This is a genomic window from Cohnella cholangitidis, from assembly GCF_014107495.1.
Taxonomy (GTDB): Bacteria; Bacillota; Bacilli; order Paenibacillales; family Paenibacillaceae; genus Cohnella; species Cohnella cholangitidis.
Map to the genome: position 1 here is coordinate 5,332,890 of NZ_CP041969.1, position 57,671 is coordinate 5,390,560.

Sequence of the window (57,671 nt, forward strand, 5' to 3'; positions counted from 1 at the left end):
AAACGGGACGGATTCAAAACCATGTGCCAATAACTGGGGAAGATTCCGACGAATCGAGCGGATTCTAGCTCATTCGCGGTTTTTCGAGGTTTGTGCTATATGTCCTATGGAAGCACCAGATGTGGTGTAGTATAATAGTATTCGCACACAATATGTTGTACGATTTTACATACACGAAACGTGCTGCGAGCCGTATGGAATGCGCTTTTATTCTGATATTCGGGAGGGTGTACCGGATTGAAAACGATGCAAGCAAGACGGTTGGAAGGATTAAGCGAGAAAATATTTTTGGATCGCTATGCATGGAAGAATGCCGATACCAATGAAACGAAAGTAGGGGACGTCGTCCTCGTGCTCACGAAGGATGATCCTAAGTTTCCTGCCAAAGACGTTGGGGAAGTTATCAAACGCGAAGGACAGAACGTAACCGTTAAGCTGCGGAACGGAGAGTTAGTGCAATCTACCGTCGAGAAGCTGACGTTAACTATTGAGAAGACGCCGGAGGAAATGTGGACGCGGCTCGCCAACGCTATGGCATCCGTGGAAGATTCCCCCGAGAAGCAAAAAGATTGGTCGGAGAAATTCCGCTGGTTACTCGACGATTGGAAGCTCGTTCCGGGCGGACGGATCGCGGCAGGGGCGGGAGCAAGCGACGAGTTGACGTTGTTCAACTGTTACGTAATTCCGTCTCCTCATGACAGCCGCGGCGGCATCATGCAGACGCTGTCCGAAATGACCGAAATTATGGCGCGAGGCGGCGGCGTCGGCATTAACTTGTCTTCGCTTCGGCCTCGCCGTTCGATCGTCAAGGGCGTTAACGGTTCCTCCAGCGGCGCCGTATCCTGGGGCGGATTGTTCAGCTACACGACAGGCTTGATCGAGCAAGGCGGAAGCCGTCGCGGAGCGTTGATGCTCATGATTAACGACTGGCATCCCGACGTCGAGGATTTCATCACCGTTAAGCAGACGATGGGTCAAGTGACGAACGCTAACTTGTCCGTATGCGTAAGCAACGCCTTCATGAAGGCGGTTAAGGAAGACGCGAACTGGGATTTGGTGTTCCCGGATTCCAAGGACCCGGAATACGACGTTCTATGGGACGGCGATCTGGATAAATGGAAGAAACTCGGCAAGAACGTCGTTCATTATCGGACCGTTCGCGCGCGCGACGTGTGGAAGAGCATCATCGAGGGTGCATGGAAGTCTGCCGAGCCGGGCGTCGTATTCATGGAATACTACAACCAAATGTCCAACAGCTGGTACTTCAACCCGATTATTTGTACGAATCCGTGCGGCGAGCAAGGTTTGCCGGCGTGGGGAGTATGCAACCTGTCGGCGATTAACCTATCCAAGTTTTACGATGCGGACAAACACGACGTGGCATGGGACGAATTGTCCCGCGTCGTCCGTTATTCGACTCGTTTCTTGGACAACGTTATCGACAAGACGCCGTACCACTTCCCGGAAAACGAGAAAAACCAAAAGAACGAGCGACGCGTAGGTCTCGGTACGATGGGGCTTGCCGAGCTGATGATTCGGCTTGAGGTTCGTTACGGAAGCCCGGAAAGCATGGACTTCCTTGATAAATTGTACGGATTCATGGCTCGCGAGGCGTATTTGGCATCGACGGAGATCGCGGCGGAGAAGGGCTCGTTCCCTGCATTCGAGGCCGAGCCGTTCTTGCAAAGCGGGTTCATGAAAAATATGGTCGAGGTCTATCCGGAAGTCGGAGAAGCCGTGTCCAAGCGGGGCATGCGCAACGTAACCGTTCTTACCCAAGCGCCTACGGGCTCTACGGGTACGATGGTGGGCACGTCCACGGGAATCGAGCCATACTTCGCTTTCGAATTTTTCCGTCAAAGCCGGTTGGGCTTCGACAAGCAATACGTTCCGATCGCTCAAGAGTGGCAGGACGCGCATCCGGGCGAGACTCTTCCGGAGTGGTTCGTAACCGCGATGGATCTGTCCGCGAAGGATCATATCCGCGCGCAAGCCGCAATCCAGCGTTGGGTCGACAGCTCCATCTCCAAGACGGCGAACTGCCCGTCCGACTTCACGGTCGAAGAGACGGCGGAGCTGTACGAGATGGCGTTCGAACTCGGTTGCAAAGGCGTAACGATCTACCGCGACGGCAGCCGCGACGTTCAAGTTCTTAGCACGGCTAAGGACGAGAAGAAGGAAGAGGCGAAGGCGGAAGCGGCAGTGGAAGCTCCGGCTGCTCCTGCAGCGGTCGCGGAAGCGACTCCGGCGGAGACGTTGAGCGCCGCGCTCAACGTGAGCGTCACGCCGGAACAGAAGCAAGTGTTCGACAAGCAATATAAGAGCCGTCCGAAAATTCTTCGCGGCGCGACATATAAGTACAACACGCCGTTCGGAATGGCGTATATTACCGTTAACGACATCGACGGCACGCCGGGAGAAATCTTCCTGAACGTCGGCAAGGCCGGTTCCGACGTCTTCGCCATGGCGGAAGCGCTCGGCCGCGTCTGCTCGCTGTTCTTGCGTTACGGCGATCACGGAGATAAGGTTCAATTGTTAGTGAAACATCTGAAAGGCATCGGCGGCTCAGGAGCGGTCGGCTTCGGCCCGAATCGAGTCGAGTCGATCGCCGATGCGGTCGCGCAGGCGCTTGAAACCCATGCCGGCATCGTCGATCACGAGCACGCGGCGGCAAGCGAAACTCCGATCGCGGCAACGGCTTACAACGTTCTCTCGGACAAATCGAGAATCGCGTATACGTCGAAGGATTTGTGTCCATCATGCGGATCGGCTTCGTTGCTGAACGTAGAGGGATGCAAAACTTGCGGCAACTGCGGATATAGCAAGTGTTCATAAGAAGAAGAAGAGAGGGATGATTCCCTCTCTTCTTTTTGTTATTTTTTATGTGATATTCCATAATTCTTTAGATTTGTTCCAAAATTGATTAGACGAAAAATTCCACAATTCATTAGAATGTATATTTATACAAGGTTTTGAACAAAAAGCGATCATTAAGGTAGTTGCTACCATGAATGGTCGTTTTTTAAGTCTCAAATGCAACTTCAATAAATAAATCGATTCAGGCAATTAATTGTCATTGGCTTACTTCAGGCTTGGAAAGGAAAAGGAAAGGAACAGTCTCTATGCATTCCGGTACTTATAATTTTGGGGTTAAAATAAAGAAGTGTATGAAATCCATTTTTCAACAAACTAGACGCAGGAACTGACGCAAAGATTTCTCAGAAAGTACCCTGTTTATATGCGCGAACAGAGATTATATCTATAGTCAAGCTCTCATTTGGACATGAACGTAGCAACTTCCTGATATTATTCGCTTCGTCGATAGTTGTTTGGACTTGTTCCAGTAATTTTACGAAACACCTGTCTAAAATGCGTCAAGCTACGATATCCAATATTTCTAGAAATATTTTCTATTCTTAGATCTGTCTCAATTAGCAAGTGGCATGCAAGCTTAATTCGTTTATACTGCAGATAATCTGAAAACCCCATCCCCGTCAGCTGTTGAAACAAGCGAATGAGATGTCGGTTGCTAATTCCGGTATCTGCAGCCAAACGCTCCAAGGTTAGCGGCTCCGTAATATGATTGTTTACGAAGTCAAGTATAGCTGACATCTCCGCACGCCTCTGTCCACTTAACTTGGTACCGCCTCCATTGAATGTCTTTTGTTCTAACAGACGATTAATTCCTACCGTTAGTTCCAAAAGAATTGAGAACATGCTTGCCTCATACCCCGGCTTCATTTCCTCGAACTCCTGATGTAATCTTTCAAATGCACCTCCAAACTGCACAGCTTTGTCTTTAACCGCAAAATGACTCCCTGGTTTGCCACTAAAAATTGAAAGTAACTCGCTACTGGTACCGAGTTGCATTAACCAATTTCTAAGCAAATCTATAAATTCCGGACGAATACAGAGGTTGTAAACAATAAGTCTGTTTTTTCCCGACGAGTCGCTTGGACGCATTATATGGGAAGTACCGACAGGTAATATATATAGGCAACCTGTTGAAGTCCGCTCTACGCTATTTCCAATGTAATGATAACCTTCTCCTGTCATTACATAGATAATTTCAAGGTACTCGTGGTCATGTTCCCGAAGGTCAAAGCCTTCTTTCCAACGATTCACGAAAAGGGGGAACGATCCGAGAAAATGCTCAGAGACCAGTGAGTGATGGACTGTTGCTTTTGCAGCTTTTTTCGGCATTTCGTCAATGGTTTTGTCACTATATATAAGCATAGATGTCATTTCTCCCTGTCCTGGATTTCATGCGATTATTATACAATCATACTTAGAAAAAGTGAAAGGAGTTATCCAATTGGAGCAGTACACAAAAAAGAATGCTGCAACCTGGATCTGGTATCCAGGAGACTTCGAAATTCGGCTGCATGAAAAGATGTCTGTCAAACGTAGGGCACGGGGGGTCATGTATCCGGCATTTTGGCGGCTTGACCGTCATTATTCTAACGTTAGTTTTCGATATTCCTACGATCTGCCGCAGGAGGAACAAATCAGAATTACGTCGGAAGGAACGTTCTCGCTCTTTCTTGACGGGAAAGATAACTACCGTTCGAATGATTCTGTTATTACTCTTCCGGCTGGTAAACATAAAATCACTGTTAGTGTTTTCAATGATGTGGAAATACCAGCGCTGTTGATCGAAGGCGTAAATATTCGAACTGACTCGAATTGGGAGGCTAGTTCCTATCAGAACGATTGGTTACCGGTGGGGGCTTGGAAGTTCGATTCGCCGGAAAACCGTCCGTCGCAATTCCGTCTGGCTGTTACCCCACAGGACCCGGTCTCGGTTGAACTTCGGGATGGCTTCCAACTGCTTGATTTTGGACAAGAGACATTCGGTTACCTGCGGTTTCACAATCTTAAAGGATCCGGTTCCGTGAAGGTCTTTTACGGGGAATCGATCGCTGAGGCTTTATCAACCGAAGAATGTTACAACACGGACTGCTTCGTGGCTAGTGATGAGGCTGCGTATGCTAAGGACGGTATTCTTATTTTGGATGACGCCAAGGCTTTTCGATACGTGTGGATTCATGCAGATCACGGAATTAGCTGGGACCATATTTCACTCCTTTACGAATATGTACCGCTCACATACCGCGGCTCGTTTGAATGCTCGGATTCGAAGTTGAACAAGATTTACGACATGGGGCTATATACGCTGCATCTGAATACCAGGGAGTTTTTCCTTGATGGCATTAAACGTGATCGCTGGGTCTGGTCCGGCGATGCTTACCAGGCGTTTCTGATGAACTATTACAGCTTTTTTGACCTAGATGTAACACGCAGGACACTCATCGCGTTGAGGGGCAAAGATCCGTTCGTCAAGCATATTAATACGATTCTTGATTATTCACTGTATTGGTTCATTTCCCTCTATGATTATTATCTTTATACCGGTGATTCTAACTTCATCAGACAATATTACGACCGTGCTGTAACTTTAATGGATTTCTGTCTCAAGCAACGCGATGAGGAAGGCTTCCTCGAAGGCAGACAGCAAGATTGGGTGTTTATTGATTGGGCAGATTTCAAAAACACAGGTGCAGTAAGCACAATACAGCTTTTGCTAGTACGGAGTCTTGAAGCCATGAGTATATTCGCTAGACTGTTCGGTAACGAACCGGCTGCCGAATCCTACAGTAATCTTGCCGAAGAAATTAAAGTAAAAACGATTCAACTATTCTGGGATGAAGATAAAGGTGGCCTGCTGCACCACCGGGTTAAAGGAGTCACGCAACCTACGCTAACCAAGCACGCGAGCATGTTCGCCATGACCTATAATTATCTCACACCTGAACAACGGGACAGTGTTATTCGTAAAGTCATGCTTAATCCGGATGTTCAGCAGATTCGAACACCGTATATGAGATTTCACGAGATGGCGGTTCTCTGCGATGGAGGACAGCATGATCAGGTAAGGCAGGAGATTCTGTCCTATTGGGGAGGCATGATCAATCTCGGAGCGACGACATTCTGGGAGGAGTTCGATCCGTCGTTAGAAGACGATGCCCACTATGGAATGTACGGGCTAACATATGGAAAGAGTTTGTGTCATGCATGGGGAGCAGGACCTGTCTACTTGTTTGGTAAATATTTTCTTGGTGTTACTCCTACTTCACCTGGATATGAGACCTATCTTATTCAACCGAACCTGGGCGGTCTAGAGTATATAAAAGGGACGGTACCGACCGTCAAAGGACAAGTTAGCATTGAGGTTAACCGCTCAAGCATTCATGTTGAAAGCACCTTTGGGACAGGAGTACTTAACTTCGTCAGTGCCAAATTACCCGAATGCCCTGATAGCGTTGTTCGCTCGATCGGCGGAAATCGTTACGAAATTATGATTGAAGCAGGAAAGAGTCATCTCATTTCCTACAAGGCTGTCATTTGTGACGCATTGAATGATTAGTTATTTGGTTGATTTCCAAAGGAGGAAAATGAATTCATGCCGATACCTAAACTAATAAAAGAAAATGGAGTGTATAATCTTTATGTCGATGGAAAACCATACATCGCATTAGCCGGTGAACTTCATAATTCAAGTGCCTCAAATTTGGACTATATGAATAAAAAGGTATGGCCGTATCTCAGAGATCTACATCTTAATACGGTGATCTTGCCGGTTTACTGGGAACTAATTGAGCCTGAACAAGGGAAATTTGAATTTGATTTGCTCAACGGAGTTATTGAACAGGCTCGGACAGAAAATGTGCGTCTTGTGTTACTGTGGTTCGGATTATGGAAGAATGGAATTTCTAGTTATGTTCCAGGCTGGGTTAAGAAGGATTATTCAACCTATTTCCGTGCGGTCCATTTTAATGGTGTAGCATCTGATACCATCTCGCCTTTATGTGACAAGGCTGTAGAAGCTGACGCTAATGCATTTACACAATTCATGACTCACTTGAAGAAAGTTGACGGTGATCGAAATACCGTCATTATGATTCAAGTCGAGAATGAAATTGGGTTTCTCGGAAGCGACCGAGATTATTCAGACTTTGCAAACGCAGAATTCAATCGTCCACTGCCAGCCGTTGTTGAATCCCTCTATGGGGTTAGCGGTACGTGGAAGGAGGGATTTGCGGATGACGCGGCGGAATATTTTATGGCTTATCATTATGCTCAAGCAATCGAACGAATAGCGAGTGCAGGTGCCAAGGTCTACCCATTGCCACTATTCGTTAACGCCTGGTTAGAACAATTCCCCTGGAGACCCGGAACTTACCCGAGTGGAGGACCGATTGCTAAAGTAATGAGGTTATGGAAAGCAATAGCTCCTACCATTTGCTTGTATGCGCCGGATATCTACTTGCCCAACTTTGCTGAGATTTGTGAGGAGTATACGGCCAACGATAACCCCTTATTTATTCCAGAAGTAAGAAGGGATATTTCGTCGGCTACCAACGTTTTTTATGCGCTCGGCAAGCATGATGCTCTCTGCTTTTCGCCTTTCGGAATTGAAGATTTTATGGCACCATCAGAAAATGGTGATAATATTGATCCAACTATTATGATGGCCCTCAATATTGAGAACTCCGGCTTTGTCTTGAATGGCACAGGTCCATATCTTGCGCGCAGCTATGAGTTACTAGGTAATATGCTCGGAGTTATCCAGAAGTATCGCGGAACAGGCAAAATGACAGGCTTTCTTCAAGGTCATGAAGCAGGATGCATTTTATCGTTTTCTAAGTATGACATCAGAATAACTTATAATCGTCTGCCAGATGGCAAGCCTGTATCTGGGGGTCTTGTAATTGAGGTTTCAGAAGATGAGTTTGTTTTTGTCGGAATAGGCTTTTCAATTGAATTTTTGCCGAAGCGCTCAAATCCGATGCAAACAGGTTATGTGAAAATCGAAGAAGGAATGTTTGTTCAAGATCAATGGGTCGCCGGTCGTGTCCTTAATGGTGACGAGGGGGCTTACAAGATTAAAATCGGAAGAAGTCCGGCTGCGATACGTGTAGAGTTATATCAGTACAAATAAGTCATGTTCCAACTGAGGTAGGACCTCCGGTTTGTATTCTCACGAAGCATGACTTGAATGGAAAGGCTGCCCCCTATATTCGAAGGGACGCAGCCTTTCGTAGTATAGATTTTAATACTTAGCCGGAGGTCAACATGAAATGAAGTACAAAGAATTGAAAATGAGTTATAATTCCATATCGTTTAAAATATTTATGCTTATTCTTGTTATCTTTACGCCACTTGTTTTGCTCACCATTCATAACAACTATCAAGCGCGAGATTCTCTGTTGGATCAAGTAGAAGGCGTTCACATGAATTTGGTGCAGTCGTATTTGACACAAATAGATGTTCAACTTAGAAGTTCAATGACTACTGCACTGGACTTGGTCCTTTTTCAAAGTGATCCGGCCACTTTGGCAAACAGTAACGACGAATCAACCATTGCATTTTCGAAAATGGCGATTCACAACAACTTATCAAATAAGTTGCTGACTAATAACTTAATCGACTCACTTTTTGTCTATGTAAAAAGTAAGGACTATTTAATTGTTGCCAGTCAAAGTGACGTTTCTCCAAATGAGATTGATCATATTAAAAAATATATAGTTGCTCAAACAAAAGAAATTGATTTCACACATTCATCCCCAACGACCAACTGGCACTTAACAAAGATAGAGAATGAAGATAGTTTGGTCAATATCACATATGGAGTTAACGAAATCGTTGCAGGAGCCTATGCCCAAAACGATAGAATAATACAAAAATTTAAGCCTGAGAATTCCGAACTTATGATCATCCCTAGTTCTTCTGTAAGTCTAACAGCTGAGAAGATTTCGTCGGATCGTATATTAATCAGTACACAGTCCAATGTTGCAGATATAGTATTGGCTGAAGTTCTTCCGAGAACGGATTTGCTTCGTATCCTACCTTTTATTCAAAAATACGTGTTACAGATCTCAATCTCACTTATCTTGCTTGTGCCTATTTTTATTTTGTTGATGAAATTGATCGTTATCGATCCATTGAAAAACCTAACAAAAGCTATGCGCCGTATTCGAATGGGTGATATCGACTATAGAATCAATCAGCGGCGAAATTCGAATGAATTTGAGATCGTCAATAATACGTTCAACGAAATGATGAATGAAGTCAAAGATTTAAAAATCAGCGTATATGAAGAGCAAATTAAGTTACAAGTATCTCAATTGCGGAATTTACAGTTACAAATTAATCCGCACTTTCTAATTAACTCTCTAAATATGATTCATAATTTAATTGTGAATGAACAGCTTGTTCCTGCTAAACAATTAATTCAGTTTTCTGCAGGATATTTCAGATACATGGCTAGAGCTGAAGACGACTTTGTAATCCTAAACGATGAAATGAAACATATTTTGAATTACTTAGAAATTCAAAAGATAAGGTATGAAGAGAAAATAACTTATAATCTAGACGTCAATCAGTTGATTGAGGATATGCTAATTCCTCCAATGCTAATTCAAAACTTCGTCGAGAATTCCATTAAATATGCAATTGATATGAGTAAATCACTTCATATTACCGTAGCAATAGAATATTTCGAGATTGATTATTACCCGTATGCAAAAATCACCGTGTCGGATACAGGGGTCGGATATCCCATTGAAATATTAGACCCAATAAATGCTGGTGAAAAAATAACGGGTACAATTGGAAACCACATAGGCATATACAATTCCTTACAGCGGTTGAAGGCTCTCTATGGTGGGAAAGCTAGTTGGAGATTTTATAACAATCGTGGGGCTGTAACTGAACTTATTATCCCTGCATGGTTTGAAAAACCTTAAAAGTAAGGAGTGAAACCAGATGAAAATATTGATCGTCGACGATGAAGGAAGTGCAATCGAGGCCGTAAAAAAAGGTGTACAATGGCAAAAGTTAGCCATCACGTCGATTTATACGGCAATGAGCATGAACGAAGCTATCGCAAATTTTAATCAACATTCTATTGATATACTTCTTTGCGACATTGAAATGCCGATGGGGAGCGGGCTCGACCTGTTACGATGGGTGCATGATAATAATTTAAATGTGGAATGCATTATAATGACTTGCCATGCCGATTTTTCTTACGCGCAGCAGGCAATTCAATTAGGAAGTCTGGATTATTTACTAAAACCATTATCCTATGAAAAAGTTGAAGAAACGATCAAGAAGGCAACTGAGAAAATTAGCCATGAAAGAGCCATAAAGCGAAACAGCGGCGCATGGTTACAAAATAAAGAAGCAGTGATCAGACAATTTTGGAAAGATTATTTCGTTGGGGAAATAGCACCAAATATGCAAAGCCTCTCATGGTACATTCAAGCCAAGGGAATGGATATTAATCTCGAGAATGATTATTTGCCCATATTGGTAAGCTTAAAAGAGATGAGAAATGAGTTCAAAAAGGACGAGCGTAGACTAATGGAATTCGCAATAAAAAATGTGTCTGAAGAAGTCTTCGCCTCAATAGATATTTCGAATGAAGTAATGACATTTACTGAGAACACAGTTTTAATTGTTTTCCAACTGAAACAAAACGAGAAGGTCCGTAATGATTTTTATAAGGTGATTAACGAAAAGTGTAAAGAGTTGATAACAGCCGGAAAAGAATACTTAAAATTAGTCGTTTGCTGCTATATTGGAACTCGAGATAATATTTATAAAATGCCTGGCATGATTGAAAACCTGCAAACCATTGATTTTAATAATGTAACCTATCAAAAGAATATTATATTATTGGATTCGTATAGGCATCATCCGGTGGAATTTAAGAACTCAACGCTCAATTTATGGACAGAATATATTGCTAATCATCGGTTTCACTATTTATTAGATGAAATCAAAAAAACGTTGAATGCAGAAGAAGTCTTACGAAAAATCGACAGACAGTACTTAAGTGATTTTTGCCAAAGCTACAACTACCTTTTATTTGTATTCGCAACAAAGCATAATATTTTTCTCAATGAACTTTTGAGAGGTGAGCAGACCCACCAACTATCGCAAAAAGCAGAAACTTCATTAGCCGATTTTTTAAGATGGGCAAAATATACAGTTGAGAAAATGAAATTTTATGTGGAGCAAAATATCGAAGCGCTCAACCCGGTCGACAAGACAAAAAAATATATAGAAGCGCGCATATCAGAAGAAATTACGGTGGAGGATATTGCGCAGCAAGTACATCTGAATTCGGATTATCTTACAAGGATCTTCAAAAAAGAACTGGGTATCTCCATAAGCAAATACATCATTAATAGGAAAATGGAGATTGCGAAGGAACTTTTGAAGAGAACGGATAAATCCATTGGTGACATCGCTATGGCAGTTGGTTACTTCAATTATTCAAGTTTTAATAGGATATTCAACAAAGTAGTCGGAATGTCTCCACAAGAATACAAATTGAATTACGTAGACCGAAGCAGATGAGCTATTCATCTGTTTTTTTTGCAAGAAACGTTGGTTTAAATTAAACGGCGCATATAATAAGTCGGATATTTATATTGATCAAGTCGGATTAAGTATAACGGAGTGAATTATTCTCCCCTTATAATCTTTTCTGAGAAGATAGGACTATTAATCAAGCACGTAGAGAGAAGTCTGGCCAATACTTAAGATCAAGATAGGGCTGAAAAACATAATGCAAAAACTTTCAAATCTTCACATTACTGGAAGTGTCTATTATGGAAATGTAATCTTTGCTGCTGGATACTCGGCCTCTGTTTGTTACAGCGATGACAAGACCAGAGCGTTAATCAATGGTAAAATACATTCTCAAGGAGCAGAATCTGCTCTCACATCAGATGAAGTATACTTATTCGGAGATCATCTTTTGATCGGACTGGATGAGCCGGTAACCGTAGACAGAATCATTATCAAATCTTCGGCAGAAGCTGAGATGCCATACAAGCTAAGGGTTTCATATTCAAATGAATCATTAACATCGGTGATGACGAATCCTTCAAACAGTATTGTTGTTGGTTTTGTCGATGGGTACGATACAAACGGAGAAACAATAAACATCGATCTGCCGCATTCGATTACTGCACGGAATATATTCATTAGCGCTTGGACCAATGGAATGACTAATGAACCTGGTTTGGTGCCGTGGTCCGTTTCAGAAATACATCTTTATGAGTATTCAAATAATGAACTCCCGGATATTCCAGCCAATATAGAACCCGGATTTGGTGGGGAAGACTATTTATCAATGAGGTGGACTTGGACGTCTAGGAATTCGACCGCTGACATTTACCGTTCTGAGAGTGAATATGGTACATATTTAAAAGTAGGTTCTACATCTGTTGCGGGCGAAGCTACATACTTGGATAGCGGATTAAGAAAAGGTGCGACTTACTACTATAAATTAAAATCAAAAAATTTTTAGGCGAATCGGACTTTAGTGAAGTCTTATCGATGGCTACAGCAATAGATGTAACTGATTCAACTGGGGCGATAAAGTTTAAGACTCAGGTTGGTGGACCTTATCACGGTATGCCGCTGTTTGATGGTAAACCAGAACATCTTGAGGCCTATGTTGATGCATATTTTGCATATACGGGTATAGAAGGTCCGGCTGTTTATGTTACTGGTACACGTAATATTTATGAATTGAAGAGAGGAATCAATGCTGGTCGTAATATTCCTGGGGCTTTATCTGCAGAGGATAATGTGCAGGGTGTATCTACTGACTTTCCATCCATGCTGGCAATAGGACAATCCTGGAATAAGGATCTTGTTACGAAGATCGGTGATGTCATAGGTCGAGAGAAGATACGCAAATTAAGCTCAAAACAGGGCGTTGCTAACATCATGGATTCTACGAGTACGAATAGATCTTCGAAGACAGTTGCCTTTTCTGTTATTACGGATTTGCGTATAAACCCGCTCAGTGGGCGGTTTGATGAGAACTATGGAGAGGATCCATATTTGGTTTCCACAATGGTGGATAAGATGGCATCCTCACTTAGCGGAATTAATGATCCAATAAGTAACAACGGTTTTTGGGTCCGTGCTATTGTTGGAACAAAGCACTTGTCAGTTTATAACTCACAGTGGTATAGGCAATTTGCAAGCAATTATGCAAGTGCCAGAAGTATTTTTGACTACCACATCAAGGGGATTGTAAGGGGATTTGAGTCAGGCTCTGTCTCGGGTGCAATGAGCTCATTTGGCCGTACTAACGGTATCCCGAATATAATTAGTTCTTATAATATTTTTGCGAATCAACTTGCAAAGTATGGCATGTATACTTCTCCTGATTATGAAGCTGACGAAATATTATTTAGTAGTACAACTAATGGTGCTTTAAGTAATGGGTACGATTCCAGTTATGCCCCTGGCAGATCGCATAGTACTGTGTTACAGATACTGGCACATACAAATGCAGGAAGGCCGCATAAATATTCTGAGAGTGACGTAACCGATTTGGTTGATGCGGTTCAGACAGGTCTATATGGCGTAACAGTGTCCGATCTGATTGAGGCCGCACGTCCGCATGTGAAAGCAATGGTCAGAGCAGGGTTGTTCAATGAAGTTGATTCTAATGGATTCGCTAATTATTATCCATTTATTAACTGGACAAGAGAAGTGGATACCTCTACCGTTGATTACACTTTGCCTGAACACCAAGCTGTTGCTCAGCAAGCTGCACGAGAATCCATTGTGTTATTAAAGAATTACAACAATGCTCTGCCATTAAGTAAAGACGCAAAAATTCAGTTGACCGGTATTTATGCAAATACTCGGTTCAAAAATCAATATTCTGTATCGAATACACCCTCAGCAAGCGAAACTGTGCGCGATACAGGGTATACTCCATTACAGGCTATTCTCAAAACAGTTACCGATCCGTCAAATGTAAAGTTTGATACAGGCAATGCCATTTTCGCGTTGAAGGCAGTAAAGAATGGTCAGTACGTAAGTACAACAGATGCGGAATCAGGAGATGGTTTGTCTGCTGCTGCTATTGCTCTTGGTATTAACGAGCAGTTTAGTTTTTATGACTGGGGACAAGAGGGGTTCAGTCTTCAGGCTAAGAGCAACGAATTATGGGTTGCCTACTCCACAAGCACACGAGAAATATCGAATACAGATCGAACGAAGTTGGCCGTAAATGAAAATACATGGGGCAATGATGATTTGTTTGGCTCTTCTAGTTCATTACCGCCTGTATGGAGAAGCATTAGTAACAGTGATGGAACTCAATCTTTTATCGTAGACTCATATTCTACGGAGTACTCGGCCGACTTTCCTTACTCCCTCTACGCTAAAGGAAGATATATTAAGGTAGAAGATCATGGGAATCTAATGGGGGAAGATAAAACGGTTGGAAATACGTCCAATCTAGCGAATCCCGACGCTTCAACCAAGTTTAATGTTGAGGTGGTAAAAGAATTAGGGGCTGATGCAGAAGCGTGGGCCGACAGTGATGCCAAATACGCGATCGTATTTGTTGGAGCGAACGTTAAGCATAGCGCCAGTGAAGGAAAAGACAGATCTTCTTTACAAATGGGCAATTCAGACTATGAGTTAATAAAAAAAGTAGCGCGTGCATTTAAAAAAGTTGGAAAGAAAACGATAGTAGTCGTTGAAACGAACTTCCCTGTAATTATGGAAGATATACAGAACGATACCAATGTTGATGCCATCGTCTATCAGCCATATGGTGGACAATACGATGGAAAAGCTTTGGCAGAAATATTATTTGGAGACGTTGCCCCTACAGGTAAATTGACTTCAACATGGTATGCTAATATGGAAGCATTGCCAAGCATCAGCAAATATTCAATACCGGAAGGTTTCACTACAACCCTACACCAAATTGATCCGAGGTTCACTAAGGATATGACGAATGCAGATCCAATTGGATCTAGGCTAACGTATCTATATACGGATGCCCAGGTAACCTATGAGTTTGGCTATGGCTTAACATATAGTACATTTAGGTACAGTAACTTTAAAGCACCGTCTTCTAACGATGGCAGTCCTTTTAGAGCAAGTGTTAATGTTCAGAATACTGGTCTTGTTAAAACATCGGAAGTCGTACAACTCTATATCAATAATTCAATATCTGAATATGGGGACGTTACGCCAAATAAATTGTTGGTTTCATATGAGAAAGTTGAGCTTGAACCAGGCGAATCAAAGAATGTTATATTACATGTTAATCCGATGGATTTTAAGATTTGGGATGTCAACCGAAGTGACTATATAGTTGAGACAGGCGAATATCGATTAATGGTGGGTGCTTCATCTACAAAAATTAATTGCACTCGGAGTATTGAAATAGTTGGTGATTCGCTTTTGACTTTGGATCCGTTTACTGCATTTAATTTATTTGACCGTTCGTTTAACGCTCATGAAGTTACTTATAACGAAATATCAAAAGTCAGAACTGTAGAAAACTTGAAGTCAGATAAAGTAGTTGGAGGGTACTACAGTGTTACTTCTAAAGGTGCTGGTTCATGGGTTGCCATTCCTAAAGTAAAGATGGATAATGCGACCGGTGTGACCGCCAAAGTTGCGTCAATGGCTAATGGAGGTACATTTTCTCTTCATGCGGATTCGCCAGACCATGAGGCATTTGCCACTATTTCAGTTCCAAGCACAGAGAAAGTTACGCAACCGATAACATTGGGTACGATTGTGCAAGAACTTGGTTACTTGGATGTAACGTCAAAATTCAACATGGATTTATCAGGCATACATGACATTTATGTTGTATTTCATGAACAAGATATACGGGTAGATAACCTTGCATTTTCTTTCAAAGAACAAGCCGAAATGTAGGCTTGTTCTTTTATTAGCCAGTGAGTAGGGGGGGCGTATTGGAGCTTTTTGTGAATTCGCCTACTTGTTTCGCGTTCGTCTGATTTAGACGTATAACGTTTGCGTGACTAGCCGGTTTGAGGTGATTTACTTCGTGAACGGGTTGGGCGACGTGATCGTTGACGCTGTAATCATTCGCTGCAGCTCGTCGCAGCCGGAGATTGCGGATATCTTGACAGAAGTCCGATGGATCGAGAACAGAAACGGAGTGGTAAGGGTTGAAGTCTAAGTAAGCAAACAACAGGCAGCTCGGAACCTATTCGTACAGGTTCTGAGTTGCTGTTGCTTTATGAAAAGAGGGTATAGGCAGTGCGGATTGGTCGGAAATGTACATTAATCGAGTCGGATCAAGTATAACGGAGCGAATTAATCCCCACGTATACTCAATAGTAGACAGAATAAATACACACAATTTGGAGGGGAAATCGTGAATCATGTCGATGCCGTAAACAAGGCCAATTTAATTCATAAAAGAAAAATAAATAAAAAATGGAAACAGTTCATTCCCGTATATCTATTAGCTTTGCCGGCTTTACTTTATTTGCTGATAAACAACTATTTGCCATTGTACGGAATGCAGATTGCTTTCAGGGAACTCGATTATTCCGCTGGTGTATTTGGAGGCCGATTTGTCGGATTCGACAACTTTAAGTTCCTATTCGCGACGGAAGATGCATGGATCATGATTCGGAATACGGTGCTATATAATTTGCTATTCATCGTCGTTGGGACAGTTTTGGGATTGACCGTCGCCATTTTGTTTAATGAGATAAAGAATAAATTGGCTCGAAAATTCTTTCAATCCGCCGTGTTAATCCCTTACGTTATGTCGATGGTAATCGTAAGTTATATCGGCTATGCGTTTTTAAGTAACGAAACCGGCTTTATTAACAACTCGATTTTGGAGCCTCTAGGTATTGAACCGGTATCTTGGTATCAGGAATCTAAGTTTTGGCCGTTTATCCTACTGTTTTTTGAGAACTGGAAGGGCCTTGGGTTTACAGTGCTGATGAATACAGCGTTCATTATGTCTATCAATGACGAATACTATGAAGCCGCTGAAATCGACTCGGCAACCAAATGGCAACAAATCAGATATATTACCTTGCCGTTGTTGAAACCAGTCATTACATTAATGATCATTTTGCAACTTGGAAGAATTTTCTCTTCCGATTTTGGTCTATTCTATCAGTTGCCGATGAATTCTGGTGCGCTTTATGACGTTACAACAACGATCGATACCTACGCCTTTAGAGCCTTGATGAAGGTTGGCGACGTTACGATGTCATCGGCCGTAGGTGTATTTCAATCCGTCGTAGGCTTTGTCTTGTTAGTATCAGCTAACGCTGTTGTTCGGAAATTTAACAAGGATAATTCCCTATTTTAAGGAGGTGTAAAGATTGACTACCAAAAGATATGCTAACTGGGAATTGAGCGGATATCTAGTGATGAGCATATTAGCTTTTCTCGCGATTGCTCCGTTTATACTTCTTGTTATTTCTTCTTTCACCGACGAAGTAACGGCAGTCAGGGATGGGTATAGCTTCTTCCCGGAGAAATTCTCGATTGAAGCCTATAAATATATAGCAAGTGAATGGGGCACCCTTGGAACAGGGTATATGGTGACTATTTTTGTAACTTGCATCGGAACTTTTGTAGGAGTCACGATAGCAGGATTACTAGGGTATGTACTGAGTATTAAAGAGTTGCCTGGTAGATCTATATTGCTTTTCCTGGTCGTTTTTACAATGCTGTTCCATGGGGGGGCTATCGCCACCTATATCATTTACACTCAAATCTTTCATCTTAAAAATACGATTTGGGGCTTGATCATACCAGGGCTGCTATTGAATGGCTATTTCGTAATGATGTTCCGTACTTATTTTGAGAATTCGATTCCTAAAGCGCTTCTTGAATCAGCAAAGCTTGACGGAGCAAGCGAGATCAGAATCTTTTTCAGGATCGTGTTTCCAATATCTATGCCGATTGTTGCTACAGTTGGTGTATCTTATGTCCTTATCTATTGGAACGACTGGATCAATGGCATGTACTATCTTACATTCGATAGTAAATTACAATCCATACAAACGATCTTAAATAACATGAACGAAAACATTAACTTTCTAAAAAATAATGATCTCGGAGAGACCAGTGCAAGGTTACAAACGGTAGAATTGCCTACAACCACAGTTCGAATGGCCTTGGCCGTAATCGGCATACTGCCCATATTATGCGTGTTCCCACTTATACAGAAATGGCTCGTTAGAGGAGTTACTATGGGTGCATTAAAGGAATAAGGGAATAAGTGAAAAAGGAGAAAAAATATGAACCTTCAGATTACGGAGAAAGGCGCCAACCCCAAAATCGCCCGTTATGCAGCCACACAGGGAATGGTGCTTCTTGAAAATCGAAATGATGTATTGCCCTTAAGTAGTAAAAAAATTGCACTCTTCGGCGGTGGCGCGCATGTCACGGTGAAAGGCGGTACCGGTTCTGGTAATGTAACGTCTCCATATGAAATTTCTATCCGCAAAGGGTTCGAGAACGCTGGGTACGTCCTTACTTCCTCTGCATGGCTGGATGCTTATGCAGCGTCTTATCAGAAAGCACAAGATGAAGATACGACATTGAGCGAAATTGACAAGATGTGGAGCGGCAAAAGAATACTCGTGCCTGATCCAGCTTTAACAGAACAGGACATTTCGGCAGCATCTGATGCCGATACGGCCATTTATGTGGTTTCTCGGGTTGCGGGGGAAGGGCATGACAGACAAGCAGTCCCAGGCGACTATTATTTGACGGATCACGAACTGCACAATCTGAAGATAATAGCGGCATATTTTAAGAACAGTATTGTCGTCCTGAATACATGTGTTATCGATACGAAGTTCTTCCAGCAATTCGGTGAGTTGGATGCCATGCTTCTTATGTCCTTAGCCGGGATGGAAAGCGGTAATGCTCTGGTGGATGTACTGAGTGGGTCGGTCACCCCATCAGGCAAGTTGACAGATACTTGGGCAATCCAATATGAGGACTATCCTGCATATAAAACCTTTGGTAGAAACGCAGGCGACAATAAGCAGCAAAACTATGAAGAAGGCATTTATGTCGGTTACCGATACTTTGACAGCTTCAATATTACACCTGCATATGAATTTGGATACGGATTATCCTACACCGAGTTCAGTATCCTCGTGAACAATGTATTTATTACAGATGAACAGATTTCCATAGAAACTACGATAACCAATACTGGCAATAAATATACGGGCAAGGAAGTCGTACAAATCTATATCTCTGCTCCGGATGGCGAGCTTGAAAAACCCTATCAATCGTTAATTGGTTTCGGAAAGACGAACGAATTGAAGCCGGGCGGAAGTCAAACCTTAACCATCTCCTTCCCAGTAGCAGAGATGGCTTCATATAGTGAGGCATTGGCTGCATGGGTGCTTGAAGCAGGCGATTATCTGATACGTGTAGGTCATTCGTCCAGAAATACGAAAGTTGCAGCCATTATCCGTTTGGATGAAACGAAAATTACCGAGCAAGTAAGTAATAGGCTTCCGCTGGATCAGGACTTTAAAGACAAATCCAGCAAGGAGGTGCTTCCATTTAGCTATGCAACAGAGACGGACGAGATCAAGAATGCGCCTGTACTCAGGTTTGAGGCGGAATCGCTTACCATGCGGAATTGTGCTTCCACTGTGGATACATCTTCCGTCACAACCTATTTGACGGAGGGCTCGGACTATCAGTCCCGTTTCAAATCTGGTTCTAGATTCGCGAATGATAACTATGTCGAGCGGTTTCAAATTGTACGCCCAAAACCTAACGCCAAGCTCTATGATGTCTACAGCGGGGAAATTACAATGGAGCAGTTTGTGGCGCAATTCGATTTGCCGGCACTTGCAACTTTGGTTAACGGCCGATTCAGCAATTCAGACTATACAATGGTCTCGGATGAGCCGATTTTGAGTGCGGCGATAACACCTGGCGGGGCTACCGGGCAGACGACGACGAATTTTGTCCAGTCCCATGGTATTCCGAACAATATTATGCCTGACGGACCTACTGGGCTCCATATTCCAATCAACCAATATGGCTGTACAGCCTTTCCGGTTGGAGTCATGCAAGCTCAATCATGGGACGCCGAGTTATGGAGTGAACTCGGTAAAGCCTATGGAAAGGAACTACTTGAGAATCAAACGACCATGATTCTCGGGCCGGGTATGAATATCCACAGGGATCCATTGGGTGGTCGAAACTTCGAATACTATTCTGAGGATCCGCAGTTGACGGGTATTGCTGGAGCGATGTTTACGCTAGGGGTCCAGTCCCATCCTGGAGTTGGGGTTACCATTAAGCATTTCGCTGCTAATGAACAAGAAACTGAAAGGGCATTCGGAAACAGTTCTGCATCAGAGCGGACTCTAAGGGAGATCTATCTGAAGGGCTTCGAAATAACGGTTAAATCTGCACAGCCCATGACGGTGATGACAGCTTACAACAAAATCAACGGTGCTCACACCTCCAGCAGCATTGACTTGATAACCCATATTCTTCGCGGCGAATGGGGCTTCAAAGGATTTGTAATGACCGATTGGTTCACGCAGAGCGATAACGGCCTCGATATGCATGCTGGCAATGACATGATCATGGGAGGGTGGCATATCAGCAAATTGATTAATTCTGTAATGGCACCAGAGCCCGTATTTAACGATGACGGAAGCGTGGATGTCACCACGATCTCCCTATACTCAGGCAGGAAAACTGAAACAATAGAAAAGTGGAACGCTTTTGTGCCTGGGGCGGATGGCGAGGATTTCTGCTCGACTCTAGTAGCGGTGGAGGTTGAGTTAGGGAGCAAGGTCAAGGACATGGAGAAACAGAACATCGCAAAGGTTACAAGAAATCAGGATGGGACCAAAACCGTGACTTACCGGGGAACCAGTAAAGACGCGTATACTGCGCTGGGTGATCTACAGAAATCAGCGATGAACATTTTAAACCTGTTTTTGAAATGCTGGACCGTACGTAATGTTTATAACGCTGAGACCGGATATACGGAAATCCCGATGTTGCCGTACAGTTCCTTGTTTAGCGACCTCAAAACCTATTTGAAGGTGAGTAAGAATCATGATCGGAGGCCAACAGCATGAGTTCAGAAAGAGAAGCTTTTCTTAGAGAATATATGTACACACCGGACTTCCGACCGCAAACTCCTTACGTGCCTTCTTACTTAGAGGCAAGAAAGGCTTTTGGAAATTCAGGTTCCGGATTAAGTCCCGATCCTTGGGAATGGGCGGAACGGATGCTCGCCGAATTAGAAGAAACCGAAGCCCCTACCCAAGAGTACGAGGTGTTCGTCCCGAACACGGACACTGAGGAATATTGTTTGAATACCAAAGCCATGGTAAGGGAAGAAACTCCGTTTGCTACAAGATCGCTTGAGACAATTAAGGGGTATCGTCCGCCCAGTGCATTGCTGGAGTTTGATCGTTGGGGAGGACGGATCGATAAATTCTACGGCGCAACGGGCTTCTTTCGGGTTGTGCGCGATGAGGGGCGTTTCTGGATCGTCGATCCAGATGGACACCCTTGCTATCATACGGCAATATCCCAAGTATCGGCGCATACTTCTCCGAACACCGTGAAGAATGCTGTCGATAATTTCGGAAGCGTTGAGGGTTGGGCCGACACGGCGACCGAGCGGCTTCGAGAACTGGGTTTCACGGCAGTAGGGATGTGGTCGGACGAATCACTGGTGCATCAATCGAAGACACCGATCGGTATCTGTGGAACTGCGTATTTCATTACCACTTATGGCGATCGGAACGGTCTGACGAAGCCATCAGTCGGTCATAAGGTATTCGCGCATAATAATGCGATGCCTGTATTCGATCCAATGTTCGAGACGTTCGCTCATGATTATGCACGAGAAGTGACCGCGGAGTTGAAGGGGAAACCCGATGTTGTCGGATGGTTTTCTGACAACGAACTGCCGGCCAACCTCAATATGTTGGAGCGGTTTTTAACGCTTGATCCGAATGAGGCATGCAACCGATATTCTCTTGCTGTCGCTTGGACCTTCTTGAAGCACGAATCCGGACTGGATGATCCTAAGATCGAAGATGCTACTGACGATATTCGCGAACGTTTCCGCGGCGCGGTGTATGATCGCTATTTCCGCGTTGTCGCTACAGCTCTGAAAGTTGCCGATCCCAATCATCTATATCTGGGATCTAGATTTATGTTTCTCGGACCGCATTTCATGGATGGAACCTTGCTCGGGGAAGGCATGATGCGAGCTGCGGGCAGATGGTGTGACGTCATCTCCGTAAATTATTACATGGCTTGGACACCAGACGGGAAAGAAATCGAGAAGTGGGCGCTGTGGTCGGGAAAACCTTTGATCATTTCAGAATGGTACGCGATGGCATCCGATTCGGGAATGGCAAATGCGACAGGAGCCGGATTCCGAGTTGCTACGCAGAAAGATCGGGCACGCTTTTATCAGAATTTCGCGCTTTGGCTCGTGGAGTGTCCTTGGTTCGTTGGCTTTCATTGGTTCAAATACAGTGATAACGACCCGACGGATGCGAATGCTGAGGCTTCGAACTTGAATGGCAACAAAGGCATTGTTACAACGCAGTTCGTAGAGTGGACGGATTTGACTGATGAGATGATGGAACTAAACGGACAAATATACTCTTTAATTGATTTCTTCGACCGAAGAAATTCGGTACTTGATACAGTCGGAAATGTAAATCTATAAAGTCGGAAAAAGTATAACTGAATGAAAGCGTTGTCTTTTATTATGAGATTGTATAAAACAAATACGAATTGGGGGTAGAACGATGAAAAGGACCATAAGCCTTTGGGTAACTTGTTGCTTACTTGTGTTACTTATTGGCTGTAATTCAAACGGAGGCAATCAAACCGATACAACAACTCAACCAGAAACAAGTACTCAGCCGGCAACGAGTACCCAATCAGAACAGACTGCGAGTAATGAAATTAACTTTGATGAAGATCCATATACGATACAGGTAGCGTATCCAGTTTATGGTGCAGTTCAGCCGGATCTGCAAAAGGTTGTCGATAAAGTTAATGAAATTGCACTGAAAAAGATAAATGCGAAAGTGGAATTCAAAATCGTTAATGTTGCCAATATGGCAAACACCTATTCAATGGCTGCAGCCAGCGGCGAGAATTTTGATCTCATCATGTTGCTTCCGGGAAATAGATATCTTACGGCATATGCTGGAAATAAAATGATTATGCCGATTGATGAGCTCCTTGAAAAATATGGACAAGACATCAAATCGAATATGGCAGATATATTGAAAACGGCAAACTATCAAGGCAAGCAGTATGGCATCCCGGCCAAAGAAGGCGATCCTCTTGCGAGAGGTGTTGTATTCCGTAAAGAGATAGTGGATAAATACAGTATTGATTTATCGAATGTGAAAACGTTAAGTGATTTGGACCCTATTTTTGAGAAAGTGCATGCAGCCGAACCGGAATTACAAATCGTATACCCACAAGGAATGGCTTATCACCTTCTAAGTTTTGACGATTTAGGTAACGGGTTTGGCGTGTTAAGAAATGGCGGGCTTGACGACCTGAATGTCGTCAATAAGTTTGAAACCGATGAGTGGGTTAGCATGGTGAAGAAAGCTAGAGAGTGGTATCAGAAGGGGTTTGTCAACAAAGACTATGTCACTTCCCAAGAGAGACCAACCTCGTTGCAGGATGCAGGCAAGTTGTTTGCTGTGCCTAACGTAACTTACAACACGATATGGTTAAATGAGAAATCAACCGTGAAATTAGTTCACCTAGTCCCTCCAATTAAAAGCACGGAGACCTACCAATCATTTGTATGGGCAGTCCCTTCGAATTCGGAAAGGCCTGATAAGGCAATACAATTCTTAAATCTATTGTTCCAGGATCCTTCGGTCGCAACTTTGCTTAAGTTTGGAATTGAAGGGGAGCATTATGTCAAGCAAGACGATGGGCGAATCGATACTGCTTTAGGTAAGCAGAAGTTTTTACAAAATTGGAACATTTGGGGCGATTATTCGAAGTTGCCAGGCGTAGTTGATCCTAATTCGACCACAACAGCTGAACAAATAAAAGCTGCTGTAGAAGAATGGAGCAATTGGGTTCAAACCTCGAAAGCCTTTGGTTTTATCTTCAACCCAGAGCCTGTAAAGACAGAAATAGCTGCTCTAACTGCTATTTACGATCAGTATGTCAAACTGATTGAAGGTGGTGCTGTTGATCCGGATAAAGAGGTTAAAAAATTCAATCAAAAGCTGTATGATGCCGGACTGCAAAAAGTAATGGATGAGAAACAACGCCAGTTGGACGAATGGGCTAAAACACAGCAATAAATAAATTAATCATACGAAGGGATGGGTAACATGAAAAGATTATCTAAAGTAACAGCATTGGTAGTAGGAATATTCAGCATGTTGATTAGTTTGGCGGCATTCGCTAGCGCGGCTACTACGACAGGGTTGCAGGATGGCATATATAGCACTAGCTCTCAACCGGATGCACGAAAAAGTGTTTATAAAATGACAGTATCGGTTTCCGACGGAAAGGTCTCGACTGTAGAGTTCGGACAGTATAACGGCACTACAAAGCTGCAAGCTTCATTTGCGGAGCATGTGCCTGAAGACTACAGGGAAACTTTTAAATCTATCGTAGCTGAAGTTGAAGATTATCAAAAGCAACTGAACAGTACCCTTGATGGTGCCAAGGTTGCAAAGTCAGCTGATGCTGTTGACGGCGTGTATGAAGCTTTTCAGCAACTATGGGAATCCGTAGTGAAAGATGCGGGAGGTACGATTCAGGCGGATGCAGTTGAAGTTTCGGCAGACCAGTCTCCTAGTGTATCCAACAATCCCAAAACAGGGGACAATAGCATGATGATGTATTGGGTCGCAACTGGAGTTGCACTTATCGCGATGATTGTTTTGGTTAGAAAAATGAAAACGGCCTAATTAGTTAATATAGTCGGGAAGATTCCAGAATGAGCTGCTCCTATCGGGGGTGGCTCATACTTTTCATCGAAAGCTTCAGGGGGGACTAGGGTGCAAAAGTCCATTCGTATCGCTTTGTCCATCATATCTTTAGGTGTATTTACTTATTCTCTTGTTATGATCGTAGAAAAGTATTATTCATCTTATCGTGATAACAGGCAATATGAGCAACTAAGGGTACAAGTGGCAGAAGCACGAACTACTGACATACCTAAAGTTAAGGAGCAGATATTCCAAATCGCAACTCCAGATGCTCCTGTAGAAGATGAGAAAATCCAGAATAACGTGCCTTATGAGATTTTATCAGGTGATCCTGTAAAGTTGGATGAAAACGGTGTTTTGAAACAATATTCGGAGTTACACATGCAAAACAGCGATTTCATCGGGTGGATCGAAATGCCGGGCTTTAATAAGCCAATCGATTATCCTGTAATGCAGGCTGAAGACAATGACTTTTATTTAAAAAGAGATTTCAATAAAAAACATTCAATCTCAGGAACGATTTTTATGGATTACACAAATAATCCCAGAGAAGACCGGAACATAGTGCTTTACGGTCATGCCATGAATGATCGCACGATGTTTGGGGATTTAATGGATTTTTATAGGGAACCTGATAAATATGAGAAACTCACAAAAATATATTTGGATTTCTTGGACGTACAAATGGAATACGAAATTTTCTCTACCTATACCGAACTACAAGATTATAACTACAGACAGGCGGATTTTGCAGATGATAAGGAGTTCATGGACTTTTTAATAAGGATAAATGACAAGTCCGTCTACGATTACCATGTAGATCTTACACCGCAAGATAAAATACTTACACTTTCAACCTGTAATAATAAAATGGGTGCCGAGTACCGGACAGTGATTCATGCTAGGCTCGTAACGCAAACGAAGTACAATAACTCGACAGCACTTTAAATAGGGAGGAAATTATGCAAAAAGAACATTTACAGTCGGATAATACTGTTCATGAAACCTATCATGTAGGGATCGGAAGAGTAAGAGTAGACAGTGTCCCATTATCTAAAGGGGTTAAAGCATTTTATTCGACCTACACCTACTCAGGGAAAGTGCTGATCTCTTATAGGACTGAAAACGACAGCCATCTTACTGATTTTTATAATATTGCTATTCTCAACGATGATGGAAGCGATTTTCGACTGATATTCTCTGGATTCATACCTACAAAACCTAAAGCGAACGGTATTCGATTCATGATCTTTCAGGACAATACGAAGGTACTGTTAGGAGACTATGTGCTAGAATGCACACCTACAATTGACACCTGCACATCTTCAAAGCTGGTTCCTGTCTCATACCCATCGATTCTTGAAGAAGATGAGCGTACGACTCATCATTGGTCAGAGATCATCATAGCACCAGACAATAAGCATATCAGCTGGACGATGTTACGATCTGATGTTGGTGCTGCGGTAGCAATTGGTACCCTTGAACGTAAAGCGGAGCGCTATGTCATCGAAAACGTTCAGCTTATCAGTTCCATACAGTATTTCAAGAACGATCCCATTCACGCAGGCTACATCCTTCCGCAAACGATTAGGGGAGGGGAAGTGAAACAGTTTATACGTGGAGGAACCGCCATATCCGTGGTGGGCGGAGGAAGAAACAGTACGCCCGATTCAATGGTGATGGATTTATTATCAGAACAAATAACGCAAATCACACATACTCCAGGTTACGATGAAACAACCATTTTCTCCCCCGATGAACGCTTGGGGATCGTAATGAGTACCAGGTTTTCGAAAAGTACGGACCCAGCCATCTTTGGAATTCTACCCAAGCCTTATGGAGCTCAAACCTTAATGGGCATGGCGTGGTCTCTATATATGTATGCGATCGCTGGAGTAAGACGATTTAGAAAAGGGAACATTGGTCCGGTGTTGATCGACATTCAACGCTCTATGAACGAACCGGGCTATCTTGGGGTTCAACTAACAACCGAAGAAAATTGGGTCTATGTTTCGCCGATGTCTTGGCACCCGGATGGTAAACGAGTCATGTGGATGGAGATGTTGAGAGGAATCGGGCAAATGAGGATCCAATACGCAAAGTTGCTTGATTATGAGCCGTATCCCTTTGTACATCTTAAATCGACCCCCGATCATATCCCTTATGGGGTCAAAGACCTGTCTCTATTGAATTCTGCTAATCCGAATGTGGAAGGTAAGATTGCCGGGAAACACTTGGGTTATATCGACTATATCAAGAATGTTAAAGGTTATTCAGGAAAGACGGAAGCTCGTTATGTAAACTTTAGCGATGATGGTATAAATTTCTACTCCGGGACCGAGAAGGTCCTGTTTAACGCAACCTCTGAGTGCAGGTATGAGGCGGCACTAGAATTGAAGGGGCCAATTCCAGGGGAAATGAACCTTAGGGCAACTTTCTCATCGCTTGTGGGGCCAAAGCCCGCGAGATTACTGTTCGAAACGGACATTGACGGTAAGCCCAAGAGCTATGGCTATGCTCAATACAATGGAACTAGACTAAATATCGAAGATCTTTCGGAATGACCCGTTTCTTAGAGTGAATGAAAGGATGAGTCGAATGAGTTACTGCATATCGGAAATCACTGTTCATTACGAAACCGAACCCATAGGGCTTGATGAGAAAAAGCCAGTTTTCGCATGGAAATTTGTCTCAGATAATAATGATATGAAACAAACTGCTGCTAGACTTTTGGTCGGTACTATACCGGGAGGCGCGGATCAGTGGGACAGCGGCTGGATAGACACGGATTGTTCTACGGGAACTGATTATGCGGGGTATGAGTTGCAGCCTTGTACGGAATATTATGTCACCCTAACTACGGTAAACCAGCTGCAGGAAATGACGTCCGCTTCAACCCGATTTGAAACCGGATTGTTGAACCAGGGTAAGGATGCTTGGAACGGTGCTCAATGGATCGGGGCGCCGGAGTATTATGTCTGCAGCGATGCCTTGGGCATATTCTCGTTACAAGGAACGATCGCTATCGCCCCCGGCGGAACCAGGGCTGGTCTCGTGTTCGGTGCTAATGACGATAGGCTTCTGAATCGGGAAAGGAACGAATCGTTCTTGGAGGGCGAGAATTATATCTGCTATGAAATTAACATCGGTAATCGCCCTGCTACACTAGATATTTACAGAGTCGGTTACCATAAAGACGATCGTAAGGATGTACCGTTTGCTTCTATGCCGATTGTTAATTTCGAAGGAGAGACGAAAAAGGAACTCTTTACAGAAAACAACCTTTACGAACCACATGAGATAAAAATCGAGGTGACGGGCAACAGCGCTTATGCGTACGTTGATGGCGTTTTAGTCGACGCTGTTTCGTCGAAAAGCGGAAAGCCGATGCCACGTCAATTGAATCCGTTAGGGAATAACGATATAACGACTTTCCCTAGGCTTTGCGAAATCGGGTATTTCTTAGCCTCTGGAACATCGGCACAATTCCATGGGATTCGCTTGAATTATATGCGTCATCCCTCCAACCAATTCCTTGCAATGGATATCGAGCATGGAGTGAGTTTGACGGCAGAAGACAGCGATATCATGCAGACTAGAAATCCTGATTGTCACGCCCTCCCTATGCTCCGACGTGATTTTATTGCCCGGAAGTCTCTGAAAAAAGCGAGATTGTATGCAACCGCTAGAGGAATCTATGATTGCATGATTAACGGAGAGGCTATTAGCGATCAATTTTTTGCGCCTGGCTCCAGTCAGTTTGATAAGCACCTGATGTATCAAACCTACGATGTTACGGGATTGATTAATGAAGGGCAGAATGGAATCGGCTTTACGTTGTCCTCTGGATGGTGGAATGGTTCACAGACATTCGTCCTGCGAAACTACAATTATTGGGGAGATAAGGAAAGTCTCTTAGCAAAACTGGTGCTCACATATGCGGATGGAACTTCGGACACTTATGGGACCAATGAAGAGGAGTGGCAGTACTACGGAGAAGGGCCTTACCGGTTCTCAGGTTTTTTTCAAGGGGAACGGTTCGACGCCAATTTAGCCTTTATATATGAAGATTATTCGAAACCTGGTTTTAACATTGAGGGATTGAAGAAGCCGGAGGTCATTGAGGCGGTTCCGATTGGTGAATTTGATTCCTTACCAGGCTTCTTCCTTCCTTGGCCAGCAGTGAATGAATCCGAACCGGAACTCATAGGACATTTCAACGCACCGGTAAGAAAGGTGGAAACATTCACAGCCAAGAGCATGACTGAGCCTGCACCTGGACTATTTATTTATGATTTGGGACAGGAGATTGCAGGTGTTCCGGTGTTGAAGTTGACAGGGGAACAAGGGACGAAGGTCCGCATCCGATACGGAGAAATGCTCTATCCCGATCTGGAGGAGTATGGAGAGTTGCACGGAAGAATGCTTCAGGTTAACTTGAGGGACGCTGCCTGTACAGATACTTATATTCTTCGTGGGGATCCGAATGGCGAAACTTACATGCCTAAATTTACGTTTCACGGCTATCGCTTCATTGAGATTTCAGGCTTGAAGATTGCTCCGAAGCTTCAAGATGTGCAAAGTATTTTGCTTTCCAGTATCTCTTCTATTACCGGCAAGATTAAAGTTGATCACGACCTAGTAAATAGGTTAATCAGTAACGTGAAATACAGTCAGTTATGCAACTTTATCAGTATTCCTACCGATTGCCCTCAGCGCAATGAGCGGATGGGCTGGACCGGTGACGGGCATGTGTTTGCACGTACTGCCGGTTATCAGAGCGAATCAAGAACGTTTTATCTCCGCTATCTTCAGGCTATTCGGGACGGACAGTTACCTGATGGGAATCTTCCCAATATCGCTCCGGTGGGCAGTGGATTCGGGGGAATAACGTATGGCAGTTGCATTCACCTCATGGTATGGGAGATGTATCAGCAATACGGGGACAGACGCGTTATTGAAGAAAATTATGAAGCGATGAAGCGCTATATGAATTATCTCGAGGCGAAGGGAATGCCGGGACCCGTCTATATGGGGCCGATCGATGATTGGCTTGCGCCGCAACGGACGGACAGCAACCTTGTATGGAATGCATTTTATGGCAGAGACGTTTTCTTGATGAGTGTATATGCACGGGTCTTAGAACTGGAGGAAGACGCTTCTTATTATAGGAGGAAAGCTGAAGAAGCGAAGAACTATTGGAATCGTACGTTTGTCGATCCGGAAACCGGCAAAACATTAAAATTGGACGGTTCAATAAACGACACCCAAGGCGGATATGCGATCGGCTTAAGCTTCGACATGTTTGAAGACGAGGTTAAGCAGAAAGCTTATGACCAACTGGCTGCAAAGACTAGGGAAGTCGGATGTACCGTGACGACCGGATTTTTTGGTACAGGTCCGTTGAACCCGATGTTAAGCGAAGGGGGCTATGCGGAATTGGCACATGCGCTTATCACCCAGACCGCCTACCCAAGCTGGCTATATCCGGTGACGCAAGGCGCAACGACCATTTGGGAACATTGGGACAGTTATACGGTGGAGAAAGGATTCGGCGATTACAATGCGATGAACAGTTTTAACCACTACTCGCTAGGGAGCGTAGTCAGCTGGTTATATGAATATGTGTTAGGGATTTGGAGAGACGAGAATGATCCAGGATATAGGCATTTCATATTGAAACCGGAACTCGTCGGATTCCAGGTGGCAGAGGGCGGTTTTGAAACACCATACGGCAGGATCGAAAGCAGCTTTACAATAGATAGAAACAAGCTAACTTATATATGCTCGATCCCGGCCAATGCTACAGCCACCGTCCAGCTCCCTGGAGTTAATGTAAAGGTTGGCAGCGGGAGCTACGAGTTTATTTGTAATATCGACTCCGACAACCTTCATTGACATTACTTTGTAGGGGGAATAAAGATGAGCAATTCATTGTATCGAGTAGCATTTATTGGTTGTGGCAAACGTGCGCATGAACACGCTATTGGTGTACAGGCTGATCAAAGGTGTAAAGTTGTCGCCTTGTCCGATATCTCGGTTGAATCAGCGGAAAAGCTGAATGCGACTTTTGAATTTCAAGGTGTAATCTATTCGGATCATAAAGAAATGCTGGCTAAGGAGAAACCTGACATTGTGTTAATTTGTCTATGGACTCCGTTGCATTTATCGGTTTTCCAGGACTGCGCGAATGCTGGTGTTAAGGCGGTAATGTGCGAAAAACCGATGTCGGCCACCTGGGGGGAATGCCAGGAAATGAGCCGGATTGCGGAAGAAACGGGTTGCCAGCTGACATTCTCCCTTCAACGCCGTTTTGCAGTGGGGAATAAGACCGTACGCCGTCTAATTAAAGAAGGGAAAATCGGACAAGTGGTTCGATTGGATCTCTATTCGCCGGAGAACCTGCTTGATTGCGGTATCCATACTTTTGACCAAGCCATTAGTTATTTGAATGAAGCTTCGGCGAAATCGGTGCTTGGAGCAATCGATACTACCAAGATCTTGAACTGGTTCAACGTTCCTTCCGAATGCGGCGCGTCCGGACAGATTGTATTTGCCAATGGCGTGCTAGCCAATCTGTATTCCGGGACAATCGATACATGGGAACCGGATCAAGATATGACGAAGATTTGGGCTGGCGTACGTGTATTCGGTACAGAGGGTTTTATCGAAGTCATGTGGGACGGTCAGATCATCAGAGGAATAAATTATTACGATTCAACTTGGAAGCCTGAGATGGAATTATCCTCGATGTCCGATCAGATGAAGGGCTATGTTAGCCATTCGATCGACTGTTTGGAGACAGGAGAAGAACCCGAGGTTTCACATCGAAAGGCACTTCGTGCCTCGGAAGTTATTTTTGCTGTTTACGAGTCAGTTCGCCGTAATGCACTAGTCGAACTGCCGCTTGCCGGCGTAACGGACAGCCCCTTTATTACGATGCTTGAAAACGGTCAATTTGCTAATAAAGGATCGCAAATCTAAGTATCGAGACTGCGAGTGCAGCCAACATATTGAGAGAGCAAGTTCAGCGATTTTCGGGCAAAACGATTGAAAATAAGATCCTAAAAATGACCTAGAAATCCCTTAACTCTGCCTGTTTATCAAGTTGGAGCTCTACTCTATGCTTGTTGTAATCGAGTCAACAGTAATCTGTATAACGAATGGGTGGTCGAGATAATGAGCATCGAAACAATAACACGTGGGCAATTTCTGAATCCGCCAAACGAATTTCGTTCCGTACCCTTCTGGGCATTAAACGATTGGCTGAGGCCTGAAGAGTTCAAAAGACAGTTACAGCAATTTAAAGACGGAGGGTATGGAGGTGCCTACCTTCATAGTCGCACTGGTCTTCTTACAGAGTACATGGGCCAGGACTGGTGGGGAGTCATGGACGCGGGAGTGGAAGCCTGCCGGGAACTTGGATTAGAGGCTTGGTTCTATGACGAAGACAAATGGCCTAGCGGATTTGCGGGCGGAGCGGTGCCCAAGATGAACAGCGATTTTCGGGCAAAGTCGTTGCGGCGGTTGGATAAATCAGAGCCTATCCCAGATAACTGCGAGATGCTGAGCGAAGATGAGCAATACTTCTATGTCTGTTGTACGGAAGACATGGGGGATCCTTGGTTTAACGGCACTTCCTGGGTAGACCTGCTCAATCCGGACATGGTGCAAGCGTTCATTGATTGCTCGTACAAGCCCTATGCAGAACGGTATCGGGAAGAAGCTGGTTCTGGAGTGGTCCATGGTATTTTTACCGATGAGCCTCAGGTAAGCCCGAGACCTCTAAAGGGGGTCGCAAGCGATGGTGCGATCAGCTACTCCCCTTTATTGCGGATAGCTTTTGAAGCCCAGCATGGGTACGACATCATTAAGCAGGTTGCTTGTTTGTTTGAAAACACGGGAAATTTCCGCAAGGTGAGGCTGGACTATTATCGAACCCTTGGTAGGGTGCTAGAGGAGTCGTTCAGCCGTAAACTCGGCGAGTACTGCGCTTCTGCGGGTATAGTATTGACTGGACATTATAACGGAGAAAACTACTTGAATGCGGTTATCCGGAATGTCGGCAATATGATGATCCAGTACAGGCACATGCAACGGCCGGGGATTGATTTTCTGGGACGCACCATTAAGAACGGAAACGGGATGCTTGCGGCCAAGAGTTTGTCAAGCGTCGCAAATCAATATGGTTTGGAACGCAGACTCACGGAATTGTTCGGGATCGGCGGACAGAACATGAGCTTCGAAGACAGGCTGGGGCTTGGGGCTTGGCACATCGTCAATGGAATTAATCATTTCTGTCCCCATTTGGCTCTATACAGTATGAAAGGCTGCCGTAAACGAGATTTTCCGCCGACGCTTTCTCCCCAGCAACCATACTGGAAACACAACCATTTGTTGGAGGACTATTTTGCTAGAATAAGTTATGCCACAACCATCGGAGAGTTTGCGCCTGATCTTCTAGTTGTAAGTCCTCTGGAAAGTGCCTATATGGACATGATGGATTGCTTAAATGACAGAAATCCGGGAAGCGAGCTTATCCATAAACGGGACGGTGATTTTGGCAGACTACTTGAAACGCTAATGGCAGCACAACGGGATTTCGATATCGGCGATGAAGAAATTATGTCGCAAATTGCCGTATTGGAAAACGGCAGTGTTCGCATGGGGAAGATGCGTTACAAAGCTCTTGTATTGCCGTTTATGACCACTATTAGAAAGAACACGCTGGAGTTGGTCCACTCCTTTGCGAGTGAAGGCGGCAAAGTATTTGTAGTAGGAGAGTTTCCGTCGCTGGTTGACGGCGATGATGTTGAAGACTTGTTGTTGGAGTTGCGGAAGGTCGTACAAGATGTTCCGGAATCGGAATTGGTCGGGCGACTTGCCGCAGAGGTGCCGGCGGCGGTTGAACTGCAAGGAGATGGCTGCGAGTCAGTATGGATCCAGCGCAGAACCGTAGAGCAAGGTGAAATGATTTTCTTTGTTAACACTTCTCGTTTGCGACCGGTCACGTTAAAGGTCACACTGGGACAACTGCCTGAAATGCCATTAATCTGGGACCCGGCAGATGGTGCGGTTCAAAGTGTTTCTATTCAAAGAGAAGGCACGATTCTGCTTAAATTGGCTGAAGCACAGTCCCTGATTTTGACGACAGGCAGTTTATCACGGCATACACAGATTGATGGTAAGTATTCGGTTTCTGATTATGAAGAGACTTCGATCCTGTCCCTTGATGGTAGCTGGAATATAAATCGTCTTGATCCTAACGCATTAACTTTGGATTATGCCCGTTATTCGACTGATGGAGGACAGACGTTCAGCGAACCGGAACCCGTAATTGGGATTCATGCTCGTTTTACAGATCTCAAGTACACAGGTTCGCTGCTCCTGGAGTATGAGTTTGACATTCAGCACATGCCCCGTCATTGTGCGGTTGTCATTGAGCAGCCAGAGTTGTTTAAGTCAATTACGGTTAATGGAATGCCATATGAATTTGCGGATGCCGGCCCTTATGTAGACAATGCTTTCCGCACTAGCGACATTGTTTCTTTCCTGCATCCTGGCATTAATCTTATCCGATTGAGCTTGGATTATGTGGCACCGGTCCTTGACAGCTACAATGCTGAAGAACGATATGGTACGGAAATCGAGAGCATTTATCTGATCGGGGATTTCGCGCTGGAATCATTAGTTTCTCAGCATGAGCCGGCGGTGTCGCAGTACAACAGTATGTCCGTGTTTAAACCAATGGATATTCACTATTTCTCCTCTTTCCGACTGATAAAAGAAACGAGCCATACGAAAGGGAATCTTACTGAAACGGGATACCCCTTCTATGCAGGTAGTGTCATGTTTGAATATAGTTTCAATTGGAACTTTAATGATTCAAAAGGGCGTAAGGTGATCATACGTTTCCCGGAGATACAAGCAACCGTCATGACAGGCGAGTTGAATGGTCACCACCTTCGCGCCGTCGCTTGGAGTCCGTGGGAGATGGACTTGACTGACGCTATTCAGGAAGGTTCTAATACCATCCGTTTGACACTTGTGAATACGCTGCGAAATATACTTGGCCCACATCACCACGCCCTTGGGGAGCTTACGCGAGTTGGACCTAGCAGTTTCACCGGTGATGCCGGCTGGCCTAACGAGAATGGTCAGAATGATTGGTATGATCAGCGGTTATACGGCAAGGCGAGGTTGTGGCGTGACGATTACTCGTTTGTTCCCTTTGGCTTTTTGAAGCCGCCAGTCATTGTCGTTCGATAGTATAAGGCGGTCCTAAGTTAGTAACGTCTGAAGAGAGACACAACGAACGTTAAGTTCATGGAGCCGAGCTTCTAAGAGGTCGGCTTTCAATTTCATAGTCCAATTAGGCTTCTATAGAACCTAAAAAATGCCCCAGTAAGTCCCCAAATCTGCCCGTTTAAGCAGATTTCGCGAAAGTATATCATTAATGCAAGCGCATTCACGAATCGTTCGATCGGATACATGCGCAAATTAAAAAGGGGGACGAAACATGTTAGGGAGAAAAAAACTCATCGCGACTACGATGATTACGGCGCTGCTTGGCGGACTTATAGCAGGCTGTTCATCTAACAACAACGAGAATAGTCAGACTAGCAGCACTGCACCAAGTTCGAATGCGGCGACAGAGACAGCGAGCCAGCAACCGGCAGATTTTGTTGACATCGAGGTTTGGTGGACCAATCCGGGGTTAAAGGGAATTGACAAAGGCAGCCCGTTGTATAATTTATACGCTGAGAAGCTGGGGGTAGGCGTAATCTCGCCTTATGTCGAGTGGAACGGCGGAACGGATTACTTGAACACTCTCAATACGAATATTGCAGCCGGAGAAATGCCGAACGTATTCCTACCATGGAATGGTATTGAAGCGGATCTAGCCAAGAACGGGGCAATTGTAGATCTGACGGACCTGTTACCCAAGTACGCGCCGAATCTGTGGAAACTCATTCCAGAGAATGTATGGAATGTCGTCAAGGCGGCTGACCCGACCGGTCAAGGCCGCATTTATTGGGTACCTGGTGTGAACGCATACGAGAAAACGACAGGTCTGATCCGTAAAGATTGGTTGGACAAACTGGGCTTATCGATGCCAAAGACACAAGAAGAATATGTGAATGTTCTAAAGGCGTTCAAAGAGAAGGATCCGAACGGTAACGGCCAGGCGGACGAGATTCCGACTGGCGGGCGGGCGGACGCTCGTTGGATGGACCACTTGTTCAATATGAATGGTGTAGCAATGTTGGAAGGATATCCGGAATGGGATGTCTATAATGGAGAGCTGACGTATTCAGCAGTCACACCGAACATGAAGGATGCATTAGCGTTTATCTCCAAGCTCTACAAAGAGAAGTTGATTGACCAAGAGACATTTTTGAACGATAAAGCAGCTTGGGATGGGAAGATTGATTCCAACCTTGTAGGGAATTATTACCATTGGGGACAAGGTGTTTCCGAGCATCTTGGGAGAATCGAAAAGGCTAGCGGCGTGAAAGCTGACTTGGCAGTTCTTCCCGTCATTCAGGCGCCTGATTATGAGGGCAAAGGATTTATCGCCACTAAACAAGTTGGAATTCCGCAGTATGTAGTTAGCGCACAACAGGATGAGAAGCATCTGATGGCAAGCTTGAAATTCCTCAACGGCATTGCGGATCAAGCGAACTGGATGGACTTGTTTATGGGCGCGGAAGGTATGCATTACAAGGTCGAGAACGGTAAGAAAGTCATCTTGCCGGAAGACAAGAGCACGCAGCAGAACAAATTGAACCCCCAAGACCAATTCGGCGGTTCCACTGATTTCATAGAACAAATGATGTTTGTTAATGTAACTCCGGAAGTCGAATGGCAATTCAAACAAAATGTCCGTAATATGAAAGAACTTCAACAGTATGTAAAGGTGATTGGCGGCGACGGGTTACCGGCCACTGTTTACGACGATTACCCTGACATTAAGAATCGCATGCTCTGGAATGAATACGCGACGAAGATCATAATCGGGACTTACTCGATTGACAAGTTCGACGAGTTCGTCGAGAAGTGGAACAAGTCGGGTGGCGAAGAAGTAACGAAGCGAGCCAGAGAATGGTATGCGAAGGCCCATAAATAATTCCCACTGCGAATAGCCTGAATCAAGAGTGGAGGGCAGCCCTCACGTAGAGGCTGCCCTTTTCTTACTCATAGACACTTGAATAACGCAAAGAAAGTTGAAGGGGTGACCCTATAATGGCCATAACAGAACGTTTCGCAAGTCATCTCCAGAAGTGCTGGCCGCTATATCTAATGGTATTGCCCGGCTTGGCATTTTTCATCATCTTCCGGTACATCCCTATCGGAGGCTCGGTTATCGCATTCCAAGATTATTCTGTGTTCAAAGGAATCGCTGACAGCCCATGGGTAGGATTCAAACATTTTGAGCTATTGTTTGATTCACCTGGTTTCTATCGAATTTTCATGAATACTCTCATTCTTGGCTTGCTTAAATGTGTCTTGATGTTCCCAGTACCGATTATTCTTGCTCTTATGATAAATGAGGTCAGAGTAGCTTTGCTGAAGAAAGGCATACAGACGGCACTATACATTCCGCATTTTTTATCGTGGGTCATCATCGCGGGAATTACGTTCGATATTTTCTCAATGAACGGCATTTTTAATATCGTTCGCGGATGGTTCGGAATGGACGCGAATCTCATCATGCAACAAGAACAATATTTCCGATGGGTTTATATTTTTACAGGCATTTGGCGTGATGCAGGCTGGGGGACGATTATCTATCTAGCGGCGATAAGTTCCATAGATCCTCAGATCTATGAATCCGCAATCGTGGACGGCGCCTCTCGGTTTAAGCAAATGATGCGTATTACGCTCCCACTGCTGTTGCCGACTGCCACGATTTTGTTCCTGCTCGATCTCGGAAACTTTATGGAGCTTGGCTTCGATCATGTGTACAATCTGCTTACGCCGATGACGTATTCGGTTGGCGATATTATCGATACCTACGTATACCGGACAGGAATTCAGGAAGCACGCTACAGTTTCGCGACTGCTGTCGGACTATTCCAAGCCGTGATTGGATTCACGCTGGTGCTCATCTTCAACAAGTTTTCGAAAAAGGTATCCGACGGGGGGTTGTGGTAAGATGGTGTCTTTGACGTTCAAGGAAAAGTTGTTCCAAGCCGTCGTTGTCGTCTTGCTCTGCCTCTTATCGGCTGTCGCAATCATTCCGCTTCTTTCGGTGTTATCCACATCACTTAGCTCAAAGTTACCCGTCGAGTTGAATCAGGTTACGATCTGGCCAAAGGATATAACACTGGATTCTTGGAAATACATGATCGATAGACCTGACTTATGGAGATCGTTTGCAATTACAGTTGTTTCGACCGGAGTAGGCACGTTCCTTTGTTTGCTGATTACAGCTTTAACGGCGTATCCGCTGACGAAGAAAGAGTTCTGGTTTGGAAAAATCGTGATGATTGGCGCGCTCATTACGTTAATTTTCAAGGCACCGCTCATCCCTTACTTTCTAACGGTAAAGGGGGTCGGGTTATACGATAACCCGCTTGTGCTCATTATTCCGCACATGTTAACCGCTTTTAACTTGATTATTATGAGAACGTTCTTTAAGCAATTCCCGGCTGAACTGGAAGAAGCCGCGGTTGTTGAAGGAGCCGGCTATTTCAGAGTGTTGTTCCAACTCATTCTTCCCTTGTCGAAGGCGGTACTCGCGACGTTGGGCTTGTTTTATGCAGTCACCATTTGGAACCAATTCCAGCATCCGTTGTTATTCATTCAGGATCCCGATTGGTATCCACTTCAAATCAAGCTCCGGCAATTCATTACTAGCGACAACGAATTGCCGATTGTCGGCGATGTCGCTCAATTGAATTACAATACACGAACGCTTAGAGCCGTAACGATTACTTTCACAGTCATACCGATCTTACTCGTCTATCCTTATCTTCAGAAGTATTTCGTTAAAGGAGCTTTGCTCGGTTCAGTTAAAGGGTAAGAGTGAAGCTAACGTTTCTTAGTTGTACATTCTCTGCATTTTGTACGGAGGCAAGGGTAAGTATGTGGAGGAGAATCTTGCACGGTATCGGCCAAATGAAACTACGAAGCAAATTGATGGTCAGTTTTCTCGTCGCATCCATCATTCCGATTGTCGTTATTAGCTTAACGGTATATCAGCTATCAGCGGAAAGCGTCGAAGAAGCCTCGCAGGAGTTCGCCTCCATGTACATTTCGCAGGCAACAACCAATCTTGACGATTTCGTTCAGCGATACGACCAGACGACCCGGTCTGTATTGTTGGAACGGAATGTAATGAAAATTTTAAGCAATGAGAATCCGGTTTCGATGGATCAGTTAATCGAGAACAAGGCTGAAATTCGGGGCTTTTTCGGTCGAATGATGATGGTCTATCCGGAGATCGAGACGATGATGTTGGTTGGAGTCTCTGGAACTGCTTACCATTACACCAAAGCGCCGGATGAGTTGAATCTCTCGGTTCTGCAGGATCAACCATGGTACGAGCATTATCGAACGACAGAGAAACAAATGTTTATAACACCTGTTCATAATCGCTCCTATTACAAGCTAGACACGGGAGGCGCGGCATTTACGGTCGGACGGATCCTGTGGAATTATAACGGCTCGTACGCAGGTATGCTCCTGATCGAATTGGACCCGAGCGACTTAATAAAATTGAGCAAGGATTTTCTTAAGCTAGGCAATCGATATGATATCCGCCTGATCATCACGGATGAAGCCGGCGGAATTATTTATCATTCCGACGCAGCGACGGGCAAACGTCCTTGGGAAGAAATCATTGGTCAGCATTATCGATCGGAAGATGCCAGAAATAACAACAATATAATCGTGCTGTCTGACAAGGCAGACAAAGGAAAACTGTCCTTAAGCACGGAAATTCCGATCGACAAGTTGCTGGCCAATATTAATAGCATAAAGCACGTTACTTTAATGGCGATCGTTGCTTGTCTTCTGTTCATTGTCACGATTTCAATCGTGTATAGCTATAAGATCACAAGACCGATTCAAGATTTGCGCAAGAGTATGAAGCAAGTGGAACTCGGACATTATTCCACGCTAATTCATGTCCCTGCTTCCAACGATGAGATAAGCGGTCTGGTCTTGAGTTACAACAAGATGATCTTGAGAATCAAGGAATTAATCGAAGATGTCTTTCTCGCCGGAATGAAGCGCAAGCAAGCCCAGTTCCTCGCATTACAGACTCAGATCAATCCGCATATGCTTTACAACACGTTGGAATCGATACGAATGAAAGCAATCGTGAAAGATCAAGATGAAATCGCTGAAATGATCAAGATGCTGGCCCGTATGTTCAAACACTCGCTTCGGAAGGAGAGAGAACAAAATCTCGTACGCCACGAGGTGGAGTATGCCTCCAACTATATCTTTCTGCAGAACATTCGCTATGAGGACAGGTTCGTTCTGGAAATCGAACTAAGCGAAGAAGTGCTGAACGCGCCGATCATTCCGCTTGTATTCCAGCCGATAGTGGAGAACAGCATCAAGCATGGGTTCCGAGACTATGCCACGCGACTGCATATCCGTATTGAGGAGAGACGAATCGGCAATGATGTCCTTATCCGGATCATGGACAACGGAATGTCTTTGACTCCTGAGAGAGCGCAAGAGATTAATCGGATGTTGCATAGGGCGGACGCAGGCTGGTTACAATCGGAGACTGATCCTGATGATGCAGATACAGGGATCGGTCTTCGTAATATCTCTGAACGTCTTAAGCTTCAATACGGCGAACGTTACTTTTTGAATATAGGTGTTGAACAAGGGAATGGAACAGTTGTCGAAATGTTGATCCCGCTCCGAGGAGGAGACATTCAATTTAGGGGGATCTAGCTCATGTACACCGTTATTTTGGTGGACGACGAGAAGGGGATTATTGAAGGGCTTAAAGTGATTATGAGGCGTTTCTTGCCAGAATGCCAGGTGATCGGCTGCGCCTATGACGCCGTGGAAGGATTTCGGCTGGCTTATGAATTGCGTCCCGATATTGTTATTACGGATATTCGAATGCTCCAGAGTACCGGACTGGAGATGATCGAGATGTTGGCAAACGAAGGCATTCATACCAACGTCATCTTGCTCAGCGGATATTCAGAATTCGAATATGCCAGAAAAGCTATGCATCTTGGCGTCAAATATTATCTAACCAAGCCGGTCGAGGAAGAGGAGCTTCAAAGCTGCGTTCGCAAGATCATAAAAGATATTGAATTTGCGCGATCGCAATCAAGGGATCTCCGTTCCATGTCTTCATTGAAAACGGCCCATTTTGAAGGAACTACCGACACACCGAAGACAAGAAACTTAATTGCCGAAATCAAACAATATGTTAACGATCACTACAATCAAAATATAAGCCTTGCCGAGTTATCTAATCACTTTTTTCTCAATCTTCACTACTTAAGCCAAATGTTCAAAGAGAAAACAGGACAAACGTACTTGGAGTATTTAACGTCTGTACGAATTGAGCACTCCAAGGAGATGTTGGAGCATAGCCAAATGAAAATTTATGAAATCGGTCAGAGAGTGGGCTATTCGGACACGACACATTTCTCCAAGGTGTTCGAGAAGATCGTAGGTTGCAAACCAAGCGAATACAGAAAATTACCTAGGTAGGCGTACCACTGAGTTTTATGAATGAGAAAGCTGATTAGCAGCAGGAGGTAAGCGATGATCGCAAACGAATTTCTGTTCGGCGTTTGCTACTACCCTGAACATTGGGAGAAAAGCGACATCGACGAAGATTTACAGCGGATAAAGCAGTGCGGGATGAATGTAGTGAGATTAGGCGAATTCTCATGGCATTCCTTTGAACCAGAAGACAGTGTATACGACTTCTCCTTCCTGACAAAGATTGTGAAAAAATGCGCGGAGTATGGACTTGCTGTTATTCTCGGAACGCCGACCGCAGCGCCTCCCGCTTGGCTGATCCGGAAACATCCGGAAGCCCTTGCGGTAACTTTTGACAGGCAGGTTATGCAGCACGGCTCCAGAAGGTATACCAATTATACTGCGGAATCATTCCGGTCATATAGCCTTCGCATCGTTGAAAGAATGGCCGAATGCTACAAGGATGAGCCTAACGTGATCGGGTGGCAGATCGATAACGAGTTCCATTGCCATATCCATGAAAGCTACGCGGATTCTGACTTCAAAGCTTTTCGCGAGTGGTTAAAGAGAAAATACGGTTCAATAATGCAAGTTAATAAGGCATGGGGAACGGTATTCTGGGGTCAAGGCTATAATTGTTGGGAGGAAGTTAACGGCCCGCTACCAACTCCTGCGAAGATGAACCCGAGCATGTTGCTCGATTATAAGCGATTCCTCTCGGACATGACGATTGAATATGCCGGGATCCAGAGCGAAGCGTTACGGCGTATTACGCCCGATAAATTTATTACTCACAACGGGATTTTTAAGAATTTGGACTATGCGAAGCTAACGGAACTCACGTTAGATTTCCTTTCGTACGATTCATATCCTACATTCGGAGAAATGGAGAAGCGTGGTGCGGGGAGAGGTTGGAATCGACCGCTTTCCAAGGTGAGAGGAGTTTCCGATAAGTTTCTGGTGTTGGAACAGCAGACAGGTCCAGGAGGCCAGTTGACATATATGACCCCGGCTCCTGAGCCGGGGCAAATTCGCTTGTGGACATATCAATCCATCGGGAATGGTGCGGTGGGAATCGTATATTTTCGCTGGCGGACCTGCACGGTCGGCGCCGAACAGCAGTGGCACGGCATCCTCGATTACGACAGTCTTCCGAATAGGCGTTACATGGAAGTTCAGCAGATCGGAGAGGAAATGAAGCGGATAGGTGCACTGCTGAAGCATGCTAAAGTTCGCAATCAAGCAGCATACCTCCTCGACTTCGACAACGAGCTGAACAGTACCGTCGAAACATATTTACAGGACATTGTCTCTGAGGAAGCGTCCGCATTATTCGCAGTCTGTGACACGAACCAATTTGGCTTGGATTATATAAGCGATATCGACAGAATTGGAGACTATAAAGTTATCTTCTACTTGCATCCTTCTATTTCATCACCTATTGTCGCGGAAAAGCTTGCAGCTTTCGTTTCTGCAGGTGGAACACTCGTGATGGGAGCAAGGAGTGGTTACAAAACAGAATGGAATCACTGTCTCAGGCAACCGCTTCCGGGAGTCTTTCAAGCATTGGCCGGAGTTATGGTAGAGGAACATACCATCCTATCTAAAGACCATGAGCATAGGATCGATATTAACGGAGAGAGCATAATCCCCGAGAAATTTATCGAAATGCTATCACCAGTTGCTGCACGTCCAATTGCTTACTATACGTCGAGACATTATCAAGGAAAGCCAGCATTGACGGTCAACGAGATAGGGAATGGGCGAACGATTTACTTCGGCAGCTATTTTAACCAAGCAAGTTTCCGCAAAGTACTTGATCTTGTAAGGAGCGAGTTGCCTGCGTCGCCTTTTATTCGCATTCCTGAAGAAGTTCAAATATCGAATATGACACACGAAGGCAAGTGGTACTACATGCTATTGAATTATGGAAACTCGGAAGCAAACCTCGATTTGGGAGCAGCTTATACGGACCTGATTACGGGAGAAGAAATCAAGAATCGACTCCCGCCTTACGGCGTCGCGATTGTTGAAGTTCTGTGAGTTGAAGGGAGAGTGCTAAAAATGATTCAAAATCCAATACTTCGTGGCTTTAATCCAGACCCATCAATTGTTCGCGTCGCCGAAGACTATTATATAGCAACATCAACGTTCGAATGGTTTCCTGGTGTTCAAATCCACCATTCACGTGATTTGAAGAATTGGCGTTTGCTCACACATGTATTAACACGGCAATTGCAGCTTGATATGGTAGGTAACCCTGATTCGTGCGGCGTTTGGGCACCATGTTTAACATACGATGGCGGTCTGTTTTACTTAATCTATACGGACGTTAAAAGTCGTCTTGGCGCATTTAAAGATACTCACAATTATTTGGTAACCTCAGAGAACATCGAGGGGCCATGGTCAGATTCGATCTATCTGAATAGCAGCGGTTTCGATCCGTCATTATTCCACGATGATGACGGTCGAAAGTGGTTAGTCAATATGTTGTGGGATTATCGTGCCAAGGGGCGTAAGACTTTTGCTGGTATTGTATTGCAAGAATACTGCGTGCGCCAAAAGAAATTGATCGGGAACAGAAAGAATATATTTCTGGGCACATCATTGCAAGTTACTGAAGGACCACATTTATATAAGCGTAACGGTTTCTACTATTTAATGACGGCCGAGGGCGGGACAGAGTATGGTCATGCTGTAACGATGGCTCGCTCGAGTACGATAGATGGACCATATGAAATAGATCCGAAAAATCCTATATTAACATCAGCAGGACATGAGGAATGGCCATTGCAGAAAGCAGGCCACGGCTGTCTAGTACAGACGCCAAATGACGAATGGGCAATGGTCCACCTGGTTGGCAGGCCAATTAAAGACAAAAAGTGTGTCCTTGGCAGGGAAACGGCTATTCAGCGAATGGAATGGACTAATGAAGGTTGGCTACAGATCGAGGGTGGAGGTAATACTCCGCATCTCGATATACAAGAATTTAAATTAGATGAGCAATCATTTCCAAAAGAGCCTGAGATAGATCATTTTAACAGCCCTACACTAAACATTCATTGGAGCTCGCTGAGAGTTCCACCTGATTCCACATGGGTTTCGCTTACTGAACGGCAGGGCTATCTTCGAATCCGAGGCAGGGAATCCTTAAGCTCGTTGCATAGGCAAAGCCTGATTGGACGGAGACAACAATCAATTTACTGTGAGGCAGAAACAGAATTGGAATTTGAGCCCGAGCATTTTCAACAAATGGCGGGCATGATCTTGTACTATGACACCAAGGATTATGTATATTTGCGAATAAGCCGTGACGAGAGGTTAGGTAAATTTTTAGGTATTGTACGTTCTGTAAATGGCGTTATCGAGAGCTTATCAGATTCTGAGGTTTCAATTGATGGCACAATGCGATGTAGGCTCAAAGTAGTCATTGAGGCTGAGTATGCTCAATTTTATTATTCGTTAGACGATCGTGAGTGGCACCAAATCGGTTCAAAACTTGATATTTTACACTTGTCAGATGAATCGAAGATTGCACTTCGTTTTACGGGTAATTTTATCGGTTTATGCGCACAAGACTTAAGTGGAACGCGTAAGCACGTAGATTTTGACTACTTTAGGTATACGGAGTTAGATTGATCACTGTTTATATTTTGAGTGAGGCTGTTCGGCAGAGAACCAAGGAGGATATGTATGAATCAAAAAAAACTTACTGAACTGGATTTAAAGGGGTACGGACGGTTTCTTGAAGAAGAAAAGGCTGGTTTCGAGCTCAATTCCATCCATACACCGACATCGTGGGATTATATTTATCAAAACCGGAAATTGCTTCTACGTGTAGATCAATACGGTTTATCCTATGCTGCTGCACATCCACCTGTCGATATTGTTATGATGATGCGCGACCGATTCCAAAAACATTCCGTCTGGATGACTTGGTATCAGTCGGAACAATTCACCTCCCCATTTAACAACTTTTACTATCCAAATCAAGGAAGTCCATTGAATGAACCGAGTCATCATGCCGTGCGATTTACCCCTTCCGCAGCCATTTATACTGTCGAGAACGAGGGCTTGCGATCAATAACGGAAGTGTTCGTACCGAAAGATGATGCTGCAATCTGCCAACGGATTACTCTGACGAATTTGAGAAACGAACCTTTGAAGCTATCAGCCACTCCTGTGTTGCGTCATGCAACGATGTGGGCCAAGAGAGATCCGTGGGATAAGCCCGAGTGGTACATTAAAACCGCGTTCCATAAAGATTTGAAGCGAAAAATCGCCGGATTTTCGGTTTATGTTACGAGTCCAGTCTGCGATATTTCCAAACGAAGGGGAGCGGTTTTCTGGTCTGATATGGAGGGGCTGTCCGGTGGAGAAGTTAGTTATGACAAGTTTGTGGGAAAAGGCACTTTTGATAAGCCGGAATCTGTTTACAACGGAAAACTCGAACTTAACCTAGAAAAAGCGACACAGTGGGGGGAATTGTCCGAAGATAACCACATTTTTGCATACCCCCCCGTTTGCGCGCTCCAATACGATTATGTTCTGCAACCTGGAGAGTCCCGGAGTTTCCAACAGGTGTTCGCTTGGATTCCGTTGACGGACGAAGGTCTCCTTCCATCTGCAGACGAAGCCGGACATTATGCCAAATACGTAAACGCAAAAGGGTTCGAAGAAGCACTGGCAAAGACTCGGGAAGAAAAGGATCAATTGATGTCGTTGCGCAGTATCCAAACTCCCGACGAAGCTTTGAATCAATATGCCAACGAATGGCTGCCTCTTCAATTGGATTGGGTTTGTTCCCTAGATAGAGGATGGCCTACAGGTATGAGAGGTGGGAGAGATGCGGCGCAAGACTTTACCGCCATGGTAGAACAAGATCCCGAGTATACTCGTCAATTGATTCTTACCGAGCTTTCGTGCCAAAGAATGGATGGTTGGATTCCTAGGCATTTCTCCGCTCAAGGTCATGAGGGCAAAGAACGTGATACACGATATACCGTTGATGCCGGCGCATGCATGACAGAACTGATTTATCGGTATTTATCCTATACTAAAGACTTCAAGTTGCTGGAAGAAGAGCTTCCTTGGTTGGATCAACCGGCAGGAAAGAAGAATTCAGTATTAGTCCATGTGCTGTTACTAGTGGAGTATTATTTGAACGAAGTCAATATTGGCGAACATGGTCTTTGTAAGCTGCATGAAGGCGGTTGGTTAGATACAGCAAATCGACTTGGTATTAATGGGCGTGGCGAGGATGTCATGCTGACAGGACAAGTGATCGTCGCTCTTCAACAGACAATGGAAATGGTTGAACATTTCTCCGCGGTAGGTTTGATGGATAGCGCTCAAGCAAAGACTTATATTCGAAAATATACGACAAGTCGAAATCTTTTCATTCAGGGAATCCGTAGTCATGCTTATAATTTTGACGGATATTTTAATGGTTATTTCAAGGATGACGGTGATTGGTTATTCAGCCCCATGGATCAGGACGGGCAACGTCGGATATATGGACCAGCAAATTACTGGTCTATTATATCGGGTGCAGCTACGAAAGAAATGGCACAATCCTGTATGAAGACGATCGAACAGCTTCGATGTCCGGATGGCTATCGTCTTATGACTCCGCCTTTCGTTTATAGTACTATCCCCCACGTTGGTAGAATGGCCTCTGGCGATTCTCCCGCCGGACGTTCCGAGCATGGGAATCCTTATAATCATGGTAGTCATGGATTTTTAGCGAGGGCTTTCGCAGTGATGGGTGACGGGGATGGCGTACGGGAAGCGTTGGATTGCCTTTTACCATATAACCAAGAGCGACATCCTGTTGATCGGGCAATGACCGCACCGTATGCGATAGTAAATGTATGGGAGGATATCCCGCGATATAAAGGACGAGGTAAAGATACATTCTTAACCGGAAGTACGGGATACGGAATGCGTATCGTTTATGAGTGGATGTTGGGAATTCGTCCTGTCCTCTCGGGAATTGTCGTAGATCCTTGCCTACCTAAGGAGTTCGACCGTTGTTCAGCACAATTCCGTTATTTGGGCAAAAATGTACGTTTATTAATCGAGCGTAAGTCGGATCGCTGTGCAGGTGTGTCTCAAATGATTGTTGGAGATAAATCCGTTGAAAGCAGTACGATGGATCCATTCAGCGGAAGGAAAGTATTCGTCGCGCCAGATTCTTTGTTTTCGGATGACGTAATTGAGATTAAAGTGATCATTTAATGCCGATCATGTAACCCAAAGGAGGGGTGGCATGCTGGAGAAGTATGGCCGACTTCAGGAAATTCTGAGAGAAATGGATTCTGTCGTAGTTGCGTTCTCGGGAGGCGTCGACAGCACATTTTTGCTGTATGCTGCTTTGGATTCACTTGGCAAGGAACGCGTGTTAGCCGTAACGGCGGATTCGGAAACTTACCCGACCGAAGAACTTGAGGAAGCTCGCAGGCTGGCATCGGAGCTTGGAGCGAATCATGCGGTAATCGAGACCTCCGAGTTGAGTATACCCGGTTATCGGGAGAATGATCGGAACCGCTGCTATTTCTGTAAACAAAGTCTATTCGAGCATTTGGAACCGTTTATTCATGATGGAAAATATAAGCAAATAGTATACGGGCTCATAGCCGACGATATTAACGAATTTAGGCCTGGCGTCAAAGCTGCCCGAGAGAAAGGGGTTCGCGGACCCCTCCAAGAAGCAGGTTTGCTCAAGGAAGAAATTCGGATGCTAGCCCGTGAAGCCGGACTATCCGTATGGGATAAACCGTCGTTCGCTTGCCTTTCGTCCCGGATTGCATATGGAGAAACGATCACCATCGAGAAGTTGGATCGTGTCGGAGAATCTGAGCGCTATCTTCGTTCACTTGGGCTTCGTCAGGTTAGGGTTCGATCTCATGACGATATCGCTAGAATCGAAGTCGAGATTGCCGACATGGTATCGATCGTTCAAAATGCAGAGAAAATTACGGAGAAATTGAAATCGATTGGTTATTTGTATGTAGCGATGGATCTCGCCGGTTACAGAAGCGGAAGTATGAACCGAGTATTAGAGCGAGAGGGTCTTACAGATGCAAAGCTTTGAAGAGATGGATTTTTGCAAGTTGGATGTAGCGCGCGAACATAGAACCGGGTTCCCGGAAGTCGTGTTTGGACTTGGCAAGACCGTGGAGCAAGTAGAGGCGATTTTCACTCGACTCGTTGACATTCATGGAAGAGCTTTAGTGACTAGAGCGACCGAAGAAATGGCCGAACAAGTGAAGAAGGTGTTTCCGGAAGCGAAGTACGATAACGTCGCTAGATTGCTCTTTTACGGAACCGCTACTCGTAGGCTATCTGGTAAGGTAGCCGTATTAACAGGCGGTACTTCCGATATTCCTGTCGCGGAAGAAGCGGCAGGAACTGCCGAATGGATGGGATGCGAAGTGGATCGCATCTATGACGTCGGAGTTGCCGGGATCGATCGTCTAATGGCACATAAAGATCGCATTCGTGAAGCGTCCGTTGTCATCGCGGTCGCCGGAATGGAAGGCGCCCTTGCTAGTGTTATCGGCGGACTCGTTCGCAGGCCGGTTATCGGGGTTCCGACCTCCATTGGTTATGGAGCCAATCTCCAAGGGTTGACGACGATGATGGCGATGATGACGTCCTGTGCATCAGGAGTAACTGTCGTAAACATCGATAACGGATTCGGAGCGGCCTATCATGCCGCGTCCATTCTTCAACTCGTAATGGAGGCGTATATGAAATGACGACACTCTACTTGGATTGCATATCGGGAATCGCTGGTGACATGGCGTTGTCTGCTCTCGTAGACTTGGGAGCGGACCCGGATTATATTCGCCGTCATTTATCGGAACTGCCGATCGATCCGTTTACGATGGAATTCGTGCCGGCTATCCGTAGAGGAATCTCGGCAAAGTGGCTCAAACTTAGCTTTAAGGATGATGTAAGACAGCACAATCACCATCAACAAGAACATGACCATCATCATGATCATCATCATCATCATGATCATCACGATGAAGATGGCCTCGATCATGGACATTCTCATGAGCATCGCAAAGCTTCGGAGATATTGCACATGATCGAGCGTTCCAATCTGCCGCCAAGAGTCAAAGCTCGAAGCTTAGCCATTTTCAAGGTCATCGCGCAAGCCGAAGGGAAAATCCACGGAATGGATCCTTCGGAAGTCCATTTCCATGAGGTCGGTGCCATGGATTCCATATTGGACATCATCGGGGTGTGCTTGGCTTTGGAGAATCTGCGCGTAGATGAGATCATCGTTTCTCCGGTTCCGGTTGGTTCCGGCCGGATGAGGATGGCACATGGAGTGTACCCGATTCCAGCACCGGCCACTGCGGAAATCATGATTGGTGTTCCTGTCTCTTCCTTTACGGCTCAGGGAGAACTTACAACGCCGACAGGAGCTGGTATCGTTAAAGCGCTCGCGACATGTTTCGGTCCGTTGCCCGGTGGAACGATCGAGCGGATCGGTTATGGAGCAGGGACTAAGGATTTCGAGCATCCGAATGTGTTACGGGCCATGCTGATTCAGCTAGGGACAGTGTCATCCATTTCCTCTGAGACGATTACGGTATTGGAAACCCAAGTAGACGACACACCTGGAGAGACGCTCGGTTATCTTATGGAGCGATTGCTTACTGACGGCGCACTAGATGTGTATTATACGCCAGTATATATGAAGAAGAATCGACCTGGTGTTCTCATTACGGTTTTGTGTGAAAAGAATGAATATATAAAGTTCGAAAATCTGCTGCTTCGTGAAACATCCACATTCGGAGTCCGTCGGAGCGACATGAAGCGGACTGCCTTAAATCGGGAATGGTCGGAAGTAGAAACCCCCTATGGAACGATTCGCGTCAAGCACGCTTATGCGGGGACTGAAAGGCTTCATTCATCCCCTGAATTCGAGGATGCAGCAAAGGTCGCTCGTGCTTCAGGCGTTTCGCTGGAAAAGGTATACCGGGAAGTGTTGAATAGGTTAAATCATCAGGAGTGATAGAGAATGGAATTTGCCGGGGCTATGATGCTCGCCTTATTACTCGGCCTGCGGCATGGATTGGATTGGGATCACGTTTCAGCTCTGGCGGATATTACGGGGAGTGACTCAGGATCAAAGAGACAACGGGTGAAGTTATCACTATGGTATGCTATCGGCCACGAAACAATGGTGTGTCTGCTAGGCGGTTGTATTATTTTGTTCGCTTGGAGCGTTCCGGTATGGGTTGACAACTTAATGAGTAAAACGATCGGATTAACCTTGATCGTCTTGGCGGTCCTATTGTTGGTGGTAAGGAGGCATCGTCCTTATCTGAGCCGAGGCGTCGCGATCTTTCAAAGTCTTCGAAAAAACCGGAACCGTCCTTTTACGTTTACGAAGTCAAATGTGTTTTTGGTCGGGATCATACATGGCGTAGGGGCCGAAACCCCAACCCAATTGCTTCTCTTTACAACGATTGCAGGTATGACGGCCCAAAGTCATGGGATCGCGGTTGTCGTCGTATTCTGTGCGGGATTGCTAATCACGCATCTGGCAATAGCGATAGCCGGTATCTATTTGCACGATTGGACGAATAAGATCAGACCTTATTTTCCCCTAACGGTTTATGCATCTGCAGCGTTAAGCTTCTTGCTTGGATTTAAATACTTGTTGTTGGAATCGTAATTCTATTATAAATGACGAAAAGGAGGGGCTACCGTGAGTGAAATAATCAAAAAAATGCTAGAGCCGATTCCGATTCCGAATATGGTTCGCATACGCCAACAATTCGATACTTCGAAATTGGACGACCCGGTTGCAGTATTAAACAAGGAATTAAACAGACCTGGTGCCGCTGATTCCCTGAAACCGGGCCAGCGTGTCGCGATAGCTGTAGGTAGCCGCGGGATCGCTAATATCGCCGCAATTACGAAGGAGACGATAGATGTGGTAAAGGCTGCCGGAGCGCATCCTTTTATCGTTCCATGCATGGGAAGTCACGGCGGCGCGACGGCGAACGGACAAGCCGAGGTTCTCAAGCACCTTGGCATTGACGAAGAGTCAATGGGTGCCCCGGTAGAGTCCTCCATGGAAGTCGTCGAAATCGATCGGCTGCCAAACGGGCTTCCGGTTTACGTTGATAAGATCGCCTCAGAGGCAGACGCCATTATCGTTATCAACCGAGTCAAGCCCCATACCGCGTTTCGTGGTCCGATAGAGAGCGGCATCATGAAGATGATTGCAATCGGACTTGGCAAGCAAAAAGGGGCTGAAGCCTGCCATCAACTCGGCTTCAAGTACATGGCGGAATTCGTGCCGGAGATGGCGAGGGTCATGATCGATAAATTACCGATCCGTTTCGGCATCGCCGTCGTGGAGAACGCATATGACGAGACGTGCCACCTGGAAGTGCTTCCTGCCGCCAATATTTATGAACGGGAAGTAGAGTTGCAGAAAATGGCGAAGTTCCATATGCCAAGGTTATTTTTTGATGAAATCGATGTGCTCGTCGTGGATCGGATCGGCAAGAATATCAGCGGAGACGGCATGGATCCGAACGTCACGGGTCGTTATCCGACGCCGTATGCAACCGGCGGTCCTGATGTGAACAAAATCGTCGTGCTTGATGTAACCAAGGAGTCGAAGGGGAATACGAACGGCGTTGGTACAGCGGACTTCACGACTCGAAGGCTGGCAGACAAAATGGATTTCACCGCGACGTATTTGAACGGGTTGACGTCGACTGTTTGCGCACCGACCAAGCTCGCCACGACGTTAGAGAGCGACGAACTGGCGATAAAAGCGGCAGTGAAGACGTGCAACGTGCTCGAATTCGAGAAATGTAGATTAGTAAGGATAAAGGACACGCTTCACCTAGGCGAAATCGAAATATCGGTTCCGCTGCTGGAGCAGGCCCGCAACCATCAGGACATCGAGATTGTATCCGAGCCGTATTCGTGGACGTTCGACCGCGAGGGATATTTCGTAAAATGAAACCTTACGTTGTTGCAGTCGATATCGGAACGACGAGTACGAAAGCGGTAGCTGTAGATCGAGAGGGCGGAATCCGTGCCACAGTTTCAGTTGAATACTCTCTCAACACGCTGGCACCAGACCGCGCGGAGCAGAACCCTAACGAGATCACGGAGGCCGCCGCTAATGCGGTAGCTGGGGCGAAGGATCAAGCTAAAGCCAGGGCGGACGAGGTTCGATGCATCGTTTTCAATTCTGCAATGCATAGCTTGATTGCTTTGGACGGGAAGGAGAGCCGCTAACCCCATCGATTACGTGGGCAGATAGTCGGAGCGCTGCCTATGTAGGTATGTTAAACGAACAACACGACGCACAGGCAATCTATTCTGCTACAGGGACGCCGATTCATCCTATGTCGCCACTGCTAAAACTTATGTGGCTTAGGGAGAAGGCCAAAGGCGTGTTCAATAAAGCCTACCGCTTCGTCGGTATCAAAGAGTATGTGATGGGACGTTGGCTCAGCGGTGGGAGACACGTCGTTGACCATTCAATCGCAAGCGCGACCGGACTTTTCTCTCTTCGAAACCGGACATGGCACGAGCAGTCGCTTTAGGCTGCGGGAATCGACACATCCCGCTTATCCGGATTTGGTCTCCACGACGCACGTGCTGGAAGGTTCGAATCCGGTGTGGCGGAGCGTCTTGGAATTACGGCTGATACGTCCGTAGACGTCGGCGCATCCGATGGTGTTCTTGCGAACGTTGGTATTGGAGCAGTGAAAACTGACCAATTCGCGGTCACGATCGGCACTAGCGGGGCGGTTCGGGCTGTCGTGGGTACACCGCACACCGACCCAAGGGTGACATTCTTGGTGCGCCTCTCACTGTACCGGATGCCATTGAGAGCTCCTCGCTTGGTGCAGCGGCAATAGGCCTCGTAACTCTTGGTGACTGGAAAAGTCTCGATCAGGCGAAAGCTTGGTCGAATTCTTCGTTCACCCACGAGCCGAGTGCAGCTAATCATGGCGTATAAAATGAACTTTTTGCGATATACGGTGCTTGTATCCAAGACTTGTCGATCCCTTTCAAATGATCGTTCGATTTCAAACTCAATAGTTGGGAGAGTGAAGGATTTTGGTAACAGTGGACTTATTCGATTTATCCGGTAAAACTGCTGTCATTATAGGCGGAAACAGCACATTAGGAACCGCAATGGGTGAGGTGCTTGGAGCGTATGGTGCGAAGGTCGCAGTCGTTGGGCGTAATGCGGAAAACTCGGTTGCAGCTAAATCGAGAATACAAAATGTCGGAGGTGAAGCGGAAGTATTTACTGCGGATGCAACGAGTAATGAGGATTTAGAGAGGATACTCTCCGAAATTGTAAGTTGGAGCGGCGGCGTCGACATATTGTTCAATTGCCCCGGCAAAAACAGTGCAACTCCATTCTTCGAAATCACTGAAGAAGAGTGGGATAGTATTATGGACGTAAATTTGAAGAGCGTAATGCTAGCGTGCCAAGTATTCGGTAAGCAAATGATCGATCAAGGAAAGGGAGGTAGTATAGTCAATATTTCTTCCGTTTCGTCCGGACCTCCGTTATCCCGAGTATTCACATACTCAGCCTCGAAAGCAGGCGTAAATTCGGTCACGCAATTTCTTGCTAGAGAACTGGCGCCCCATCGGATACGTGTGAACGGCATCATTCCTGGATTTTTCCCTGCCGAACAAAACAAAAAAATTCTGTCCGAAGAACGCATCAAGAGCATCATGGGGCACACGCCTATGAACAGGTTTGGTACTCCTGAAGAGTTACAGGGAGCGGCCATCTATCTAGCATCGGAGAAGGCTTCGGGGTTCGTAACCGGAACTTTCTTGCGAGTTGACGGCGGATTTGGAGCGATGACCATATGACCAATCTTACTAATATGACGAAGCCATTTATGGATGATGACTTTATGCTTCGCAGTCCCACTGCTGTTACGTTGTATAATATTTTTGCGAAGAACCTGCCGATCATCGATTACCATTGCCACTTGAGCCCGCAAGAAATATACGAAAATAAGAAGTGCCGGAACCTCACGGAAGTATGGTTGGCTGGGGATCATTATAAGTGGCGGGCGATGAGAGCGAATGGGGTTGACGAAGCCTATATTACCGGCAGTTCGAGTGACTATGATAAATTCCTAGCCTATGCGCGGACTGTTCCATTGACAATCGGTAACCCTTTGTATCACTGGACGCATCTAGAATTAAAGCGGTATTTCGGCATTGAAGAGCTGTTGAGCGAGAAGACAGCTCCTGTGATCTGGGAAAAGGTAAACACCCTATTGTCTGGCGATGGATTCGGTGCGCGCGATTTCATATCAAAATCAGACGTTCATGTGATCTGTACGACGGATGACCCGACGGATTCGCTCGAGTTTCATGCCAAGTTAAACACCGATAGAGATTTTTATACGGCTGTATTGCCGTCGTACCGACCAGACAAAGCACTGGAAATTAACAATGCCGGTTTTTGTGATTGGGTTCGTAAGTTGGAGAGCGTATCTGGGGTCCCAATCGACGATTACGACGCTCTGTTGGATGCACTCGAAAATCGCATCAATTTCTTCCATACGAATGGCTGTCGCGTTTCTGACCACGCGCTAAACTACGTCCCGTTCGTCGAGGCAACAAGGACCGATGCTGCATCGGTGTTAGCCAAGGCGATTAAGGGTGAAGCCATAAGCCTTCATGAGGAGCATATGTATAAAACCTATACACTTGTTTTCCTCGGACGGGAATATGCCAAGAGGGGCTGGGTGATGCAATATCACATGAACGCCCTGCGCAACACCAATACGAAAGCATTCGAATTGATAGGCGCGGATACCGGCTACGATTCCATCAACGATAGCGCAATCGCCCAACCTTTGTCGAGACTGCTAGACTCAATCGAGCGTGAAGGCGGGTTGCCCAAGACAATTCTTTACTCGCTAAATCCGGTCCAAAACCACGTCATCGGTACGATGATCGGTAACTTCCAAGGCGGCGTTGCAGGTAAGATACAATTCGGCTCCGGCTGGTGGTTTAACGATACAAAGGAAGGAATGATCGCACAGTTGAAGTCACTTGCAGAACTCGGCTTACTTAGTCGGTTCGTCGGCATGTTGACCGATTCTCGTAGTTTTCTGTCATACACCCGACACGAATACTTCCGGCGCATTCTTTGTAATTTAATCGCCGAGTGGGTTGATAATGGAGAATTCCCTAACGACTTGGAGCTTTTAGGAGAAATCATTCAGAATATTTGCTATTTTAACGCGAAGAAATACTTTCCGTTCGAATTAATATAGTTCCTTAAATAACACTCCTTATGCACAAAATGGAGGCGTCGAAATATGAAGTTAATCGGTAAAGTGGCAGTCATTACAGGGGCAGCTTCTGGAATGGGTAAAGCAATCGCGGAGCTGTTCGCTGCGGAAGGAGCAAGTGTCGTCGTTTCGGATTTGAATGTCCAGAACGCTAAAAAAGTGGTGGAGGACATCGCAGCAAAAGGTGGGAGCGCCATTGCGATTATGACTAACGTAGTCGTCGAAGAAGACGTTCAACGGTTAATTGATTCCACAATTAATGAATACGGAACGGTAGACATTCTAGTTAACAACGCGGGGATCATGGACAATTTCGTTCCGGCTGGGGATCTTACTGATGAACTATGGGATAAGGTTTTTGCGGTTAATACGACCGGTCCAATGCGGACCATGCGTAAGGTGCTCCCGATATTCACGAAGAAAAGACAAGGCGTTATCGTAAACATCGCTTCTGCCGGTGGCTTGTTCGGCTCACGTGCTGGTGCGGCTTATACCGCATCAAAACACGCTGTCATCGGATTGACAAAAAACGTAGGCTATCAGTATGCAAAACTCGGTATTCGCTGCAATGCAATTGCACCAGGCGGCGTGAAAACGAACATTAGCGCTTCAAATACGGAACCGAATCTATTTGGAGCAGAAAGAACGATGGCCGGTATGGCGATCATCCCGCGCGTGGGCGAGCCTGAAGAGATCGCGAAGGTCGCATTGTTCTTAGCCTCTGACGATTCCAGTTTTATTAACGGTTCAACAGTTACGGCAGACGCAGGATGGACTGCATTTTAATTTTATTAGAGTTTTAGACTGATTTTTAAAAGAAATGGCGGCAGACCAAGACTTGATAATTATAGTCTTGGTCTGCCGCTGTTGTCCGCCACATCTTCTGGCAGCGGTCATGCCAACTCCTTTTCTATCGCATGGCTCAACACCTAGGAGACAGTGAGGGAGATTAAAGAACCTGTATCCAAATCTAATCAAGTCAAGGGACTTGCAGTTCGTCAGAACTCAAATTCCGAAACAAGTCTTTCAAAAGAAAATTGAGGGATTTTTTCCATTTTAATTGTAAATTGAGGTGTATAACTGATTACATCATTAATCTTAATATCAACCTCAGGTTTGATGTTAAATAACGCATAGTTGGTATACGACAACTTCTCCCCGTGTACACCCTCGTATTTGACTCCGTGATAGCCAATATAGCTGCAACACGTTCCAATGAAATTAGGAAGCAAATATACTTGCTTAATGGCCTTTGTTTCTTCGTTCGTTTCACTAAAGAATCCCTGAAACGTAGGTTCAAATGACCCTAGTTCAAACAAGAAGAGCTCATCTTTGATGATTTGAAACTCTCCGATGTCTATTGTATCCTCATGAGTCGGGTGGATCTCATATGGAATACCCTCCAGACGATCGGAGACATACAGGACAGGCACGCCAACACAGTTATATCGACCATGTTGTGGGAGGCCTGCGGGCGGAGCCCACAACTGTTCCTTTTCCAATGGGGTAGCAGCGTCCCTTTTTCGTGTACGGCCACGGTACAATATGCCAACACCAGGAGTTAGTATGGAAAATCTCTTTGCATCAAAGTGTTTTTTCAACGTTCGATAAATTGCACGGCCGGTTTCATGTTCCAATGCAAGCATTGGATACAGGCTGAGGTGCATCCTGAACTCGTGCAAGGCTTCGACCTCGATCGTTTCCCCATATTGCTCACTGAAGACACAAAATGCTTCGTATTGGAACCCCCAATAGTCTGCGATATCACGCTTTG

General features: G+C 45.2%; 38 protein-coding genes and 1 pseudogene (1 of these 39 only partly in view). 37 read left to right on the top strand and 2 right to left on the bottom strand.

Going from position 1 to position 57,671, the window contains the following annotated elements; translation table 11 throughout:
• Nucleotides 1–246 precede the first annotated feature (246 nt).
• Nucleotides 247–2,835, top strand: a complete 2,589-nt coding sequence (locus FPL14_RS24535) for an adenosylcobalamin-dependent ribonucleoside-diphosphate reductase (protein ID WP_229264014.1) — start codon at nucleotides 247–249, stop codon at nucleotides 2,833–2,835.
• Nucleotides 2,836–3,306: 471 nt separating this feature from the next.
• On the opposite strand, the gene FPL14_RS24540 is transcribed toward FPL14_RS24535, so the two are convergent.
• Entirely contained in the window at nucleotides 3,307–4,245 is a 939-nt protein-coding gene (locus FPL14_RS24540; protein ID WP_229263651.1) for an AraC family transcriptional regulator, read from the bottom strand.
• Nucleotides 4,246–4,315: 70 nt separating this feature from the next.
• On the opposite strand from FPL14_RS24540, the gene FPL14_RS24545 reads away from it, so the two are divergent.
• The 36 genes and pseudogenes from FPL14_RS24545 to FPL14_RS24720 all read left to right on the top strand — a co-directional run bounded on the left by FPL14_RS24545 (nucleotide 4,316) and on the right by FPL14_RS24720 (nucleotide 56,683).
• Nucleotides 4,316–6,427, top strand: coding sequence for an alpha-L-rhamnosidase-related protein (locus tag FPL14_RS24545; protein WP_229263652.1), 2,112 nt, complete (start codon nucleotides 4,316–4,318; stop codon nucleotides 6,425–6,427).
• A gap of 36 nt (nucleotides 6,428–6,463) precedes the next feature.
• The gene (locus tag FPL14_RS24550) at nucleotides 6,464–8,002 is read left to right on the top strand and encodes a DUF5597 domain-containing protein (protein ID WP_182300202.1); all 1,539 of its coding nucleotides are present in this window, start codon (nucleotides 6,464–6,466) and stop codon (nucleotides 8,000–8,002) included.
• Nucleotides 8,003–8,141: 139 nt separating this feature from the next.
• Nucleotides 8,142–9,809, top strand: coding sequence for a sensor histidine kinase (locus FPL14_RS24555; RefSeq protein ID WP_182300203.1), 1,668 nt, complete (start codon nucleotides 8,142–8,144; stop codon nucleotides 9,807–9,809).
• A gap of 19 nt (nucleotides 9,810–9,828) precedes the next feature.
• Complete coding sequence (locus FPL14_RS24560) at nucleotides 9,829–11,430, top strand: response regulator transcription factor (RefSeq protein WP_182300204.1); 1,602 nt, start codon at nucleotides 9,829–9,831, stop codon at nucleotides 11,428–11,430.
• Between the two features lie 211 nt (nucleotides 11,431–11,641).
• Complete coding sequence (locus FPL14_RS24565) at nucleotides 11,642–12,388, top strand: hypothetical protein (protein WP_182300205.1); 747 nt, start codon at nucleotides 11,642–11,644, stop codon at nucleotides 12,386–12,388.
• 29 nt (nucleotides 12,389–12,417) lie between these two features.
• Nucleotides 12,418–15,792 (top strand): glycoside hydrolase family 3 protein, encoded by a 3,375-nt coding sequence (locus FPL14_RS24570; protein WP_182300206.1) that lies wholly within the window; start codon nucleotides 12,418–12,420, stop codon nucleotides 15,790–15,792.
• A 133-nt stretch (nucleotides 15,793–15,925) separates the two neighbouring features.
• A complete protein-coding gene (locus tag FPL14_RS30410; protein ID WP_267875390.1) occupies nucleotides 15,926–16,060 on the top strand; it encodes a hypothetical protein in 135 nt (44 codons plus the stop codon).
• Between the two features lie 198 nt (nucleotides 16,061–16,258).
• Nucleotides 16,259–17,218: an ABC transporter permease subunit gene (locus FPL14_RS24575; protein WP_229263653.1), complete on the top strand. Its 960-nt coding sequence runs from the start codon at nucleotides 16,259–16,261 to the stop codon at nucleotides 17,216–17,218.
• 13 nt (nucleotides 17,219–17,231) lie between these two features.
• Entirely contained in the window at nucleotides 17,232–18,128 is an 897-nt protein-coding gene (locus FPL14_RS24580) for a carbohydrate ABC transporter permease (protein ID WP_229263654.1), read from the top strand.
• A 27-nt stretch (nucleotides 18,129–18,155) separates the two neighbouring features.
• A complete protein-coding gene (locus FPL14_RS24585; RefSeq protein ID WP_182300207.1) occupies nucleotides 18,156–20,990 on the top strand; it encodes a glycoside hydrolase family 3 protein in 2,835 nt (944 codons plus the stop codon).
• Nucleotides 20,987–22,606, top strand: a complete 1,620-nt coding sequence (locus FPL14_RS24590) for a hypothetical protein (protein ID WP_182300208.1) — start codon at nucleotides 20,987–20,989, stop codon at nucleotides 22,604–22,606. Before FPL14_RS24585 ends, FPL14_RS24590 begins: the two co-directional genes overlap by 4 nt.
• 82 nt (nucleotides 22,607–22,688) lie before the next feature.
• Complete coding sequence (locus FPL14_RS24595; RefSeq protein ID WP_182300209.1) at nucleotides 22,689–24,227, top strand: ABC transporter substrate-binding protein; 1,539 nt, start codon at nucleotides 22,689–22,691, stop codon at nucleotides 24,225–24,227.
• Between the two features lie 30 nt (nucleotides 24,228–24,257).
• The gene (locus FPL14_RS24600; protein ID WP_182300210.1) at nucleotides 24,258–24,842 is read left to right on the top strand and encodes a hypothetical protein; all 585 of its coding nucleotides are present in this window, start codon (nucleotides 24,258–24,260) and stop codon (nucleotides 24,840–24,842) included.
• A gap of 90 nt (nucleotides 24,843–24,932) precedes the next feature.
• Nucleotides 24,933–25,811 (top strand): class B sortase, encoded by an 879-nt coding sequence (gene srtB / locus FPL14_RS24605; RefSeq protein ID WP_182300211.1) that lies wholly within the window; start codon nucleotides 24,933–24,935, stop codon nucleotides 25,809–25,811.
• Nucleotides 25,812–25,825: 14 nt separating this feature from the next.
• Nucleotides 25,826–27,427, top strand: coding sequence for a TolB-like translocation protein (locus tag FPL14_RS24610; protein WP_182300212.1), 1,602 nt, complete (start codon nucleotides 25,826–25,828; stop codon nucleotides 27,425–27,427).
• 34 nt (nucleotides 27,428–27,461) lie between these two features.
• On the top strand, nucleotides 27,462–30,761 hold the full coding sequence (locus FPL14_RS24615) for an alpha-L-rhamnosidase (RefSeq protein WP_182300213.1): 3,300 nt from the start codon (nucleotides 27,462–27,464) through the stop codon (nucleotides 30,759–30,761).
• Between the two features lie 24 nt (nucleotides 30,762–30,785).
• Complete coding sequence (locus FPL14_RS24620; protein ID WP_182300214.1) at nucleotides 30,786–31,847, top strand: Gfo/Idh/MocA family protein; 1,062 nt, start codon at nucleotides 30,786–30,788, stop codon at nucleotides 31,845–31,847.
• 195 nt (nucleotides 31,848–32,042) lie between these two features.
• Complete coding sequence (locus tag FPL14_RS24625) at nucleotides 32,043–35,132, top strand: glycosyl hydrolase family 2 protein (RefSeq protein WP_182300215.1); 3,090 nt, start codon at nucleotides 32,043–32,045, stop codon at nucleotides 35,130–35,132.
• 250 nt (nucleotides 35,133–35,382) lie between these two features.
• Nucleotides 35,383–36,993: a type 2 periplasmic-binding domain-containing protein gene (locus tag FPL14_RS24630; RefSeq protein WP_229263655.1), complete on the top strand. Its 1,611-nt coding sequence runs from the start codon at nucleotides 35,383–35,385 to the stop codon at nucleotides 36,991–36,993.
• 116 nt (nucleotides 36,994–37,109) lie between these two features.
• Complete coding sequence (locus FPL14_RS24635) at nucleotides 37,110–38,021, top strand: ABC transporter permease (protein WP_182300216.1); 912 nt, start codon at nucleotides 37,110–37,112, stop codon at nucleotides 38,019–38,021.
• Between the two features lies 1 nt (nucleotide 38,022).
• Entirely contained in the window at nucleotides 38,023–38,892 is an 870-nt protein-coding gene (locus tag FPL14_RS24640) for a carbohydrate ABC transporter permease (RefSeq protein ID WP_182300217.1), read from the top strand.
• A 62-nt stretch (nucleotides 38,893–38,954) separates the two neighbouring features.
• Nucleotides 38,955–40,784: a cache domain-containing sensor histidine kinase gene (locus FPL14_RS24645; protein ID WP_182300218.1), complete on the top strand. Its 1,830-nt coding sequence runs from the start codon at nucleotides 38,955–38,957 to the stop codon at nucleotides 40,782–40,784.
• A gap of 3 nt (nucleotides 40,785–40,787) precedes the next feature.
• Entirely contained in the window at nucleotides 40,788–41,564 is a 777-nt protein-coding gene (locus FPL14_RS24650) for a response regulator transcription factor (protein WP_182300219.1), read from the top strand.
• A 54-nt stretch (nucleotides 41,565–41,618) separates the two neighbouring features.
• On the top strand, nucleotides 41,619–43,601 hold the full coding sequence (locus FPL14_RS24655; RefSeq protein ID WP_182300220.1) for a beta-galactosidase: 1,983 nt from the start codon (nucleotides 41,619–41,621) through the stop codon (nucleotides 43,599–43,601).
• 21 nt (nucleotides 43,602–43,622) lie between these two features.
• Nucleotides 43,623–45,197, top strand: a complete 1,575-nt coding sequence (locus FPL14_RS24660) for a glycoside hydrolase family 43 protein (protein ID WP_182300221.1) — start codon at nucleotides 43,623–43,625, stop codon at nucleotides 45,195–45,197.
• Between the two features lie 54 nt (nucleotides 45,198–45,251).
• Nucleotides 45,252–47,798, top strand: coding sequence for a GH36-type glycosyl hydrolase domain-containing protein (locus FPL14_RS24665; protein ID WP_182300222.1), 2,547 nt, complete (start codon nucleotides 45,252–45,254; stop codon nucleotides 47,796–47,798).
• Between the two features lie 31 nt (nucleotides 47,799–47,829).
• Complete coding sequence (gene larE / locus FPL14_RS24670) at nucleotides 47,830–48,654, top strand: ATP-dependent sacrificial sulfur transferase LarE (RefSeq protein WP_182300223.1); 825 nt, start codon at nucleotides 47,830–47,832, stop codon at nucleotides 48,652–48,654.
• On the top strand, nucleotides 48,641–49,321 hold the full coding sequence (larB, locus tag FPL14_RS24675) for a nickel pincer cofactor biosynthesis protein LarB (RefSeq protein WP_182300224.1): 681 nt from the start codon (nucleotides 48,641–48,643) through the stop codon (nucleotides 49,319–49,321). The genes larE and larB overlap by 14 nt, the downstream gene beginning before the upstream one ends.
• On the top strand, nucleotides 49,318–50,592 hold the full coding sequence (gene larC, locus FPL14_RS24680) for a nickel pincer cofactor biosynthesis protein LarC (RefSeq protein ID WP_182300225.1): 1,275 nt from the start codon (nucleotides 49,318–49,320) through the stop codon (nucleotides 50,590–50,592). The genes larB and larC overlap by 4 nt, the downstream gene beginning before the upstream one ends.
• Before the next feature lie 6 nt (nucleotides 50,593–50,598).
• A complete protein-coding gene (locus FPL14_RS24685; RefSeq protein WP_182300226.1) occupies nucleotides 50,599–51,258 on the top strand; it encodes a hypothetical protein in 660 nt (219 codons plus the stop codon).
• Between the two features lie 54 nt (nucleotides 51,259–51,312).
• Nucleotides 51,313–52,566: a nickel pincer cofactor-dependent isomerase, group 22 gene (locus FPL14_RS24690; RefSeq protein WP_182304147.1), complete on the top strand. Its 1,254-nt coding sequence runs from the start codon at nucleotides 51,313–51,315 to the stop codon at nucleotides 52,564–52,566.
• Nucleotides 52,563–53,158: pseudogene (locus FPL14_RS30850) on the top strand (FGGY family carbohydrate kinase). Before FPL14_RS24690 ends, FPL14_RS30850 begins: the two are co-directional and overlap by 4 nt.
• Nucleotides 53,085–53,273: a hypothetical protein gene (locus FPL14_RS24705; RefSeq protein ID WP_182300228.1), complete on the top strand. Its 189-nt coding sequence runs from the start codon at nucleotides 53,085–53,087 to the stop codon at nucleotides 53,271–53,273. Before FPL14_RS30850 ends, FPL14_RS24705 begins: the two are co-directional and overlap by 74 nt.
• 414 nt (nucleotides 53,274–53,687) lie before the next feature.
• Complete coding sequence (locus FPL14_RS24710) at nucleotides 53,688–54,455, top strand: SDR family oxidoreductase (RefSeq protein WP_182304149.1); 768 nt, start codon at nucleotides 53,688–53,690, stop codon at nucleotides 54,453–54,455.
• Entirely contained in the window at nucleotides 54,452–55,879 is a 1,428-nt protein-coding gene (gene uxaC / locus FPL14_RS24715; protein ID WP_182300229.1) for a glucuronate isomerase, read from the top strand. Before FPL14_RS24710 ends, uxaC begins: the two co-directional genes overlap by 4 nt.
• A 45-nt stretch (nucleotides 55,880–55,924) precedes the next feature.
• The gene (locus FPL14_RS24720) at nucleotides 55,925–56,683 is read left to right on the top strand and encodes an SDR family oxidoreductase (RefSeq protein WP_182300230.1); all 759 of its coding nucleotides are present in this window, start codon (nucleotides 55,925–55,927) and stop codon (nucleotides 56,681–56,683) included.
• Between the two features lie 212 nt (nucleotides 56,684–56,895).
• Here FPL14_RS24720 and FPL14_RS24725 read toward each other — a convergent pair whose 3' ends face one another.
• On the bottom strand, nucleotides 56,896–57,671 hold the 3' portion of the coding sequence (locus tag FPL14_RS24725) for a hypothetical protein (protein ID WP_229263656.1). It continues 415 nt past the right edge of the window; the window shows 776 of its 1,191 coding nt (coding positions 416–1,191); its start codon lies off the right edge, out of view — the gene reads right to left on this strand; its stop codon occupies nucleotides 56,896–56,898.

What these genes read in the sequence shown, in the direction of transcription:
- FPL14_RS24535 (WP_229264014.1), top strand. Translation starts at nt 247, where the DNA reads ATGCAAGCAAGACGGTTGGAAGGATTAAGCGAGAAAATATTTTTGGAT.
- FPL14_RS24540 (WP_229263651.1), bottom strand. Translation starts at nt 4,245, where the DNA reads ATGACATCTATGCTTATATATAGTGACAAAACCATTGACGAAATGCCG.
- FPL14_RS24550 (WP_182300202.1), top strand. Translation starts at nt 6,464, where the DNA reads ATGCCGATACCTAAACTAATAAAAGAAAATGGAGTGTATAATCTTTAT.
- FPL14_RS24555 (WP_182300203.1), top strand. Translation starts at nt 8,142, where the DNA reads ATGAAGTACAAAGAATTGAAAATGAGTTATAATTCCATATCGTTTAAA.
- FPL14_RS24560 (WP_182300204.1), top strand. Translation starts at nt 9,829, where the DNA reads ATGAAAATATTGATCGTCGACGATGAAGGAAGTGCAATCGAGGCCGTA.
- FPL14_RS24565 (WP_182300205.1), top strand. Translation starts at nt 11,642, where the DNA reads ATGCAAAAACTTTCAAATCTTCACATTACTGGAAGTGTCTATTATGGA.
- FPL14_RS24570 (WP_182300206.1), top strand. Translation starts at nt 12,418, where the DNA reads ATGGCTACAGCAATAGATGTAACTGATTCAACTGGGGCGATAAAGTTT.
- FPL14_RS24585 (WP_182300207.1), top strand. Translation starts at nt 18,156, where the DNA reads ATGAACCTTCAGATTACGGAGAAAGGCGCCAACCCCAAAATCGCCCGT.
- FPL14_RS24590 (WP_182300208.1), top strand. Translation starts at nt 20,987, where the DNA reads ATGAGTTCAGAAAGAGAAGCTTTTCTTAGAGAATATATGTACACACCG.
- FPL14_RS24595 (WP_182300209.1), top strand. Translation starts at nt 22,689, where the DNA reads ATGAAAAGGACCATAAGCCTTTGGGTAACTTGTTGCTTACTTGTGTTA.
- FPL14_RS24600 (WP_182300210.1), top strand. Translation starts at nt 24,258, where the DNA reads ATGAAAAGATTATCTAAAGTAACAGCATTGGTAGTAGGAATATTCAGC.
- FPL14_RS24610 (WP_182300212.1), top strand. Translation starts at nt 25,826, where the DNA reads ATGCAAAAAGAACATTTACAGTCGGATAATACTGTTCATGAAACCTAT.
- FPL14_RS24615 (WP_182300213.1), top strand. Translation starts at nt 27,462, where the DNA reads ATGAGTTACTGCATATCGGAAATCACTGTTCATTACGAAACCGAACCC.
- FPL14_RS24620 (WP_182300214.1), top strand. Translation starts at nt 30,786, where the DNA reads ATGAGCAATTCATTGTATCGAGTAGCATTTATTGGTTGTGGCAAACGT.
- FPL14_RS24625 (WP_182300215.1), top strand. Translation starts at nt 32,043, where the DNA reads ATGAGCATCGAAACAATAACACGTGGGCAATTTCTGAATCCGCCAAAC.
- FPL14_RS24630 (WP_229263655.1), top strand. Translation starts at nt 35,383, where the DNA reads ATGTTAGGGAGAAAAAAACTCATCGCGACTACGATGATTACGGCGCTG.
- FPL14_RS24635 (WP_182300216.1), top strand. Translation starts at nt 37,110, where the DNA reads ATGGCCATAACAGAACGTTTCGCAAGTCATCTCCAGAAGTGCTGGCCG.
- FPL14_RS24640 (WP_182300217.1), top strand. Translation starts at nt 38,023, where the DNA reads ATGGTGTCTTTGACGTTCAAGGAAAAGTTGTTCCAAGCCGTCGTTGTC.
- FPL14_RS24645 (WP_182300218.1), top strand. Translation starts at nt 38,955, where the DNA reads ATGTGGAGGAGAATCTTGCACGGTATCGGCCAAATGAAACTACGAAGC.
- FPL14_RS24650 (WP_182300219.1), top strand. Translation starts at nt 40,788, where the DNA reads ATGTACACCGTTATTTTGGTGGACGACGAGAAGGGGATTATTGAAGGG.
- FPL14_RS24655 (WP_182300220.1), top strand. Translation starts at nt 41,619, where the DNA reads ATGATCGCAAACGAATTTCTGTTCGGCGTTTGCTACTACCCTGAACAT.
- FPL14_RS24660 (WP_182300221.1), top strand. Translation starts at nt 43,623, where the DNA reads ATGATTCAAAATCCAATACTTCGTGGCTTTAATCCAGACCCATCAATT.
- FPL14_RS24665 (WP_182300222.1), top strand. Translation starts at nt 45,252, where the DNA reads ATGAATCAAAAAAAACTTACTGAACTGGATTTAAAGGGGTACGGACGG.
- larE (WP_182300223.1), top strand. Translation starts at nt 47,830, where the DNA reads ATGCTGGAGAAGTATGGCCGACTTCAGGAAATTCTGAGAGAAATGGAT.
- larB (WP_182300224.1), top strand. Translation starts at nt 48,641, where the DNA reads ATGCAAAGCTTTGAAGAGATGGATTTTTGCAAGTTGGATGTAGCGCGC.
- larC (WP_182300225.1), top strand. Translation starts at nt 49,318, where the DNA reads ATGACGACACTCTACTTGGATTGCATATCGGGAATCGCTGGTGACATG.
- FPL14_RS24685 (WP_182300226.1), top strand. Translation starts at nt 50,599, where the DNA reads ATGGAATTTGCCGGGGCTATGATGCTCGCCTTATTACTCGGCCTGCGG.
- FPL14_RS24690 (WP_182304147.1), top strand. Translation starts at nt 51,313, where the DNA reads ATGCTAGAGCCGATTCCGATTCCGAATATGGTTCGCATACGCCAACAA.
- uxaC (WP_182300229.1), top strand. Translation starts at nt 54,452, where the DNA reads ATGACCAATCTTACTAATATGACGAAGCCATTTATGGATGATGACTTT.
- FPL14_RS24720 (WP_182300230.1), top strand. Translation starts at nt 55,925, where the DNA reads ATGAAGTTAATCGGTAAAGTGGCAGTCATTACAGGGGCAGCTTCTGGA.